Raw genomic sequence first — 52,261 nt, forward strand, 5'->3', positions numbered from 1 at the left:
CCCCATGTCCTCTGCCCACTGGAAGTACTCCATGTAGCCGAGGCCGTAAGTCTGGTTGTAGCCCCAGAAGTTCCGGTTGGCCGGGCGCTGCTCCACCGGCCCAATGGTGTCTTTCCACTGGTAGGTGCGGGCCCGAGTGTAGTTGGGGGCCGAGTAGGTGTCGTAACTGCCGGTGTTGACGATGCAGCCGCCGGGGAAGCGCAGGAATCCGGGGTTCAGGTCATCGATCTTCTCGGCGAGGTCCTTGCGGAGCCCGTTTTCCCTGCCGTTCCAGGTGTCCTTGGGGAACAGCGAAACCATGTCGAGGCGTACGGTGCCGGTTCCCTGGACGAGGGTGGTGAGCCGGCCGGCGCCCGTGGAGGACTTGGGCGAGAGAGTGACCTCGTACTTGGCCCAACTGTCGCCCTTGACCTTGACGGTGGCGATGTCCAGCCGGGTGCCCTCCGGGGTCTCCAGGGTCACGGCGAGGGTCGATCCGGAGGGGTTGGACGTGCGCGCCCACACCGAATAGTTGTACTTCTTGTGCGCCTCGAGCTTCTGCCCCGCGTTCCAGCCGCTGTTGCGCACGCCCACTCCGGCGCCGGTTCCCGCGCCGGCGGCGGTGGCGTCGATCTGCAGGTAGTTCCGGTTGTTTCCGTTCAGCCGGTTGCTGTCATTGACGACGGCGACTGTTCCGTCGCTGCCCCGCTTCAGGGTTTCCCAGGCGGTCATCGGGGTGTAAGTGCGGTTGTCCCCGGAGTTGAATTCGAAGGACCGGTTCTGGACAAGTTCCGCGTAGATGCCACCGTCGGCACCCTGGTTGATGTCCTCGTAAAAGGCTCCGTACATGGTCGAATCGATCGAAGGCCCGGAGCCGGCAGCGTTGATGCTGATGGTCCGGTTCTCGCCCGCTTCAGCCTTGGCGCCCAGGACCGGCGTCATTGACAGCAGCGCGGCCGTCAGGGACCCGGCAAGCACCATGGTGCAGGTCCGCCTGGCGGGACTTGATGGTTTTGATGGCATGGAAGGGAAGGCCTTTCTCCATTGAACGGTTCGCCGGCGCGGGTTTGACCGGGCTGCGGTGTGGAGCAGCCTCTTTTGTGAACGCTAACAAATTGCCGACCGGAGTCGAGTATTCGACATCTTTCGACTCTTGTAAAGGGCATTCCCAAAATCGACAGGCATTCCACGAGCGCTTCGAAATTGTGACCGAAGCTACTTGACGAGCCAGATTGTTAGCGTTCACAATAATCCACAGAGCGCATCAGCTCACTTGCAGCAACGGCGGTGTTTGAAGTCTCCCGCCTGCATGTAACTAACGCTTCCGGGAGGATGTTGTGTTTAAGAAATCCCTGCTTGCGGTGGCCGCCGCATCAATGCTTACCCTCACTGCGTGCGGCGGAACCGCCGGCGCCGGCAGTGCTGCCGGCAACTCCGGCGATGACAAGATCACCATGGGCTTTGCCCAGGTCGGCGCCGAAAGCGGCTGGCGCACCGCCAACACCAAGTCGGTCCAGGATTCGGCAAAGAAGGCCGGAGTGGACCTGAAGTTCTCCGACGCCCAGCAGAAGCAGGAGAACCAGATCAAGGCCATCCGCTCCTACATCCAGCAGAAGGTGGACGTCATCGCTTTCTCCCCCGTGGTGGAGTCGGGCTGGGACACGGTGCTGAAGGAAGCCAAGAACGCGAAGATCCCTGTCATCCTGACCGACCGCGCGGTCGACTCCTCGGACAAGACGCTGTATAAGACGTTCCTTGGCTCGGACTTCGTGGAGGAAGGCAAGAAGGCCGGCGAATGGCTTGTTGAGCAGTCCAAGGCGAGCGAACCTGTCAACATCGTCGAGATCCAGGGCACCACCGGATCCGCGCCGGCGAACGACCGGAAGGAAGGGTTCGCGGAGGCCATCAAGGCTGACCCGGACCTAAAGATCGTCGCCTCGCAGAGCGGTGACTTCACCCGCAGCGGCGGCAAGCAGGTGATGGAGGCCTTCCTCAAGAACAACGCCGACATCGACGTCGTGTTCGCCCACAACGACGACGAGGGCCTGGGCGCCATCGAGGCGATCGAAGCCGCGGGCAAGGTCCCCGGCAAGGACATCAAGATCATCACGATCGACGCCGTGAAGGACGGCATGACCGCCCTGAGCAACGGCAAGATCAACTACATCGTCGAGTGCAGCCCCATGCTCGGCGACCAGCTCATGGATCTGGCCAAGAAGGTCATCGCCGGCGAGAGCGTGCCCGAGCGCGTGGTCACCGAGGAGACCACCTTCACGCAGGAGCAGGCCAAGCAGGTTCTTGCCAGCCGCCCCTACTGATCCATAGCTGAACCGCGATCTCCTGTTCGTCCGTGCGGCGGCGGATCACCGCCGCCGCACGGACACCAAAGCCGCATGGCAGCCAGTTGCATGGCAGACCTCGCACAGAAAAGACATGAGGATGAACGAAATCGTTCCGGTCGTCGAGATGACCGACATAGCTATTGGATTCCCAGGAGTTAAGGCGCTCGACGGCGTCGACTTCCGCCTCTTCCAGGGTGAAGTCCACGCCCTGATGGGCGAGAACGGCGCTGGCAAGTCCACGCTGATCAAGGCCCTGACCGGCGTGTACGCCATCGACTCCGGGACCATTACGGTACTCGGCGAACCAAAGCGGTTCTCGACGCCGGGCGAATCCCAGGCGGCCGGCATCAGCACCGTCTACCAGGAAGTCAACCTCTGCCCCAACCTCACCGTTGAGGAAAACGTCCTGCTGGGCCGCGAACCGCGCCGGCGCGGCTCCATCGACTGGAAAGGCGTGCGGACGCGGACCCGTGAAGTCCTCGCCGAACTGCAGCTGGACCACATCGATCCCGGATCGCTGCTGTCCACCCATTCCATCGCCGTCCAGCAGCTGATCGCCATCGCCCGCTCGGTGGAGATCAACGCCAAGGTCCTCATCCTGGACGAGCCGACGTCGAGCCTGGACGCCGACGAGGTCAGGCAGCTTTTCCGCGTCATCCGGGACCTGCGCAACCGCCGTGTCGCCATCCTGTTTGTCTCCCACTTCCTGGAGCAGGTCTACGAGATCTCGGACCGGATGACCGTCCTGCGCAACGGCAAACTCGTGGGCGAATACCTGACCCGCGACCTGTCCCGGATGAGCCTTATCTCCAAGATGATCGGCAAGGACATGGAAGCTTTGGCCGAACTGGACCAGGCCCCCGCCCGGACGCGTGCCAGCAATGGCGCCGGCGTAACGCCCTTCATCGAGGCCAAGGGCCTCGGCCGGAAGGGCTCGGTTTCCAACGTAGACCTGTCCATCTATCCGGGTGAGGTGGTGGGCCTGGCCGGCCTGCTCGGTGCCGGCCGGACAGAGATCGCGCGCCTCTTCTTCGGCGCCGACAAGGCCGACGAGGGTTCCATCAAAATCAAGGGCGCGGGCCAGAGGATCCGCTCCCCGCGCACCGCCATCGACAAGCACATCGGCTTCTGCTCGGAGGACCGCAAGGAGGAAGGCCTCATCGGCGAGCTCACCGTCCGCGACAACCTGGTCCTGGTCATGCAGGCCAGCAAGGGCTGGGCCCGCCGCATCCCCCGCCGCGTCCAGGACGAACTCGTGGCCGAATACATCGAGGCCCTCGACATCCGGCCGGCCAACCCCGACGCCCTCATCAAGAACCTCAGCGGCGGAAACCAGCAGAAGGTGCTCCTGGCCCGCTGGCTGGTGACCCACCCCGAACTCCTGATCCTCGACGAGCCGACCCGCGGCATCGACATCGGGGCCAAGACCCAGATCCAGAAGCTCGTCAACAAACTCGCGGCCGACGGCATGTCCATCCTCTTCATCTCCTCCGAGCTCGAGGAAGTGCTGCGCGTGAGCGACCGCGTTGCGGTCATCAAGGACAGGGCACTGGTCGCCGAAATCAACAACGACGACGTCTCCGTGGAAGACGTCATGACGGTCATCGCCGGAGGTGCCCAGTGAAATCCCTTTTGAAACACCGCCTGGCGTGGCCGGTGATTGCCCTCGCAGCGCTGCTGCTGCTGAACCAGGTCTTCAAACCTGACTTCATGAGCCTTCGGATGCAGGACGGGCACCTCTATGGCAGCCTGATCGACATCATGCGCAACGGCGCACCAACCATCCTCATCGCCCTCGGCATGACACTCGTCATCGCCACCCGCGGCATCGACCTTTCGGTCGGCGCGGTGGTGGCGATCGCCGGCGCAGCATCGTGCGCCTACATCGCCGCTTCCCCCGAGCCCGGATCCCCGGTGACGGCCGCAACGGCGGTCCTTATCGCCGTCGTCGCCGCTCTTGCCCTGGGAGTCTGGAACGGCTTCCTGGTGTCCACCATCGGCGTGCAGCCAATCATCGCCACCCTGGTGCTCATGACGGCCGGCCGCGGCGTGGCCCAGCTCATCACCGGCGGGCAGATCGTCTCCGTGTCGAACGACTCCTACAAGTCGATCGGCGCCGGATACCTGTTCACCCTTCCGGTCTCCATCCTGATCACCGCGGCAGTGTTCGCCCTGGCGGCCGTCCTCACCCGGCGCACGGCGCTGGGAACCCTGATCGAGGCGGTCGGCATCAATCCCGTCGCCAGCCGCCTGGCCGGGCTCCGCGCGCGGAACATCATCTGGATCGTCTACGTCTTCAGCGCAGTCTGTGCCGCCATCGCCGGCCTGATGATCAGCTCCAACGTCACGGCAGCCGACGCCAACAACGCCGGCCTGTACATCGAAATGGACGCGATCCTGGCCGTGGTCATCGGCGGCACGTCGCTGGCAGGCGGGCGGTACACCCTGGTGGGGACCGTCGTCGGCGCCTTCATTATCCAGACCCTGACCACCACCGTCTACACCCTGGGCATTCCGCCGGAAGTGACGCTGGTGTTCAAGGCACTCGTGGTCATCACCGTGTGCCTGCTGCAGGCGCCGAAGGCGCGGAACCTGCTCAGCCGCCTCAAGGCGGCACCCAAGCCCGCCGCTCAGGAAGCCGCAAAGGAAAAGGTCGCCATCTGATGTCCCCTCTGTCCACGCTTACGCCCCTGACCGTCAAAAAGTCCTCACCGGCGCGCAACCGCCTCCGCGGGGGTGCACGCTATGCGCCGACGCTTGCCACCGTGGGCCTGTTCATCGCCATGTTCGCCGTGGGTGCGGGAATGTACCCAAGCTTCCTCTCCGGCCAGGTCTTCCTGAACCTGTTCATCGACAACACCTTCCTGATCGTGCTCGCCGTCGGGATGACCTTCGTGATCCTCACCGGCGGCATCGACCTTTCGGTGGGGGCCGTCGTCGCGCTGTCCATGATGGTGAGCGCCACGCTCCTGCAGCAGGGCTGGAACCCGGGGGCCGTCATCGTCCTGGTGCTGCTCATCGGCGGCGGACTGGGGCTCCTGATGGGGCTGGTCATCCAGTACTTCGATATCCAGCCCTTCATCGTGACCCTGGCCGGCATGTTCCTGGCCCGCGGCCTCTGCTACGTCATCAGCCTGGATTCCATTCCGGTCACCGAAGGGTTCTTCACCGGCATGGCGCAGGCGCAGATCCCGCTGCCCGGGGACCTTTTCGTCTCCCCGGGCGTATTGCTGGCCCTCGGAATCGTGACCGTGGCCTTCTTTGTCCTGCACCACACGCGCTTCGGCCGCACGGTCTACGCGATCGGCGGCAACGAACACTCCGCGATGCTGATGGGCCTGCCGGTTAAGGCCACCAAGATCCTGGTCTATGCCCTGAGCGGCCTGTGCTCGGCGATTGCCGGCATCCTGTTCTCCTTCTATAGCCTCTCCGGCTACAGCCTCGCGGCCCAGGGCATGGAGCTCGACGCCATCGCGGCCGTGGTCATCGGCGGCACCCTGCTCACCGGCGGCACCGGCTACGTCCTGGGATCCGTCGTCGGCGTCCTGGTCCTGGGGATCGTCCAGACCTTCATCGCCTACGACGGCACCCTCAGCTCCTGGTGGACGAAGATCGTCATCGGCGGCCTGCTCCTCGTCTTCATCCTGCTCCAGCGGCTCTTCGCCCGGAAAGCCGGCTGACTGCCTGACCCTTCCCGCCCCACCCGCACGTCGATCCCGCACGTCCCTCCCGCACGTCGAAAGGTCTTAAGCATGAATGATTCCGTCAACCGCCAGTTCTCCCGCAGGCTCTTGCTCGGCTCCGGAACCGCGGCAGCAGCCGCCTTCGCTGTCGCGGGTGCCGGAGGCGGGGCCCTGGTGGCTGCGTCCCCTGCCGCCGCAGCTCCTGCCGGCTCGGCTCCGCTGATCAACCCGCTGGTGCCGCAGCGGGCGGACCCGTGGCTCATGAAGCACACGGACGGCAAGTACTACTTCACCGGCTCCGTGCCCGAGTACAACCGGATCGTCGTGCGCTCCTCCCCCACCATCGCCGGCCTTGGCAGTGCTTCCGAAGCGGTGGTGTGGACGCGGCCCGCGGCCGGAACGATGGGCGGCCACATCTGGGCCCCCGAGCTGCACCACTTCGACGGTAAGTGGCACATCTACTTCGCCGCCGGCGACAGCAACGACGTGTTCCGGGTGCGGATTTACGTGATTTCCACAGACGCGGCGGACCCGACCAACGCCGTCTGGGGAGCACCGGTCCGCGTCTACACGCACGCCGACACGTTCTCGCTGGATGCCACCACCTTCGAGCACGCCGGCACGCGCTATCTGCTCTGGGCGCAGAGCGACACCGGCGTGAACTCCAGCCTGTACATCGCCGCCATGTCGTCGCCGTCGACGCTCGCCAGCACCCCGGTCCGCATTGCCGTGCCGACGCTGGACTGGGAGACCCGCGGCTACAAGGTCAACGAAGGCGCCGCGGTGATCAAGCGGAACGGCCGCATCTTCGTCACCTTCTCCGCCAGCGCCACGGACGCCAACTACTGCATGGGCCTGCTGACGGCCGACGCCGGCGCCGACCTGCTCAACGCAGCATCCTGGACGAAGACACCCACTCCGGTGTTCACCACCAATGAGGGCTCGAAGCAGTACGGCCCGGGCCACAACTCCTTCACCGTCGATGAGGCCGGCAACGACGTGCTCGTGTACCACGCGCGCTCCTACCGGAACATCGTGGGCGACCCGCTCTACGACCCCAATCGGCACGCCCGGGTCCAGCGGCTGTACTGGAACGCGGACGGTACGCCGAACTTCGGCGTACCGGTGGGCGACGGCGAACTGCCGGTCCGCTTGGAACCCGCCTCTGGTTCGGGTACTTTCCTGGCGCACGACGGCGTCGCCGTCACCGCCGCTTCCTCCCCCGCGCTGGGAGCGTCCCAGTTCCGGCTCGCGCCGGGGTACGCCAAGAAGAACTCGGTGGTCATCGAACCAATCCTGACCAAGGGCCGTTATCTCCGCGTGCAGGGGTCAGTGGTTTCGATCGCTACTACGGAGGGGTCGTCGTCGGCCTTCCTGCAGCGGGGCGGCCTCTCCGATGCTGCCGGCGCCTCGTTCGAGTCGGTCGACGTGCCGGGTTCCTATCTGGTGCTTCGGAACGGGGCCCTCGTTTTGGCGAAGGTGGGGAAGAATGAGCGGGCTGCGGCCACGTTCTTCCTGCGCTCCTAAGGCTGCGCTCCTAGAGACTCCGGCACGCTCCGGCTTCGGGGCGCGTTGGTGAGTGTAACTCGCTGGTGATGTGGTGATTGCCTGGTGCAGGTTGCGATGAAGGCAGGGCCGGCGGTTGATCCGCCGGCCCTGCACTTTTGTGTCTGCATGCAGGAACCGCCCGGTCCGGACGCATATTCTGGGGACCAGCAGTACCCCGATCCTGAAGGAAGCTCATGCCCGACACCTCACGCCCCGTACGCAAGCTTGGATTCCTGACCATCGGCCTGTTCGATCCGGCGGATCCCGCCGCGGGCCACCAATCCACTTTGCAGATCATCGAACTCGGTGAGCAGCTTGGATTCGACAGCGCCTGGTTGCGCCACCGCCACCTGCAGTTCGGAATCTCCTCCCCCATTGCGATGATGGCGGCCGCCAGCCAGCGCACCTCCCGGATCGAGCTTGGAACCGCTGTAACGCCGCTGGGCTGGGAAAACCCCTTGCGCCTGGCCGAGGACCTTGCCACCGTGGATTTGCTCGCCGGGGGACGAATCAATCCGGGACTGAGCGTGGGCGAACCGATGCACTACGACACCGTGAAGCACGAGCTGTATCCGGATTCCTCCGAGCTCGAGGACTTCGGCTATGCCCGCCTGGATCGGCTTGCACGTCTGATTTCAGGGGAACCGGTGCGGGACTTTTCCGGCAAGCAAGGCGTGGTCGAGGAATTCTCCAACCGCGTCGAGCCGCACTCCCCCGGGCTGCGGGATCGCCTTTGGTATGGGGCGGCCAGCAGGAAGTCGGCAGTCTGGGCCGGTTCAAACGGTTTCAATCTACTCTCCAGCAGTGTCGTCTTTCCTGAAGCCAATCAGGAACCCGACTTTGCCCGCATTCAGCAATTGCAGATCCGGGCCTTCCGTGACGCCGCCGCAACGTCAGCCCAAGCGAATGCACCGGCCCGGGTCTCGCAGGGCCTGGTAGTGATCCCGACCGATTCGGCGTCGCCGGGCCAGCGGGAAAAGTACCAGCGGTACGTCGATGAACGGACTCCCCGCACCCGGGCACCGCAGGGGCCAAAGGGAATGCTGTTCGCCCCGGACCTGATCGGCACCAGCGATGAAATCGCCGAGCAGCTGTACGCACATGCTGGATTCCAGGAAGTCGACGAGGTGGCCTTCGCACTGCCCTTCAGCTTCGACCATGAGGACTACGTCCAGATCCTTACAGACATCGCCGGCAAACTGGGACCGGCCTTGGGATGGACACCGCACGGCTGTTCATAGGCGTGTACAGGCTCTAGGCTTTTGGCCCACCCACCTGCTCTAGGAGGCCCTTGTGCGCAGCGCTCATCAAACGGACCGAGAGGTTCAGATCCGTCATCTCCAGGAAACCCTCCTCGGGCGCGTGGCCAGGGGTAGGGAGTGGGCTACCCCCGGCGTCGAAGCGGCCCTTCGTCAGGCTTTGGCTGGAATTGAGACCGGACTGGAAGCAGCTTCACCACGCTTGCAGGCGAGCCTGCGGACCCTAGCCGATGAGCTGGCCGGGAAAGTGGAAGCAGCTGCGCCGCGGCTTCATCAGCGGATACCGAGGCTGATCCCCGAGGGTGAGCTCCGGCCGCAAACGACTCCGACAGGAAAGCAGTCCAGGACGATCTGGTGGCTTACAGCAGCGATTGTGGCCATTGCCGGAGGCGTCGTCCTGTGGCGGGCAGTGCGCCCGGTTCCCGAGCCGAAAGTCGCACCTGAGGGTGAAACGGCCGGGGACCAGCCGCCGGACGTCCAACCTGTCGTATAAGCCAACTTAGCTTTGCCCCCGGCACATGAGAATCCCGCCGTCGAACCCATTGCCGCGGAGTCAGGAAGGGTCCAGCATGGTTGCACCCGCCATTAACATCATCCGGAGGAGCACCTATGGACGCTACGGCATACGGAATTGTGCATTTCTTTGCACAGGGGACTAAGGAGCAGTACGAGGCCTCTATTGCCGCTGTCCATCCAGGGGAAGGGCGCTTGCCGGCGGGGCAGATCTTTCATGCCGCCGGTCCTTCGACGGGCGGCTGGACAATCCTGGCTGTCCACGATTCGAAGGCGAGTTGGGAACAGTTCCGGGACAATACGCTTCTTCCTCGTCTTCAGCAGGGTATTGAGGGCGGTTTTACATCCATGCCTGAGGAGACTGTCATCGACGTATACAAAATCATGCCCTAGAGACAGGCGGCCGGCAGGACCGGCGGTCACCCTCCCGGCTGACCTTCCGGTCTCGCCGAAGAGTAGACTGTCCCCTCATGGGAGCAGGCGAAGATCCGCACGGCATTTCGCTTCCGGGCCCGCCCTCGGGGGCCACGGGTGGTACCGAGGATCGTATCCTCAGTACCGCCTACGATTTGTTCTCCCGGCGGGGCCTCCGGGACGTCGGCGTCAACGAATTGATCGAGTCATCAGGGGTTGCCAAGTCGACGTTCTACCGTCACTTCCCATCCAAGGACGATCTGGTCTTGGCCGTTCTGGCTCGCCGGGACCAGATCTGGTTCGCGGAGGTCGTGGCTGAAGCTCAGAGCCGCAGTGCGACCCCGGAGGAAGAGCTGCTTATCATCTTTGATGTGTTCGCCGACTGGCTCGGGGACGGCGGATACGAGTCCAACGTGTTTATCAAGATCCTTATGGAAATGGGGCCGGACCATCCCTTAGGCAGGGCTTGCGTGGGCTACATGGCAAGGATCCGGGGACACGCGCAGACCTTGGCCGAGGAAGCCGGGCTGGAGCGCTCCGTGGATTTCGCGCGGGCGTGGCACCTCCTGCTGAAGGGCACCGTCGTGACCGCCATGGAAGGCGACCCGCAGGCGGCCGAACTGGCCCAGTCGATGGCCAGGTCCCTCATCGAGCGGCACCGCCACCGTGCCGCCGTTTCGCTTCCGACGTTGCCGCCTCAATCCTAAAGCCCGCTGCGAACGGCCGCCGCCGGAGAGCACTGCTGTGGCACCCGGCCAACCTTACTCGCGGGTAGGGCTTATGTTCGCGGGACGCAGGGACTAACCTTTCGATGGTGTCCCGGGGCAACGATCTTCGGGAGGAAGCTTGCAAAGGTCTGAATTTATGGCAACGGCAGTGAGATTTTCCGTGACGGCTATGCCTAAGAGCGGTGCCCAGGGCAGCTTCCGCAACTCCGTGTTGAGCCTACGAACGGATGACCTGCAGGATTGCATCCTGTACGCGTTCCATACCAGCGACTCGTACGCCTTATTCAGCGGCGAAGCCCTTCCTGCCCCGCACACCACCAGCAACGCCGCGCTCCGGGCGTACCTGCTGGGCCGGCTCGCGGGAGACGACACCGGCTTGGACTTCGAGGTAAAAATCGCTCCCGTTTCGGAATCCGCCCGCTCTTTTTCGTGATCGAAACTACCGACGTTGCGTCGGGAAGATGCGGTTCGGGGGGCGGAGCGTGACGCGGTGAAAGTCAGCGAGCCGGCAGGGCACGCCGACATGCCGACGCACAAAAGGGTGCACCGATGCGGCGCACCCTTTCGCTTGCGTTCGGGTCAGTCCTTCTTGAAGGCGTCCTTGACCTTCTCGCCGGCCTGCTTCAAATCACCCTTGGCCTGATCGGCCTGGCCTTCGGTGCGCAGGCTTTCATCGCCGGATGCGGCACCTGCCGCTTCCTTGCCCTTGCCGCCGGCCTTCTCAGCAGCGTTCTCGATCTTGTCGCCTAGTCCCATGGTGTTTCCTCCTCTGGTTGGCGGCCGTTCGATTCGGCCATACGAACAACATAAGCATGCTTAGCATTGCATTTCAAACTTTGAGGCGTACTAGTGGCACGAAGATGGAGCCCGCCGTTGCCTGCACATTCGCTGAAGGGATCGGATTGGGAGCCGGCGCATCCCGGTCACGCGTGCGCGCCTGTGGTGGTGCTACTGGCTCGACGATGTAGATGGGCCATAAGCTGGCTGAATGGCGCGAACGGCGAGAGAACGCATCGATGGTGACCCAATCTCATCCGAGGTCTATGAGGCGCTGGCTACCGAGATTTCGGCGCTCGACGGGTGTGAACTTCAGGAGAAAGCCTCTTCGTTCCACGTCGCACACGGACGTGCGTTCCTTGGCATCCATCCCCGCCGCGGCGGCCTCCTGATCAACATCGTTCTCGACAGACAACTGGAGTCAGCACGCGTGCACCGTGCGGAGCGTGTCTCCGCAAACCGGTGGCACAACGAGATCATGCTGCATGGCCGAAGAGAGATCGATACCGAACTTCGGACATGGATTAACGAGGCGTATGCCCATACCGCCTGAGCGCCGGGCCCTGGATCTCCCTGCTCGAGCACCTGGCCAGCGACGCCGCCGGTTGAACGCCAGCGGTCCCCAGCTCCGTCGTCGGTCCCTTACTCTCGTCGCCTTTACAAACGAGTTCGGCTGCTTCCACGGGCCGGTGCGGGTCAGATAACCGGGAGTATTTCAAGCACTGAACTGCTGGCGGATTGTTTGTGTGTCAGTCCGTCCGCTCCGGCAGCTTCAGGACTCTAGAAGTCCGGTAGTTCCATACTGCTTCCAGGTTGGTTCCCGCCCTGGGATGTTGCGGCTGAGCAGGTCCAACAGTTCGCCCTGGTTCAGGCCTGTCACCTCGCTGACCTCGGCCAGGGTTGCTTCCCCGTTGCGCAGCAGTGCTGCGGCGCATTCCCAGAGCGTCGCGTATGTGGTGTCCAAAGCGGCTTCGGCCGTGGCAATGACAAACCCCTCACGGCCGGGGAATCGATCCAAAAAATCTACCGCATCGGGACGCTAAAAGACTTGCAGGCGGCAACTCGCAGTGCTATTAAATCTATGTCAGCGGATATAGATCCGATCGAAGGCGATCAAGGAGGTATGTGATGTTGATGCTCGATCCGTTCCGTCACCTGGACCGCCTCGCCGAGCAGGTTTTGGGCACGGTGGCCCACCCGGCGGCGATGCCAATGGACGCTTGGCGGGAAGGCGATAATTACGTCATCGCGCTTGACCTGCCTGGCATGGACAGCGGCGCGATCGATCTGGGCGTGGAGAAGAACGTGCTGACCGTGCGCGCCGAACGGATGGCCCCTTACGGTGAGGACACCGAGCTCGTGGCCGCCGAGCGGCCCCGCGGCGTCTTCAGCCGCCAGATCATTCTCGGTGACGCCATGGAGGCAGACAAGGTCACGGCAAGCTACGACGCTGGGGTGCTGACGTTGCAGATCCCGCTCGCGGCCCAGGCCGCCCCGCGCAAGATTGAAATCGAAACCAAGGGAGGTCAGCAACAAATCAATGCAGCCTAATAGACCGGGACGGGATGCCCGTTACACGCAAACGCTGCCTCTTCGGGCGTCAGGCATTCACAGAACGCCACCGCGCCTTGTAGCGCACATGCAGCCGCCGCGCACGGCCGTCCCTCGCGGCGGTCCCCGGCCATAGACGGCCGGGGACCGTCCCACATCCAGCCGAGAGCCGCTAACCCGTGGCGGCTGGTTCCTTGGTGTACCGTGCGTCCGGAGCGGTGGATTTTGACCGGGAACGCGCGGATGGCCGCGTCCATGAACAGTCCTGTGCGTTGGTGTCTTATAGGGGGTGGTGCAGTGAACGATGAGGGCCGGCCCGTTGCCTACACAGCATTGGTAAAGGGGACGCCGGTGGTGTCCGGGTCCGGGTCAAGGTTTGGAACACTGGAGCGGGTGCTGGACGACCATGGGGATATCCTGCACGGAATCACTGTCTCGACAGCTGCCGGCCTGCGCTTTATCGCCAGGGACAACATCGACCGGATGACAACCACTCAGATCCGCTGTTCCTTCACCGACGAGCAAATCAAGGAACTGCCCCCGGCCCCGTCCGCACTGCAGCTGCGGACCAGGCCGTGGTTCACCCGCTCGCGGGGCAAGGCACGCTAACCCTTGCAGTCATCCTGCAGGGGCTACGGAACAGGGGATTAGCGGGCGCCGGCTGTCTGCGCTCCCCCTTTCACGTCCATGCCACGGCTACCGCCGGGCCACGGCGTTGACGGCCGTCCTCGTCTTTGCATTGACCGGGTGCACGGAGAACCAGCAACCCCCGGCCGGATCTTCCGGCACCGACTCCCCCACCGTACCGGACAGCCAGAACACCCCAACGCAGAGCACCCAAAGCGCCCGACCGCCCGAGGCCGCAGCCGATATACCCGCGGTGGGGCGCGGTTGTAAACTCCCGCGGTGAGATCGTCGGCATCAGCGAAGCCTACATTCCACCCCAGTCCGGCGCTGTGGCCCTGGGCTTCGCCATTCCGGCAGCCACAGCTGTTCAAGTGGCAGAACAGTTACTCAAAGACGGCAAAGCGGACCACTCCTTCATCGGCCTGTCCCCCGCCGATATCACTTCGCAAATCGCCGAACAGCTTCACCTGCCCGACACCGAGGGCGTCCTGGTCCTTTCAGTGGTGAGGAACGGTCCCGCTGACCGTGCAGGGCTCAGACCCGAGGACGTGCTGCTGTCCCTCGAAGGTCCAAAACTCAACGCACCCGAGGACCTGTTGGCTGCGCTCCGAAGCAAGGCCCCAGGGCAGGCCGTGAGCGTGCAGTATCGCAGGGGCGCAGACGTCGGGGACACCAAAGTGACGCTGTCAGAGCGGCCAACCGCAGAAGGCTAAGCGGAGGCCGCCGACCCGGAAACGGGTGGCAGCAATGCCTTGGCCCAGCTATGGCCGGGCAGGCTCGCGGGGCGTCAGGACGAACAGACTCCCGAGCACCATAACGACGCCGAGCCACCCGAGCGCCGGCAACCGCTCCCCCACGACCACGACCGCCAGCACGGCGGCGACGACCGTCTCCATGAGGGAAAGGCCCGTTGCCGTGCTGGCACGGACGCGGGCCAATCCCCAGCCGAACAAGACGTACCCTGCGAACATCGGGACAAGCGCCATATACGCCCCGACGGCGAAATTGGTCCACGATTCAAGGAGCGGCCGGCCGGTCATGGCGAGCACGGGCATCAGCAGCAGTCCGCCCAGCCCGAACACAGCACCCATGACGGCCCGGGACGGCACTCCCCCGCTGATCAGGCGGTGAGCGGCCCACGAATACAGGGCGTAGGTCACGCCCGCCACCAGCCCCAAAGCGATTCCCGCGGGCACCGCCCAGGAGCCGGCAAGGGCGCCGGGACGTTCCGGACTGTCACCGGCAAAACTCAGGAGTCCGGCGCCTGCCACCCCGATCAGCGCACCGAGCATCCAGCGCCGGGTCAGCACCTTCTTCTCCGCCAACCGCTCGATGACCGCCGACGCCAGAGGAGCCGAGCCGATCGAGACCACCGTTCCGAGCGCCACGCCAGCAAGGCGCATGGAACTGTAAAAGGCGAGGGGGTACACCGCGACGGCGGCCGCCCCCGTTGCGACGAGCAGCCACCGGCCGCGGAGGCTGACCCAGTGGCTCGCTATCGGCCGCACCGCGCACAGCGCCTGGAGCAGCCCGCCCACACCCATGGCCACCGCACCGACGGCAAGCGGACTCACGGACGGCGCGAACGTGGCAGCCGTTCCTGTCGTCCCCCAAAGCGCCGATGCACCCACAACAAAAATGGCGCCCAGAAGGGGCCCGTTCATACGGCCAAGCACCGCCCTCACAGCTCCTCCAGCATCTGAGCAGCTATCATCCTGGCCTCCTGCAGGCAACCGTCTTCACCTTCAAGGCCCGCCCTGGCCATGGAACCCTCCAGCAGGAAGGCCAGGTGCCGGGCCACTCTGGCCGCCGTCTCGTCCCGCCCAAGCAGCAGCTCCGCGACGTGCTTGAGCAGGAGGCCCTCGACTTCCTCCTTGTGCTGCCGCACGGCCTGCCGTCCCGGAGCGCCCGCGGGAAGTTCCGCGGCGGCATTCAGCAGGCCGCAGCCCCTGAAGCCGTGTTCGTAGGCGAAGTTCGCGTGGTCAATGTAGGCGTCGAACACTGCCAGAACCCGTTCCCTGGGACTTGTCGCCACCGCAACCCGCCCCCGGTAGAGAGTTAGCCATTCCTCATGGCGGGCAGCGAGGTAGGCTGCCACCAAATCCGCCTTGGAAGTGAAGTTGTTGTAGAGGCTTTTCTTGGCCACACCGGCCGCCGCGGTGATGGAGTCGATACCCGTGGCGGAAACCCCGTCGGCATAGAAGAGGCGCGCCGCAGCCTTGAGGAGCGATGCGCGGGCCGGCGGCCGCTTCGTTGCTGACTGGCCTTCAGATGAAGCCACGCGATACCTCCAACAGTCAGATGAGTAGGTAGACCAGTCTACCTACTAGCCTTCCGCGCCAGCAAGAAGCAAGGGAACGGCGCGAGACCCGCCGCCGTCGTCACCAATTTGTGTCTTGCTTCACAGCGCCACCACGGATAATATTGTCCAAGATTGTTAGCGCTAACAGGAATGTTGGAGCAGCCGGGGTCTATGCTCCGGTAACGACAGCCCTCCGGTGCCGGTCCTGCGGAACGGCCTCGGTACGCCGGGCACGAGTGGCCGGCAACGGCGGAAAGTACATACGCTTTCCGCTCAAGCACCGATTCGCGGCCCAACCAGCCGCGGAAGGAGAATAACGTGAGAATCAAGAAACTGCTGGGCGCCGTCGCCGTCGTTCTGGCTGTTACGGTGGGGGCCACCGGCTGCGGCAGCCGCCCCGGGGCCACCACCGGAACCAGCAGCGCTGACGCTGCCGGAGCCCTGGTGGGAATCTCCATGCCGACGCAGACGTCGGAGCGGTGGATCGCTGACGGCAAGAACGTCTCGGACTCCCTGGCCAAGCTCGGCTACAAGACGGACCTACAGTACGCCAATGACGACATCCCCACCCAGGTTTCTCAGATTGAGAACATGTTGACCAAGGGTGCGAAGTCCCTGATCGTCGCGGCCATCGACGGCACCACGCTGACGGACGTCCTGGCCAAGGCCAAGGAACAGAACGTCAAGGTCATCGCCTACGACCGGCTGATCAACGGCACTCCGAACGTTGATTTCTACACCACCTTCGACAACTACGAGGTGGGCGTCCAGCAGGCAACGTCCCTGCTGACTGGCCTGGGCCTGGTGGATGCCTCCGGCAAGAAGGTCGAGGGCAAGGGCCCGTTCAACGTGGAGCTCTTCGCTGGCAGCCCGGACGACAACAACGCCAACTTCTTCTGGACCGGCGCCATGGACACGCTGAAGCCGTACCTGGATGCCGGCACGCTCAAGGTTCCCAGCGGCCAGACCAAGTTTGAGCAGGCCGCCATCCTGCGCTGGCAGGCCGCAACCGCCCAGAAGCGGATGGAAGACATCCTCACCGCCGCTTACGGCTCGGGCAAGAAGCTCGACGGCGTGCTGTCACCGTACGACGGCCTTTCCATCGGCATCATCTCGGCACTGACCAGCACCGGCGGCTACTCCAAGGGCGCCCTGCCGGTAGTGACCGGCCAGGACGCGGAAAAGGGCTCGGTGAAGTCCATCGTGGCCGGCGAGCAGTACTCCACGATCTTCAAGGACACCCGCAAGCTCGGCGAGCAGGCCGTGAAGATGGTGGACGCCGTCCTGAAGGGCCAGGAGCCGGAGACCAATGACACCAAGACCTACAACAACAAGGTCAAGGTTGTCCCGGCGTACCTGCTGAAGTCCGTCATTGTCACCAAGGACAACTACAAGCAGGAACTGATCGACTCCGGTTACTACACCGACGCCGACATCAAGTAGCAGCACCGCACCAAGCACGGCGGGGGCGTCTGCGGCCGCAGGCGCCCCCGCACCCCCAACCGATCGACCCACCGAAACAGATCAGCTCATCGAACAGAGCAGCGGGAAATAACCAATGAACGTACCCATTCTTCAGATGCGCGGGATCACGAAGACCTTCCCCGGCGTCAAGGCCCTCCAGGATGTCACCCTGGATGTGAACCGCGGCGAGGTCCACGCGATCTGCGGCGAAAACGGGGCAGGCAAGTCCACCCTGATGAAGGTGCTCTCCGGCGTCTACGCCCACAACACCTTCGAAGGGGACATCCTCTTCGAGAACGAACCGTGCGACTTCGCGTCCATCAGCGACAGCGAGAAGCGCGGCATCGTGATCATCCACCAGGAGCTGGCACTGAGCCCGTACCTGTCCATCGCGGAAAACATCTTCCTGGGCAACGAACTGGCCTCCCGCGGCTGGGTGGATTGGCGCAAGACCAATCTGGAAGCAGCCAAGCTGCTGGCCCGGGTTGGCCTGAGCGAAAACCCGGTCACCCCCATCCAGCACATCAGCGTGGGCAAGCAGCAGCTCGTCGAAATCGCCAAGGCACTGTCCAAGGAAGTGAAGCTGCTGATCCTGGACGAGCCCACCGCAGCCCTGAACGACGAGGACTCCGACCACCTGCTGGACCTGATCCTGCACCTGAAGGGCCAGGGCGTCACCAGCATCATCATCAGCCACAAACTCAACGAGATCCGCAAGGTAGCGGACGCCGTCACCATCATTCGCGACGGCAAGTCCATTGAGACCCTGCGCGTGGACCAGGGCGGGATCACCCAGGAGCGCATCATCCGCGGCATGGTGGGCCGGGACCTGGACAGCCTCTACCCCGAACGTGAACCGCAGATCGGCGAGGAAGTCCTGCGCATCCAAGACTGGACGGTCCAGCACCCGCAGGACCACACCCGCACCGTGGTCCACAACGCCAGCCTCAACGTCCGCAAGGGCGAAGTGGTGGGACTCGCCGGCCTCATGGGCGCCGGCCGCACTGAACTGGCCATGAGCGTCTTTGGCAGGACGTACGGACGTGCTGTCTCCGGAAAGGTGTTCAAGCACGGCAAGGAAATCAACACCTCCACCGTCCCCGAGGCCATCCGCCACGGCATCGCCTACGCCACCGAGGACCGCAAGCACTACGGCCTGAACCTCATTGAGGACATCAAGCGCAACATCTCCATGGCGGCCCTGCCAAAGCTATCCAAACGTGGCTGGGTGGACGGCAACCAGGAAACCACGGTGGCCAACAGCTACCGGAAGAGCATGAACATCAAGGCCCCGTCCGTCGCGGCCATCACCGGCAAGCTCTCGGGCGGCAACCAGCAAAAAGTGGTCCTGAGCAAATGGATGTTCTCCGACCCCGACGTGCTGATCCTGGACGAGCCCACCCGCGGCATCGACGTCGGCGCCAAGTTCGAGATCTACACGATCATCGCCGAGCTCGCCGCGCAGGGCAAAGCCGTCATTGTGATCTCCTCCGAACTCCCCGAGCTCCTGGGCATCTGCGACCGGATCTACACCCTGTCCGCCGGCCACGTCACCGGCGAAGTCCCCATCGCCGCGGCCTCCCAGGAAACCCTTATGCACTACATGACAAAAGAGAAGGAATAACGGACATGTCCGCCCTACGAGAATCCCTCGGCTTCCTGGCAAGCCGCCTCCGCCAGGTCGGCATCTTCGTCGCCCTGATCCTGATCGTCCTGCTGTTCCAGGTCCTCACCGACGGGATCCTGCTCCAGCCGCAGAATGTCAGCAACCTCGTTGTCCAGAACAGCTACATCCTCATCCTGGCCATCGGCATGGTCATGGTCATCATCGCCGGGCACATCGACCTCTCCGTCGGTTCCATCGCCGGTTTCATCGGCGCCGTCGCCGGCGTCATGATCGTCCACTGGGGCTGGGCCTGGTGGGCAGCGATCCCGGCTTGCCTCCTCGTCGGCGCCCTCGTCGGTGCCTGGCAGGGGTACTGGATCGCCTACGTCGGCATCCCCGCGTTCATCGTCACCCTGGCCGGTATGCTGATCTTCCGCGGCCTGACCCTGATCACCCTGAAGAACCAGCAGATCACCCCCTTCCCGGACGAACTCCGCGCCCTCGGCGGCGGCTTCCTCCCGGACATCTCCGGCGGCACCTCCGTGCTCGAATGGCTCACCGTGATCCTCGGCGTCGGCGGCACCGCAGCCCTGCTGTTCCAGTCCATCAAGGAACGCCGCGTCCGCCGCAAGTTCAACCTGGAAAACGAACCTATGGCCTGGTTCGCCACGAAGACCGCGTTCATCGCCGTGCTGATGCTCGTTATCACGTTCCTGTTGGCCAGCTACCGCGGCACCCCGATCGTGCTGCTCGTCCTTGCCGCCCTGGTCATTGCCTACTCCGCGCTGATGAACAACAGCATCTTCGGCCGCCACACCTACGCCATCGGCGGGAACCTGCACGCCGCCGAGCTCTCCGGCATCAAGACCAAGGCTGTGACCTTCCGGCTCTTCGTGAACATGGGCGTCCTCGCCGCCCTGGCCGGCCTGATCTTCACGGCACGCCTGAACTCGGCGCAGCCCGCCGGCGGCACCGGCTTCGAACTGGACTCCATCGCGGCCGCCTTCATCGGCGGCGCGGCGGTCCAGGGCGGGATCGGAACCGTGGCCGGGGCAATGATCGGCGGCCTCATCATGGGCGTCCTGAACAACGGCATGTCCATCCTCGGCCTCGGCACCGACTACCAGCAGCTCATCAAGGGCCTGGTGCTCCTGCTCGCCGTCGGCTTCGACATCTTCAACAAGAACCGCGCCGGCGGCGGATCGTCCATCGCCAAGCGCTTCAAGCTCCGGACCACCCCGCCCGCAACCGAAACCAAGACACCGGCAGCAACCACGGCACCGGCCAAACCGGCCACGCCGGTGGCAGCCGGCAGCCGCGAATCCGAGAACGCCTAACGACCGGCCATCGGCCAGCAGAAAGGACGAGCCATGACCGCCTTCCTTGATTCCATCGACATCCGCGTCACGAGCCGGCACGCCCTGGACGAGCACCTCGAAGCAGCCGTCAAGGACCTCCAGGACCTGGCGATGCTCACGGGCACGCACGGCATCCTGGTCACGCGCCACCGGCCCGGAAACTACACGGCCGCGCTTTCCGACCAGGTCCCGTTCGGCATGACGCGCGAAGTCGTCCACTGACGGGTAAACAAAGCAGCCGAGTCCCTCCCCGCATCACCGCTGGGAGGGACTCGGCATTTAAGCGGCAGTGCGAGTGCGACGGCGGTTCAGCCTGCCATAACGCCCAGCGGACGGGCGACGGGGAGCCGGCCGTGTTCGATGAGCCAGTTCACGGATTCGAGCACGGCCTGTTCAGGCTCGTACCGGGGTGCATAGCCGAGGAGGGACTTGGCCTTCTCGATGGTGAAGCATTGGCTGCGATGGAGGTGGCCCCAGCTCGACTCGGCATACTCTGCAGTGGTGGACCGGCGGAATTCGTCCCAGGTGACTGTCTCCAGCGTCGCGGTCTGCCCGAACCAGGCGGCGGCGATCTCGGCATAGCCGCGGACGCTGAGCGCGGTGGGCGCGACGATGTTGAAGTCCTCGCCGGCGGCCGCGTCCCGGTGCCCGATGGCCTTCTCGAACGCCTGGGCGACGTCGTCGGCGTGCACGTGGTGCATCATCTCGGCACCGCTTCCCGGAACCCGCAACGGCTCGCCGGCTGAAAGGGTGTGCCAGACGGCCGGGTCGAGGCTCCCGAGCGGACCCGTGGGGTGCCAGCCTGGACCGACGATATGGCCGGGGTGCAGCGACGTGGTGACCAGCCCGCCGTCGGCCGTCTCTTCCTTCAACATTCGCGCGATCCGGTCCTTCTGGATGCCGTACTCGTCGAACGGTGCTGCGGCTGAATCGGAACCCTCGGCGATGGGCAGCTTGAAGCTCCTGCCGTAACGCCAGATGGAGCCGCAGTGCAGCAAATGCCCGATCTCGCCGCGGAGGCGGCCGACCAGCGAGGTCGCAGACTCGAGCGTAAAGCAGACCAGATCGATGACGACGTCGGCCTGGAGTCCCGCTACCCGGTCACCAAAAGTGCCGTCCCGGTCTTCCTGTTGCCGGTCGGCAACGACCTGGCGGACCTGCTGCCACTCGGGCGCGTCGGCATATGTTTTGGAGGTACCGCGGCTGATGTTGATGACCTCGTGGCCGGAGCGGACCAGCCGGGGGACGAGGAAAGTGCCAATGTGGCCGCTGCCGCCGATGACGATGACTTTTAGACTCATACCGTCCACCGTAGTGGCCGGACAGGCGCCTGCGGGAGGCCCGGCCGGGGCCACCCACGCAGGGCCTCCCGCAGCGTCAGTCAGCCGGCGGCGGCGCCGTGGAGCCCCGCACCACGAGCCTGGGGTTGAGGACCGAAGCCGCTGCCGAGGGGCCGTGGGCCATGTCGGACAGCAGCATCCGGATGCAGCGCGCGCCGAGTTCCTTGAAGCCCTGGTTCACCGTGGTCAGCGGCGGAACGAAATAGGCGGCCTCCGGCTGGTCGTCGAACCCCACCACGCTGATGTCCTCCGGCACGCGCAGGCCTGCCTCGCTGAACGCGCGCAGTGCCCCCAAGGCCATCTGGTCGTTCGCGGCGAACAGGGCGGTGACGTTGCCTGCCGCCGCCAGTTCCAGTCCGGCGCGGTACCCGCTTTCGGCGCTCCAGTCCCCCTGGATCAGCACGCCCTCCGGCAGTCCGGCCTGCTCCAGCGTGCGCCGCCAGCCCTCGGTCCGGGCCGCGGCGTCAATCCAGTCTTGCGGCCCCGAAACGTGGGCGACCGCGGTGTGGCCTAGGTTCACCAGGTGCTGCACGGCGAGGGCTGCACCAACGCGCTGGTTCACGGCCGCGACCGTCAGGTGCTCATCCGCGCCGAACCCCACGGCTACCAGCGGGACGGACAGTGCGATGGTGTGCAGCGATTTCAGCATCGTCTCGTGCGGAACGATCACCACGATTCCGTCCACGGACTGCAGCAGAAAGTGTTCGAGGGCGTCGTGGATGCCGGCGGTGGTCACCTCGCTGAGGCTGGCCATGCTGACGGCATAGCCCTCGTTCCGGGCTGCCTGCTGGACCCCCAGCAGCGTGTTGGCCGGGCCGTAGTGGGCCGTGCCGGCGCCCAGGACGCCGATGGCCTGCGAACGCCGGGTGACCAGGCTGCGGGCCGCCGTGTTGCGGCGGTATCCCAGTTCGGCGATGGCGCGTTCCACGCGCCGGCGGGTCTGGGCACTGACATTCGGATGGGTGTTGAGCACCCGCGACACGGTCTGGTGGGACACGCCCGCGAGGCGCGCCACGTCCTCCATGACGGGAGGACGCGGCGTTGCCTGGGCGCTCACGTGGCGAAGATGCTCCAGGACGCCTCGTGCGTGGCGCCCGGCTCCAGCCGGATCAGGTCCACGCCGCTGTTGAAGGCATCAGGAGGGCAGGTCATGGGTTCGACGGCGAGGCCCAGCCGGTTGGGGGCCGGCGGCTGCTTGTCCGCCGTGTGGATCTGGAGCCACTGGCAGGTGCGGTCCCAGGCCATTCCGACCCCGGTCCCGCCCGGGTCCCGGACCAGCACGCGGGCCTGCCCTCCGCCGGACGTACCTTCGTCGAACGCTATGTCGGTGAAGGCGTGGTCGATCTCGGTGGCGCCGATGGCGCGCGGCGTGCGGAAGTCGAACTCATGCCCCTCCACGGAGCGCGTTTCCTTCGGCAGCAGCCGGTCCGGCGTGACTTCCAGGAACCGCCCGGCGGGGATTTCGAGGGTCCACTCATCGAGGGGCGCCGGACCCGCCACCAAATACGGGTGGGGGCAAACACCGTAGGGCGCCGCGCTACCGCCGAGGTTCCACGCCGTGACGCGGCTGTGCAGGCCGTCTTCGGCAAGCCGGTACTCGACGACAATGCGCACCTCGTGCGGGTATCCCGCTCTCGGCTGCGGCGTGCAGGACAGCGTCACCGACGACTCGTCTCGCGACTCCAGGTCCCAGTCCAGGGGGAACGCAAGCCCGTGCAGGGCGCAGCCGCGGTCGGTTTCGTTGACCGGAACCTCGTACTCGGAGCCGTCGAACGTGTACCGTCCGTCGGCGATCCTGTTAGGCCAGGGCGCCGCGACGATGCCCCGGTAGTCGGGTATGGGCCCGCCCTCCGGGAACGGAACGATGAGGTCCCGCCCCCGGTGCCGCAGCTCCCGCAGCGCACCTGCCTGTGCCGTGACAACGGCGGTGTACTCCCCTGCCCGGATTTTGAATTCGCTCACAGACCTATTTTCGGTCACAGCCTGCCGGCCAGCCGGTAGTACGCGGCGTTCCAGGCCAGCTCCTTCTTGAACTGCTTGAGGGTGGTGCCTTCGTCGATGGTGAGCAGCTCGGTCTGCGCGATCTCGGCAAAGTCCTCGAACACCTCCACGCCCACCTGGGTGGAGAGGACGGTGTGGTGCGCGGCCCCGGCCGTCAGCCACGCCGCGGCGGAGGTGGCGAAGTCGGGCTTCGGTTCCCAAAGGGCACGGGCGACCGGGAGGTTGGGCAGCGGCTCGTCGAGGTCGACGACGTCGACGGCGTTCGCCACGAGGCGGAACCGGTCGCGCATGTCGGACAGGGCGACGACGACGCCCGGGCCGGCGTCGGTGTCGAAGACCATGCGGACCGGGTCTTCCTTGCCGCCGATGCCCAGCGGGTGGATTTCGACGCGCGGCTTGACGGTGGTCAGGGAGGGGCACACCTCGAGCATGTGCGCGCCGAGGATCTTCTCCTGGCCGGGCACCAGGTGGTACGTGTAGTCCTCCATGAGCGAGGCGCCGCCGGGCAGCCCGGCGCCCATGACCTTGGCCGCGCGGATCAGGATGGCGGTCTTCCAGTCGCCCTCGGCGCCGAAGCCGTAGCCGTCGGCCATGAGTCGCTGGACGGCCATGCCCGGCAGCTGCCGCAGTTCGCCGAGGTCCTCGAAGGACGTGGTGAAGGCGGCGGAGCCGTTGGCTTCGAGGAAGCTGCGCAGTCCGAGCTCGATGCGGGCGCTGTAGCGGAGGGACTCATGGCGCGCTCCGTCGGAGCGGAGCTCCGGCGCCACGTCGTAAAGCCGCTCGTACTCAGCAACCAAAGTGTCGACGTCGGACTCCCCGGCGCCGTGCACGGCGTCGGCGAGTTCGTTGACGGACCAGGTGTTGACCGAGACGCCGAAGCGCAGCTCCGCCTCGGTCTTGTCGCCTTCGGTGACGGCGACGTTGCGCATGTTGTCCCCGAAGCGGGTTAGCTTCAGGTTCCGGACGGCGGCCCAGCCGGCAGAGGCGCGCTGCCAGACACCCACCTGGCGGGCGACCTCCGGGTTGGAGACGTGGCCCACGACGGTCTTGCGCGGCACGCCCAGCCGGGACTGGATGTAGCCGAACTCGCGGTCGCCGTGCGCGGCCTGGTTCAGGTTCATGAAGTCGAAGTCGATGTCCGCCCACGGCAGTTCCACGTTGGCCTGGGTGTGCAGGTGCAGGAGGGGCTTGCGGAGCAGGTCGAGGCCCTGGATCCACATCTTGGCCGGGGAGAACGTGTGCATCCACGCCGTCACGCCGATCACGGAATCGTCCGAGTTGGCTTCCAGCGCGGTCCGGCGGATCGCGTCCGAATCCGTCAGCACGGGCTTCCAGACGATCTTGACCGGGACGTCCGAGGATTCGTTCAGGGCGGCAGCGATCTCTTGCGACTGGGCCGCCACCTGCTTCAGGACGTCCTCGCCGTAGAGGTGCTGGCTGCCGGTGAGGAACCAGACCTCGTAGTGCTCGAGGGACGTGTTGTTGGCGCTGGGCATTGGTGTCTCCTTTTGAAAAGTCTTGAGTGTGCGGGGGCCGCGGTGCGCGTGGCCTCAGTGTGGGCCGGACTAGCGGCCGTAAACGTTCTGGTAGCGGTCGTAGAGCGACTCGATCTGGGCCGGATCGATGGCCAGCGGTTCACCGAGCTGCCGGGAGACGTGGACCGTACGGGCCACCTCCTCGCACATGACGGCGGCCTTGACTGCCGACCGGGCGTCCTTCCCGATGGTGAACGGGCCGTGGTTCTGCATGAGCACCGCCGGGGAGTTGGATCCGCGCAATGTTTCCACGATGCCGCGGCCGATCGAATCGTCGCCGATGAGCGCGAACGGGCCCACGGGGATGGGGCCGCCGAATTCATCGCCCATCATGGTCAGCACGCACGGGATCTCCTCGCCGCGCGCTGCCCAGGCCGTGGCGTAGGTCGAGTGGGTGTGCACCACGCCGCCGACGTCGGGCATGTTCCGGTAGACGTAGGCGTGCGCGGCCGTATCGGACGACGGCGTGAGGTCCGGGTTGTCCCACTGGGCCGGAACGCCGTCGGCATCGGCGCTCAGGCTGCTGACCGGTGTGCCGTAGAGGTCGGTGACCACCATGAGTTCCGGGGTCAGGTCGTCATAGGAGACGCCCGAGGGCTTAATGACCATGAGGTCGTAGCCGGGGATCCGGCCGGACACGTTCCCGGCCGTCCAGACCACCAGGTCGTACCGGGTCAGCTCGGCGTGCAGTTCGCAGACCTCGCTGCGGATACGGGCAATGGTTTCCAGCAGTGCGCTCATGCCGAAACCTCCTCAGCGGTCAGGGACTTGGCGGTCAGTGTGTCAGCGTGCAGGGACTGTGTTGCGTTGCGCTGGATGGCCTTGAGCCGGTGCATGACCTCGTTGGTTCCCCTGCCGAAGTAGTCGTGCAGAGTCCGGTACTCGCGGAACAGTTCGTCGTACGCCGCGACGTTCTCCGGGATGGGTGTGTAGACGGCGCCAGGTTCGGCACCCATCGCCTCGGAGGCGGCCCTGACATCGGCGTACTTCCCGGCGGCAACGGCCGCGTGGATGGCCGAGCCCAGGGCCGGCCCCTGCGTGGAGCCGATGGTGGAGAGCTGGAGGCCGGTCACGTCGGAGTAGATCTGCATGAGGAGCCGGTTTTTCAGCAGGCCGCCGGCCACGATGAATTCCTTCACCGGAACGCCGGAATCCCGGAAGGCGTCCACGATGGTGCGGGTGCCGAAGGCGGTGGCTTCGAGCAGCGCCCGGTAGATGTCCTCGGGACGCGTGGCCAGGGTCTGGCCGACAACTACGCCGGAGAGCTCGTGGTCCACCAGCACGGAGCGGTTGCCCGAGTGCCAGTCGAGGGCGATCAGGCCGTGCGCACCGATCGCCTGCCCGGAGGCCAGGTCCGTCAGGTATTCGTGGATGCCCTGCCCCGCCTCGGCCGCGGCCTGGTGGTATTCCGGCGGGACGCCGTACTTGGTGAACCAGCCAAAGATGTCGCCCACGCCGGACTGGCCGGCCTCGTAGCCCCAGAGCCCGTCGACGATGCCGCCGTCCACCACACCGCACATGCCCGGCACCTCATGGAGCTCGGCGCCGTTCATGACGTGGCAGGTGGAGGTGCCCATGATGGCCACGAGCTGGCCCGGCTCCACGGCCTTCGCTGCCGGGGCGGTGACGTGCGCGTCCACGTTGCCGACGGCCACGGCGATGCCCTCCGGAAGTCCGGTCCAGGCGGCGGCCTCGGCGGTCAGATAGCCCGCGGCGTCGCCCAGGCGGCCGATGGTGTGGTCCAGCTTGGCGCTGACGAAGTCCTTGAACTGCGGGTTCAGGGCGGCGAGAAAGTCATCGGACGGGTAGCGCCCGTCCTGGTAGATGCCCTTGTAGCCGGCGGTGCAGGCGTTGCGGACGTAGTTGCCGCAGAGCTGCCACACGATCCAGTCGGCGGCTTCAACCCAGTGGTCCATTTCGGCGTAGGCCTCGGGGTCCTCCTCCAGCAGCTGCAGACCCTTGGCGAACTCCCACTCGGAGGAGATCAGCCCGCCGTACCGCGGGAGCCAGGATTCGCCCAGCTCGGCGGCGAGCGCGTTGATCCGGTCGGCCTGGCCCTGAGCGGCGTGATGTCGCCAGAGCTTGACGTAGGCGTGGGGCCGGTTGGCGTACGCCGGCAGTTCGTTGAGCGGGGTGCCGTCGGCTTTGACGGGAACCATGGTGCAGGCGGTGAAGTCCGTGGCAATTCCGACGACGGCGGCCGGGTCGATCCCGGCGTCAGCGATCGCTTCGGGAACAGCGTGCCGCAACACGTCCCGGTAGTCGTTGGGCACCTGCAGCGCCCATTCCCCGGGAAGGCGGGCGCCTGTTCCCTCTGCTGCTCCCGCCACATCCGCCGGGAGCGCGCCCGTCACTACCGCGTGCGGGTAGTCGAACACGCCGCTGCCGAGTTCCTTGCCGTCCCGGACCCGCACAACCACGGCCCGGCCGGACAGGGTGCCATAGTCCACCCCGATGACATAGTTTTCGCTGCCGTCTGCTGTGACGTCCATGAATCCTCCAGATAAAGGCCCGATGCTTTCCGGACTGAAACTATTGTGAGCGCTAACAACTTAGTCCGTCAAGTACCCTCCTTGATTTCGGGAGGGCTCCGGATCAGGCGGGGGCGGAGGTACTCCCGCGGACCACGAGTTCAGGCTCCACCACGGTGGTGCTGACCGTGTCCCCCTTCTCGATGGCGCTCAGCATCAGATCCATGCAGCGCCGGCCGAGCTCCTCGAAGTCCTGCCGCACGGTGGTGAGGGGCGGCGTGAAATAGCCCGACTCCGGCTGGTCGTCGAAGCCCACCACCGAGACGTCCTCGGGCACGCGGACGCCCGCCTCGCTGAAGGCGCGAAGCAAGCCCAGGGACATCTGGTCATTGCCCACGAACAGCGCCGTCGCGGTCCGCTCCGCAGCCAGCTTCCGCCCGATCTCGTAGCCGCTGCCGGCGCTCCAGTCGCCCTCGACCACAAGGTTGTCATCCAGTCCTGCCGCGCGCAGGGCCGCGCTCCAGCCCTCCGCGCGCGCCACGGCGTCGATCCAGTCCTGCGGGCCGGCGATGTGGCCGATCCGGCGGTGGCCCTGCTCAATCAAATGCCCGACGGCGAGCTCGGCGCCCCGCTTCTGGTCCACCATGGCGCCGCTCACCGACTCGCTGCCCAGCGATCCCACGGCCACCACGGGCACCCCGGGTTTCAGTTCCTCAAGGGCAAGGAGCGTCTCGGAATGCGGCACGATCACCACGATGCCGTCCACCGACTGGTCCAGGAAGTGCCGGATGGCATCGAAGATCGCCTCGCGGCTCACCGCTCGCAGGGCCGCGATGCTGACGAAGTAGCCGGCATCGCGCGCGGCGTGCTCAACGCCCAGCAAGGTGTTGGCCGGACCGTACTGGGACAGCTCGCTGCCGAGCACTCCAATAGTCTGCGACTTCCGGGTCACCAGGCTCCGCGCCGCGGTGTTGCGCCGGTAACCCAGCTCGGCAATGGCCGCCTCGACGCGCTCACGCGTGGCCTTGCTGACGTTGGGGTGGTTGTTGATCACCCGGGACACGGTCTGGTGCGAGACTCCCGCGCGCTCCGCCACATCCTCAAGCCGGGGCATCCGGGCACTGGTTTTTGCCATGGGGTAATTGTGCGCGACCTGAGCCGGAAGCACGAATAGACGCGGCGGGACGTAAAATGGTGGGAGCAAAGGAGCGCTGGCGATGGACGGAAAAGTTCATCATTCTGGGGCCGGATCTTCCGCACGGCACATGCTGACGGGCCTCCTGCTCCTGCTCGCTTTCCTCCTTGGATACCTGCCCGGCGCCGCTCCCGCGCGCGCCGTTTCACTTAACGGCCATGACATCTCCTGGCCCCAGTGCACGACGGCGGTAGGCGGCTTTGGCCTGCCCCTCCCGCCGGCGTCGTCCCGGTTCGTGGTGATCGGCCTGACGAAGGGACTGCCGTTCACGGAGAACCCGTGCCTGGCCAGCCAGGTCGCCTGGGCGTCCAGCAACCGGAAGCCCGCCCAGGCCTACACCATGTCCGCCTTCCCCACGGCCGCCCAGCTCACCACCTACCGGGCACAGGGACCGTGGTCGGCGGCCACCCGGGCAGGGCAGCTTTCCAACGTCGGCTACGCGGAAGCGCGGTTCGCGGTTGCAAGCCTGGCGCGCGTCCGGTTCGCGCCGCGCGTGGTGTGGATCGACGTCGAACCCCGCCCGGCCCAGCCTTGGCCCACCGCGAGCCCGGCGCAGCAGCGCGATAACCGGTACATCATCGAGGGCCTCATGCGCGGGCTGCGGGATTCCGGCTATTCCTATGGCCTGTACTCGTTCGCTTCGGGCTGGGCCAGCATCACCGGCTCCTGGCGGCTCTCCGGCGTTCCGGTGTGGGCCACCGCCGGCCGGCTCGATTTCCCCGCCGAAGCCTTGAATCTTTGCCGCTCACCCAGCTTCTCCGGCGGCCACGTGTACCTCTCGCAATGGTACGACGACGTCCGGGACTACGACCTGACCTGCGACCCCTATGCCTTCACTCCCCTGCCGGTTCCTGCCTCCACCCTGTCCCGCTCGACGGCCGACTTCAACGGCGACTGGAACACGGACATCCTGGCCCGGGTCACGGCGACGGCCGAACTGCGGCTGTACCGCGGGAACGGCCACGGCACTCCGCTCCCCGGCGTGCGGATCGGTAACGGCTGGCGGGGCTATAGCCTCCTTGAGACGCCAGGCGACTTCAACGGCGACGGCCCGCTGGACGTCCTCGCCCGGGAGGACGCCACCGGCATCCTCTGGCTGTACCGCGGCAACGGCACCGGCGGGTTCCTTCCCCGGACCAGGATCGGCGCCGGCTGGAACGCCATCAGCGCCATCATCGGTCCGGGTGATTTCAACGGTGACAAGCGCGTGGACGTCCTTGCCCGGGAGTCTGCCACCGGCTTCCTCTGGCTGTACCGCGGCAACGGCACCGGCGGGTTCCTGCCGCGGATCCGCGTGGGCTCGGGCTGGAACGCCTTCAACGCCCTGGTGGGCCCGGGCGATATGAACGGCGACGGCCACGTCGACGTCCTGGCCCGCGAGCGAGCCACCGGCGTCCTGTGGCTCTACCGCGGCAGCGGCACGGGCGGCTGGCTCCCCCGCATCCGGGTGGGGGCCGGCTGGAACGTCATGACCGCCGTCGTAAGTCCCGGAGACTTCAACGGCGACCGCAACCCGGACGTCCTGGCGCGCGACGCCGCCGGCGTCCTGTGGCTCTACCCCGGGCTCGGCACTGGTCAGTTCGCCTCCCGGGTGCGCATCAGCGCCGGGTGGAACGGGCTCGCCCCGCTGTTCTAGCGCGGGCTTCTGGTTCATCGTTTCACCAGCGCCCCCGCTTTTCCGGCCCGTTCCCTTCGTTTACTCGGCCGTAGCCTTGGAACGGCCACCCCCTTATACCCGTCTCATTGAGGGGGTATGCACCGCATTCGTCCAATGTTTTCCCAAGCCCCGGCCCGCACAGTAGTTGCGCGGGGCAACGACAAGCGCAGCCGTCTTCCGCAAGGCCAGGATTTTCCGGTGATGAAACCGCCGGAAAGGCTCCTGAGACAGCTCGAACATACCGGGGCCGGCAGGCCATTCTTTTTTGCCCCGTTAAGGAGGCGCGTACCCATGTCCGAAGAATCCGCAACCACCAACGAAGTGCCGACAAACACAGTGTCCCGCCGCAATATCCTGCGGCTGAGTGCGGCCGGAGGTGCCGGCGCGGCCCTCGTCGCCGCGCAGGGCTGGGCAGGCCCCCTGCTCGCACAGAAAGGACTCCTTTCGCCCGACGGCGCCTTCGCCGCTTCATCCACCGCCCTCGGGGATCTGCTGTTCTACATTGAGGCCTTCCCTACCAGCCCACTGATCCTTGAGCCGTTCAAGGATCAGCTGCCCGTTCCCAAGGCTTTGGCCCCCACGCCGGCCGTGGGCGACGGCTCCATCAAGGGTTACACCGAGTGGAACGACCCGCCCGGCCCCGGCCAGGGCCAGCAGAGTTCCTTCAAGAATGAGCGGCACCAGATCTGGCCAAACACGATCGGTTCTCCCGATCCCCTGGTGTACAAGATCGACCTGCTCCTGCGACAGCACGCGTTCACCACATCGCAGGTCCTGCCCATCGATGCGAACGGCCGGCCAACAATATCCTTCGACGAGAAGCAGAAGACGTACCCGGCCGGGACCAAGCGCACGCTGCCGCTGAGCACCATCTATGGATTTAACGGGACCTTTCCCGGCCCGATGATCAACGCTGAATACGGCAAGCCCGCGCTGGTCCGGTTCGAGAACCACCTGGACGAGAACCCGCTGAACCTGGACCGGCAGGACTTCGGTTCGCCGGACTGGTCCTTCCTGACCCACCTGCACAACGGCCATACAGCGCCGGAGAGCGACGGCAACCCGCACTACACCATGGTGAGCGGCCCGAAGTACGAGGGCTACATGCCGCAGACCTTTTGCGACAACCTCTACCTGAACTGGCCGGCGGGCAACGACGACCGCGAAAAGCAGAGCTTCTTTTGGTTCCACGACCACCGGATGGACCACACCGGCTCCAACGTCTACAAGGGAATGGTGGGCCTCTACCCCATCTATGACCCGAAAGGCGGCATGGACATGGGCGATGAGCGCCGGGGCCTGCGACTCCCCGGCGTCCGCAAGGACAACCCGGACGGGTCCTTTGACGTCGACTACGACATTCCGCTGGCCTTCTACGACTGCCGACTGGATGACGGCGTCACCATGCACAAGGACATCCACGACGTGCAGAAGGAGTTCCCGGCCGCCAAGAACCCGGCCAAGCACCCCGAATGGTGGGGCAAGACGTTCTACAAGCACTTCCCCAACCACGGCTTCGTGGGCGACATCTTCACCGTGAACGGAACGGCCAACCCCGTCATGGAGGTGAAACGGCGCAAGTACCGCTTCCGCTTTCTCGACGCGTCCATAGCCCGCATCTACGAGTTCAAGCTCATGAGCTCCACCAAGGGCCCCAAGTCAGCCGCATCCCTGGGCTACAAGGGCGACGAACTTGAGGGCCAGTACCGGATCCCGGACGCCCAGCAGTGCATGCAGTTCACGCAGATCGCGTCCGACGGCGGACTGCTGCCGTTCCCGATCAAACGCGACTCCTTTGAGCTGTGGCCGGCCAAGCGACGCGAAGTGGTGGTGGACTTCAGCCGGTACCAGGACGGTACGCCCACCACCAAGGGCGACGTCATCTACCTCACCAATGTCATGAAGATGCCCAACGGCCGGATGTGGAGCAACTCGTCCCGGTTCTCGCCGGACCCGAACTACAAGGTGCCGATGATCAAAATCGTGATCGGCGACGATGCTCCCGACGACAGCCAGATCCCCGTGAAGATGCGCGACCTGCCGCCGCTGCCCAGCAACTGGCAGACCATGCTGGACAACCGGCTGATCTTCGAAGTGGAGCGCGGCGCCGGCGGCGGCGAAACGGAATGGCTCATCAACGGCAAGCCTTTTACCCCGAACACCGTGGCGACGAGCCTGAAGAACCGCGCCGGACGTTCGCCGTTGGCCCAGCAAAAGAAGGGCAGCTACAACCTCTGGGAGATCCGCAACGGCGGCGGTGGCTGGGTCCATCCGTTCCACCTGCACATGGAGGAACACCGGACAGTCATGCGGAACAACAGGGACGTGACCCGCGGCGGCGACAAGGGCCATCCCGATGACGTGTCACGCGAGGATCTGGTGGCCCTGGATCCCGGCGAGTCGGTGATCATCTACCGCGGGTTCAGGGACTTTGTGGGACCGTACGTGGCGCACTGCCACAACCTGGCGCATGAGGACCATGCCATGATGTTCGGCTGGGAGATTACGCCATGACAGCGGCACCCGCGGGCACCGCCCACTGGAGCAGCAGCGGGACCGGCGCTTCGGCGCCGGCCCGCCCCGCGGTCCCGTGGCTTACGGTCATCCCGCTGGCGGCGATGATGGCCTACGCCGACGGGTTCTGGATCGTGTCGCTGCGGGGCGCCGTGGGCGCTATCGAGCGCACCCAGGAGCCCTTTGCGAGCTGGCTTCGGGAGTCAACCGTGCTGCTGCCGGCGTTTGTCCTGGCGGTCATCGCCGCCGTGACGCTGGCGCTGCGCTGGTTCGGGCCGGTACTGGCCGGCAAGAAAGCCTTCCTGACGACCGCCCTGCTGGTTGCCGCCGCCGGCACAGTGGCCGGGACCGTCATACTGGCCGCCAGTGAAGCGTGGGACTACGCCCTGCAGCACGACCTCATGGGCTCCCTCCACCACGCGTCCTCCGTCCAGTCCGTGGAACAGCTGGACCAGGCATCCTTGGGGCTGCAGCTGGCCGCCTTTGGCTATGGCGTCGGCCTGCTCCTGCTCACCAACCTCGTGGTGACCGGGTGGACGGTGGCGATCCGGGGCGGGCGGCTGGACGTCAGCCGGCGGCAGAAGGGGCGGCGGAAGGATGTTCTGCGCCCCGGTTGGACAAGCGGCTGGGTCCGCGGCCGGACGGGCGCCACGGACCTCAGGCAGACGATCGCAGCGGTTGCCCTGTTCGGTTGCGCCGCCATCCATCTGGCGGTCATACCGGACCACGTCAATCACTGGGTGGTGGCCAGCGTCTTCTTCCTTGCCCTGGCGCTGGCGGAGGTGGCCGGCGGCGTCCTGCTGCTGGGCCGGCCGGGCCTGAACGTCCTCGTTGCCGTCGGGGTTACCTCCGTGGTGCCGCTGGTTTTGTGGGTGTGGTCGCGCACGTCGGGGCTCCCCTTCGGCCCCAACTCCAATGTGGCCGAGCCTGCCGGCCTCGCGGATGTGGCCGCCTGCCTCCTCGAGCTGGGCACTCTGGTGACCGCCGTCGTCCTGCTCCGCGCCAGGCGCGGGGGAACCGGCGGGACGGAGAGGCATACGGCGGCGTCGGCCCACCTCCGTGCACTGGCTGTGGTGGGGGTGATGGCCCTTGGATCTTTGGGCGTGGCCGGAGCAGTTCCCGGCTGGCTGGGCGACCTGGATACCTCAGGGAACAGCAACCACAGCGCCACGCATTAGGGGCCCGCCGCCGTCGTCGTGGTGCCAGTCAACGGTGGTGACAAGCAATTTACTTACCTGAAACCCACCACGGATGGCGGAGTTCTATGTTGTGGGGACAACGGCATTCGTCCGGTCTCAGCAATATGCCACACACCGATTTCCTGAGTGGAGTACCCATGAACGCTGGAGATGTTGCCTGGATCCTCGCAAGTTCTGCACTGGTGTGCATGATGATTCCCGCCCTGGCCCTCTTCTACGGAGGCATGGTGGGGTCGCGCCGGATCCTGAACATGATGATGATGTGCTTCGGCGGGGCCAGCCTGGTGGCCGTGCTGTGGGCGCTGTTCGGATACTCGATGGCCTTTGGCAATTCCGTGAACGGCCTGGGCCTGATCGGGGACGTCACGCAGTACGCAGGCCTCGAGCCGGTGCTGACGGACAACCCTGACGCCGCCCTGCCGGCAGCGCTTTTCACGGCCTTCCAGTTGTTTTTCGCCTGCGTCACCACCGCGCTGGTTGCCGGCGCGGCCGCAGGGCGGATGAAGTTTGGTGCCTGGATGGTGTTCGCCGGTGTGTGGGCCACGCTGGTCTACTTCCCCATCGCGCACTGGGTCTTCGCATTCAACTCCGCGGACGGCTCGGTGACGGGCGGCTGGATCGCCAACGGCATCAAGGCCATCGACTTCGCCGGCGGAACGGCCGTGCACATGAACGCCGGTGCCGCCGCCCTCGCCCTGGCACTGGTCCTGGGCCGCAGCTCCGGCTGGCCCAAGATGGAGCATTCGAAGCCCCACAGCCGCCCCCTGGTGCTGGTGGGCGCGGGCCTGCTCTGGGTGGGCTGGTTCGGGTTCAATGCCGGATCCGCGCTGACCGCCGGGCACTCGGCGTCGGTCGTCTTCCTCAACACGGCCGTGGCAGCGGCGGCGGGCCTGCTCGCCTGGGCGCTGGTGGAGCGCATGCGGCACGGCGCCACCACCAGCATGGGTGCCGCCTCGGGCCTGGTTTCCGCCCTCGTGGCCATCACCCCCGCCTGCGGTGCTGTCAGCCCGCTCGGCGCGGTGGCCATCGGCGCGATCGCCGGCGCCGTCTGCTCGCTGGCGATCGAATGGAAGTTCCGCCTCGGCTTCGATGACTCACTGGACGTGGTGGGCGTGCACCTTGTGGGCGGCATCATCGGCACGCTGCTGATTGGCATCTTCGCCACTGACAGCGCGCCCAATGGAGTCAGCGGACTGCTGTACGGCGGCGGGCTGCAGCAGCTGGGCATCCAGACGCTCGCCACCGTTGCCGTGCTGGCCTACTCGTTCGGCCTGACCTGGGTGATCGCCAAGGTGGTGGACGTGGCCATGGGCCTGCGCATCCACGAACAAGACGAACTCCGCGGCATCGACCTCGCCGCGCACTCCGAGTTCGCCTACCTGACAGACGAAGACCCCGTGAACCTGGGCTCCTCGCCCAGGACCTGAGCCGGGTCGCCTCCAGGGAGAAAAGGTCCGCACAGGTCCTTCGTGAACGCCAGCGGCCCAATGGTCTCGGGGTCGGCGGCGAGGTCGAACTGCGCCGTGTACCCGGTGTTCAGGTACAGGTGCCTGGCCTCCGGCTGGCGCGGGCCCGTGGTGAGGTAGACGCTGCGGTACCCGCGCCCGGCCGCCAGCCGCTCCAGTTCCGTCAGGACCCGCCGGGCCAGGCCGCGACGGCGGTGGGCCGAGTGTGTCCAGATCCGCTTGAACTCGGCGGTTTCCGCGTCGTAGCGGCGGAAGGCTCCGCCGGCCACGGACTGGCCGTTCTCCTGGAGGATCAGCAGCGCGCCGCCCGGCGCCTCGAATTCCTCGGCCGGGTATCTGTTCAGTTCCTCCGCGGCGGCGCCCCGGCCGAACAGGTCGCCGTAGCGGGAGTCGTACTCCGCGGCGAGCTCGTCCAGAAGGGGCCGGACCCGGGGATCGTGCATGGGCAGTTCGAGGACGGTGAGCGGAGAGCGTGACACTGCAGTGAGGATCCTTCGCGCCAGGGCGTCGTTCTCCCGGAACGGCGCCGCGTTGGTACCGGGCCGGGCAAACGCGCCCGCACCCCAGCCGGAGGTCCCGGGGCCGATTCCGAACAGACGGCTCCGGGTATCGCCGTCGCGGCCCACGATCTCGTGGCCAGGGGTGACCAGGAGCCGGCCAGTGGAATGCGCGCCGTCGGCGGTGAGCAGGTGCTGCTCAGCACCCAGGCCCTGGCCGTGCAGCGAACGGAGCAGCGGGTTGGCGGAGCGGGCCACGGCGGGACCGGGAAGCCTGGCCTCGATGAAGGCCTTCGCCCGGACGCTCACCGGTGACTGCGCGGACGTCGCCACGAACTCGCCGGAGGCGTCGTCCGCGGCGACGGCAAGGCCCGGTCCCAGGAACTGCAGCAGTCCGGCACGGTGGACGGCCAGCATTTCGCGCAGCCGCTGCGGCGGCGGGCCGGAATCCACAAAGCTGAAGAACCCGTGCCACCAGCCGTGCACGTCCTCCTGCGAGCGCGCGCTCAGCCGCTCGGGCGGGACGATCCTGCCCAACTCCATGTACACCTTCAGCAGGGCCATGAACAGCGCCAGCGTTTCCGGGTGGTCGGGTCCCGTCCTAAGTTCGAGGTCATGCTCGATGTGGGCGGCCACCGCCGCCTGGACATCATCGTGGCCGGCAAAGAGCCGCCCGCCGAACGGCTTGTCCAGCCGTTCGAGGTCCAGGTGCAGGTCTGCGTCCGGCACGGCCGCGGCGACGAGTTCGTGGCGCGCGCTGCTGTACCAGTCCAGCGCGGCAAACCGCTCCGCAAACCCGTCCCAGCCCAGCGCCACCCGCTCCGGGCTGCCCGTGAACAGCTCGCGGTAGTAGCCGTAGCCGGCGTCCTTCGCTATCAGGGGCCAGAGGTGGGTGCGGAAGTCCAGTTCGGCGTGCGCCGCCAGGAGCGCGCCCACGGCATCGGCGGTGAAGAACCTCGGCGCCGCCGCCGGTTCACCGCGCAGGGCCACGGAGATCTTGGAGTGGAACGGCACACCGCGCCGCGACCCGGCCCACAGCCTTGGCTCGGCTCCGGACGGAAGGTAGCGCAGCCCGCCGTCGGGCGTCTCCTCGAAACGGCCGCCGCGGCCCTCGGTGAGCAGCACCAGCAGATCCACGAAGGCCAGGCCCATGCCGGAGACAATGATGTCCTGGCCGGGGGCGATCGCGGAATAGTCGACGTCGGTGGTGTAGCTGGGTGCCGCATGGAACCCGCCGTTCCTGGCAGCGAATGCGGACCAGCCGGCGGAGCGGGCATCCGGCTCGGCGTCGGTGTGCCCCACCGCGGTAACCACGGCGTCGGCGTGCAGCGTGCCGCCGCCGGCCAGCCGCACGCTGTACCCGCCGTCGTCGGGCTGCTGTTCGCCGCGCTCACCCTTCCGCGGTTCGCCCAGCGGTTCGATGCCGACGGCGGTGTCGCGGTGGACGGTGACCCGGACGTCGCTGCCGAGGGCGCGGACGGCGCGGCGGAAGAACCACTCAAGGTACTTGCTCTGCAGCTGGCGGGTGGCAAAGGAACCGTCCTTCAGGGAGCGCAGCTGTTCCTGCAGGTGCGGCGGCAGGGCCGGTGCGTCGGTGATGGAACCGTCCAGGATCCCGGCTGCCCAGGCAGCGAGCCCCGGCCCGTCGATGGCCGGCCCGTCGCAGACCACCGAGGAGTCGGTGAACATGGTGACGTCCGCCGCCGCGGAATTCATCATGAGGCCGGGCTCCTGGTCATAGCGCCAGATCCTGCCGGAACCGGGTTCATGCGGCTCCACGACGTGGATCTGCAGTGGCCCGACGGCCAGCCCGGGCCGGTTGGCGGCCAGCCGCTCGAGGATGCCGGCCGTGCGCGGGCCACCGCCAATGAAAACCACGGATGGGTGCTGCGCTGGCATCGGAAACTCCTGGTGAGAAAGGGCCACGTGAAAACGGATTGGGCCCTCAATCTAGGGTCTGGACAAACCGCCGGTCGAGGGCCCTGTCACGGCCGTTCACCCCGCGTAACGCCGCGTAAATTCACGCAAGAATTCGACTCATGACGCCCCGCTAAGCCACGTGAACGATTGCAACGGACCGCTTTGCCGGACCTGCCGGGCGCGCCTAGATTTGCAGCCAACTACCCCCGAAGCACCAGCCGGAAGAAGCGAGATGGCGCATGAGTTCAGCAGCAACCAGGACGGCCCAGTCCGCCACTGAGACACCGTCTCCCACTGAGGCGCAGGCCCCGGAGACCCAGGCCCCGGCTGTGCCCGCCGGCCCCGCGGACCTTCGTGCCGCCGTCGACTACGCCGACTACCGCCTGGTTCCTGCACGCCGTCCGTGGCGCTGGGTGGGCACGGTGCTGGTGGCGCTCGGAGTAGCGGCGGTGGCGTGGTCCCTGGCCACGAACCCGCGCTGGGAGTGGGGCGTGGTGGCCCAGTGGTTCACCGCCAAGTCCGTGGTGAACGGCCTGGTGGAAACCCTCAAGCTCACGGCCATCTCCGGAGTGCTCGGCTTCGTCCTGGGCTTCATCCTCGCCCTCATGCGGCTTTCCGCTTCACCGCTGCTGGTCTCCGTGTCCTGGACGTTCTCGTGGATCTTCCGCTCCACGCCACTGCTGGTCCAGATGCTCCTCTGGTACAACCTGGGCTACCTCTACGAGAAGATCAGCCTGGGCATTCCGTTCACGGACATCCGCTTCTTCGAGGCGCAGACCACCACCCTGATCAGCCAGTTCGCTGCCGCCGTGCTCGGCCTGACACTGAACCAGGCCGCCTACTCGGCCGAGATCATCCGCGGCGGCATCCTGTCCGTGGACCAGGGCCAGCTCGAGGCAGCAGCCGCGTTGGGTATTCCCGCCTGGCGCAGGTCCACCCGGATAGTGCTGCCCCAGGCCATGCGTGCCATCCTGCCCACGGCCTTCAACGAGATCATCGGCCTGGTGAAGGGCACCTCCATCGTATACGTCCTGGCCTACTCGGAGCTCTTCTACACGGTCCAGGTGATTTACAACCGCACGCAGCAGGTCCTGCCGCTGCTGCTCGTGGCCACGCTCTGGTACGTGGTGATCACCTCCGTGCTCAGCGTGTTCCAGTACTACATCGAACGCCACTACTCCAAGGGAGCGCTGCGCACCCTGCCCCTCACACCGCTGCAGAAGGCCCGGAAGTTCTTCGCCACCCACGCCCCGGCCAGCACCACCGGACCCGCCAGCACCACCGGAAGGAAATGATTCCGATGAGCACAACTCTTGAAGCCCCCGCCTCCACCCGCGGACTGGTGGAAATCACCAAGGTCCGGAAGTCCTTTGGCGCCACCGAGGTCCTGAAGGGCATCTCCCTGACGGTGGAGCCCGGCGGCGTGGCCGTCATCGTCGGCCCGTCCGGATCCGGAAAGTCCACACTGCTGCGGACCATCAACCATCTGGAAAAGGTGGATGCCGGGTTCATCGCCATCGACGGCCAGCTGGTGGGCTACCGGGTCAAGGGCAACAAGCTGCATGAGCTGCCGGAGCGCGACATCCTGAAGCAGCGCACCGAAATCGGCATGGTGTTCCAGAACTTCAACCTGTTCCCACACTTGACCGCGCTGGAGAACGTGACCGAGGCACCCGTCGTCGCGCAGGGACGGTCCCAGGCGGAGGCCCGCGAACGGGCCCTGGAACTCCTGGACCGGGTGGGCCTGCTGGACCGCGCCGGTGCCTACCCCCGCCAGCTCTCCGGCGGCCAGCAGCAACGCGTCGCCATCGCCCGAGCGCTGGCCCTTGACCCCAAGATACTGCTCTTCGACGAGCCCACCTCCGCCCTCGACCCCGAACTGGTCAACGAAGTGCTGGACGTGATCCGCGAGCTGGCCAAGTCCGGCACCACCCTGATCATCGTCACCCATGAGATGGGTTTTGCCCGCGACGTGGCGGACACCGTGGTGTTCATGGACCAGGGCCAGATCGTCGAACAGGGCAAACCGCAGGACATTTTCACGAACCCGCGCGAAGTTCGCACCCGGAGTTTCTTCTCCAAGGTGATCGAACCGGCGTTCAACATCTAAGGATCCCCCATGGCACTCTTCTCCAGCCAGCGCCGCAGCGGCGCGCTGCCCGCCGTCGTGCTTCTCGGCACGCTGCTTAGCACCGTGGCCCTGTCCGCCTGCTCCGATCCCGGCGCCGCCGCCTCCGGCGGTTCAACGGGCGGTTCCGCATCAGGTGCGACGACGGCGGCCCGCAACGGCGTCGTCTACAACACCTCCCCCGACCAGCAGCGGATCCGCGCCGGAAAGGACGCCGCGCTGGCCGCGAAGGTGCCTGCGCTGATCGGCAAGGACGGCAAGCTCACCGTGGCCACCACCGCCGGTTCCATCCCGCTGTCCTTCCACGCCACGGACGACAAGACGCCCATCGGCTCCGAGCTGGACATCGCCCAGCTCGTGGCGGACAAACTGGGCCTGGAGCTGGACATCCAGGTGACGTCCTGGGAGAACTGGCCCCTGAAGACCCAGTCGGGCGACTTCGAGGCCGTGTTCTCCAACGTGGGCATCAACAAGGACCGGGTGAAGCTGTTCGACTTCGCCAGCTACCGCGCCGCGTACATGGGCTTCGAGGCAAAAAAGTCCTCGTCCTACACCATCCAGGGGGCCGACGACATCTCCGGCCTCAAGGTCTCCGTCGGCTCCGGCACCAACCAGGAGAAGATCCTGCTGGCCTGGAACAAGGAGCTCGAAGCCAAGGGCAAGGATCCGGCAGTGCTCCAGTACTACTCGTCCGACGCCGACACCATCCTTGCGCTGTCCTCCGGCCGGACCGATCTTAACATCGCGCCGTACCCCTCCACGGTGTACCGGGAGAACACCCGGGATGACCTGAAGATCGTCGGCAAGGTCAACGCCGGATGGCCGTCCGAGACCCTGGTGGCCGCCACCTCGCTCAAGGGCAACGGACTGGCGCCGGTGATCACCGAGGCACTGAACTCCGCCATCAAGGACGGCTCCTACGCCAAGGTGCTGGACCGCTGGGGACTGTCCGAAGAGGCCCTGCCGGAATCCAAGACGGTGACCGAGGCCAACTTTGCTTCGACCCAGACGGGTTCTTCACAGACTGGCTCGTCAAAGTGAAGTTCCAGATCCTGGACATCATTCCGCACCTGAAGAATCCGGTCACCGGAGAAATCGTCTCTACCGCCGACCGGCTGAACCAGGTGGTCCAGACCGCACAGCTCGCCGAGAAGCTGGGCTACGACAGCTTCTCCGTGGGCGAGCGGCATGCCGGGGAGTTCATCTCCTCTTCCCCCACCACGGTGCTCGCCGCCATCGCGGCAGTCACCTCCCGGATAAGGCTGCAGAGCGGCGTCACCGTCCTCGCCGTCCTGGACCCCGTGCGCGTGGCCGAAGACTATGCCACGATCGACCAGCTCAGCCGGGGGCGGCTGGAACTGGTGATCGGTAAGGGCAACGAAGTGCTGCAGTACCCGCTCTTCGGGCTGGACCTGGCGGGCCAGTGGGACCTGCTGGAGGAGAAATACGCACTGCTGCGCCGGCTCTGGCGCGAGGAGGACATCACCTGGTCCGGCCGCTTCCGGCCGGCGCTCACCGAACCCACTACAACGACGCCACGCCCCTTCGCCGGGTCTCCCCGGATTTGGCACGGGTCGGCTACAACACTGACGTCGGCGGCACTTGCGGCGCGCTGGGGCGACCCACTGTTCACCGCGAACGCCATCCAGCCGCGGGAGAACTACAAGGTGCTCATCGATCATTACGTGGCGGAGTACGAGCGGCACGGCCACGACCCGCGGCACCGCTACCTGGGCTCGGGCAGCGGGGCCGGCGGGGTGTTTATCGCTGATACCACGCAGCAGGCCAAGCGCCAGTACGGCCCGGTCTACGAGGCCCTCACGGCTGCACGCAACGTCCCCGGCAACAACTCGCCGTTCCGGGACATCGACCACGCGGTGGCAGAGGGTCCGGCACTCGTCGGCAGCCCGGAACAGGTGATCGACAAGATCCTCAGCTACCACGCGCTGTACGGGCATGACCTGCTGTCGATCTCGCTGCCCACCACCCTGCCCTTCGAACAGCAGCTGGAGATCCTTGAGCGGTTCGCGCTCGAGGTGATCCCGGCCGTGCGCGCTGCAGCCCCCACCACACTCTGGGAATCCGCGGATCCATTCGGCGGCCGTCCCGGCTTTGCGGGAGCCGCCGAACCGGACGCCGCCTCCGCCGTCAGCACCGACCACGACACCTACAGGAGCGACCATGCCCACGTCTACGCACACTGAAACGGATGCCCGCTGGTCGGGCACCACCGCCTTCGCGGCCGAGTGGGAGCAGTGGCACGCCGCGCATGAGCGCCGCCGCGCCGATCCGCACGGCTTCCTCGCCGTCACCCACCTCCACTGGCTGGGTGCGGAACCCTCCCGGCTCGAGGGCGTTCCGGGCCTCTGGAGCGTGCAGGATGACGCCGTCACGGTGGTTTTGGAGGCCGGTGAAAGCCTGCTGCGGGACGGCCGGGAGCTGAACGACAACTCCGTTAAGGACGGAGGTACGGCCGTCGTCTTCGATCCGATCGCCGAGCGGGAGGGCATCAACCTCACGGCGGGTCCCGCCGTCGTCGAACTCGCCAAGCGCGGCGGTGAATACATCGTTCGGCCCCGGCACCCGGAGAACCCTCTGCTCAACGAGTACCGCGGCACGCCGGCCTACGCCCCGGACCCGCGCTACGCCGTCGACGGCGAATACGTGGCCTTCGAGTCGCCCCGGCCGACGACCGTCGGGGCCGCCGTCGAGGGCATCGTGCACGTGTACGAGGCACCCGGCGAGATCCGGTTCACGCTGGAAGGCGAGGACCTCATGCTCACGGCCTTCAACGGCCACGCACCGGGCACGTTGTCTGTGCTGTTCACGGACGCAACGTCTGGCAAGACCACCTACGCAGCGAACCGCACGCTCACGGTGGGCCCACCGGACGCCGACGGCCGCGTAAACCTGGACTTCAACCGCGCGGTGAACCTGCCGTGCGCCTACACCGACCTCGCCACCTGCCCGCTGCCGCCGGCCGAAAACCGCCTGACTGTGGCCATCGAAGCGGGCGAACAGAACCCCCACGAAAGGCAGGCTGAACAGTGAGCACTGCAGCCCAGGGTTTCCTCGCCCTCGAACTGGACGGCGACGGAGCGCACCCCGCCGCCTGGCGCAAGGCGCGGCACACTCCAGCCGAACTGCTCGACGGAACGCGCGTCCGTGCCACGGTGCTGGCCACGGAATCGGCCGGGTTCCACGTGGCCACGTTCGCGGACGGACCGCTGACGCCCGCGTCTTCCGATCCCGGCGGCCGGGACATCCCTGGCGGGCTGAACGCCCTGCAGCGTGCCGCCTTTGCCGGGCCTGTTACAGGCTCCATCGTGCTGGTCCCCGAGGTGGACACCGTGTATACGGAGCCGTTCCACATCTCCACGCAGCTGGCCAGCCTGGACTACGTGTCCGGCGGCCGCGCCGGGTGGCTGGTGGCGGCGTCGGACCGGGCGGCGGATGCTGCCGCCGTCGGACGTTCTGTTGTCGCCTCTGACGCCGTGGGCCGGGAAGCCGCCGATTCCATCGAGGTCAGCCGCCGGCTCTGGGACTCCTGGGAGGACGACGCCGTGGTCCGCGACGTCGCCACCGGCCGGTACATCGATGTCGACAAGCTGCATTACGTCGATTTCGAGAGCACGGTCGAGTCCGGCGGTGCCGGCTACTCGGTCAAGGGCCCGTCCATCATTCCCCGGCCGCTGCAGGGCCAGCTGCCGGTCCTCGCGCCGGCCGGCCTGCTGGGCGCGGACCAGCTGTCCGCAGGGGCGGTCGACGCCGTGCTCGTCTCCGCGCCCACGCCCGAGCTCCTGGCCGGTGAGATCGCCGAGGCCCGCGCCGCCGCTCCCGCGGCGGCCATCATCGCCGAGCTCGACGTCGTTCTCGACGCCCGCGGGCAAAGCGCCGCCGGGCGCCTCGCCGAGCTGGATGGGCACACTCCCTGGCAGAGCAGCCGTGCCCGTTTCGTCGGCACCGCTGCGGAGCTCACCGGGCTACTGGCCTCCATTTTGGAAACTGCCGACGGCGTTCGCCTCCACCCGGCGGTCCTGGACGTGGACCTGGAGGAGCTGGCCCAGCTGGTGCTTCCCGCCCTCCGGCGCCGGGGCGTGCTCGCCCCGCAGCAGACGGGTTCCACCTTCCGACACCTGCTGGGCCTGCAGCGTCCGGCCAGCCGGTATGCCGCCGTATCCGTGCCGTCCGCGGCCTCCGCGGCCTCCGCGGCCGAGAACTAGGGAGAGACCCATGACAGACACCCACATCGGCAACGGCTTCGTGCCCTCCGGCCAGCTTCAGCTCGGCATCTTCTTCCAGGGCGTGAACTCGGGCACGGTCTGGAAGTCGCCGGAATCCGGGTCGCAAACGGACTTCGAGTCCTTCCGCCGGATCGCCCAGACCGCTGAACGGGGCCTGTTCGCCGCGTTCTTCCTCGGTGAGGGGCTGCGTCTCCGCGAGCACCTCGGCCGCCCGCACGCGCTGGACGTCGTCGGCCGGCCGGACGCGCAGACCATGCTGGCCGCGTTGGCGTCCGTGACCAGCCGCATCGGGCTGGTGGCCACGCAGAACACCACGTACAACGACCCCGCCGACCTGGCACACCGGCTGTCCAGCCTGGACCTGCTCTCCGGCGGCCGAGCTGCCTGGAACGTGGTCACCACGGACAATGCCTGGACCGGGGCGAACTTCCGCCGCGGCGGCTACCTGGATCACGCCGACCGGTACGTCCACGCCGAAGCGTTCGTCAGTACGGCCAAGCGGATCTGGGATTCCTGGGAGGACGGCGCCATCGCTTCGAGCCCCGGCGCCTCCGCCTGGGCCGCGCCCGGTTCGGCCCGGCCCGTGCGCCACGAGGGCAAGCACTACACGGTGGACTACGTGCCCCGGCTGCCGCGCAGTGCCCAGTACCGGCCGGTGCTGTTCCAGGCCGGCGACTCGCCGGAGGGACGCGACTTCGCTGCCCGGCAGGCCGACGTCATCTTCTCCGCCCACCCTAAGCTCGACGACGCCCTCGACTTCCGCCGCGACATCGTCGAGCGCGCGGTCAGGGCCGGGCGCAGCGCGAACGACCTCAAGATCATGCCCGCCAGCGAGTTCATTCTCGCGGCCACCCCGCAGGAAGCCCTCGAGAAGAAGAACTGGGTGCGGAGCCTGCAGATCGGCCCCGAGCAGGCCATCGCCTACCTCGAACAGTTCTGGGGCCGCGAGCTCCAGGGCTTCGATCCGGACGGGCCGGTGCCGGACATCGACCCCGTGGTGGAGGAAACCTCCGAGACACGCGGCAGCGGTTTCCACGGCGCCAAGGCGAAGCAGCTGGCGGATCAGTGGCGCGCCGAAGCCAAAGACAAGGGCCTCAGCATCCGGCAGTTTGTCTCCGCCCGGACCAGCCGCGGGGATTCCAGCTTCACGGGTTCCTACGCCGAGGTGGCCGACCGGCTGGCCGAATACGCCCGCACCGGTGCAGTGGACGGCTTCAACATCTCGCCGTGGCTGATCCCCACCGGCCTGGACGACATCGTCAACCACCTCGTCCCGGCACTGCAGGAGCGCGCTGTCTACCCCACGGAGTACGCCGGATCCACTCTGCGCGAGAACCTCGGCCTCGCGACGCCGGTCCGGCAAGAAGCCGGCGCCGGGAACACCGCCGTCGGGAACACCGCCGTCGAACTGGAAGTCTGAGTACATGGCTGACGACGGCGGCCGGGACGACCGCGAGGGGAACGCTGAGGCTGCCGCCGCTGCCGATACCATCCGGCTCCAGCTGACCGTCCGGGAGCTGCTCCTCTAGAAAACCCCATCAGTGCGCGGCTCCGGCGGGTACCGCAAGAGCCAGGAAGTCCTCGATCCAGGTCTGCACCCGGGCGTCGTCCAGGTGCAGACCATGCCGGCCGCCGTCGACCTGGATCAGCCGCGAGTCCGGAATCCGCTCCGCCATCATGACGGCGTTGGCAACGGGCGAAAGGGCATCTTCATTGCCGTGGATGATCAACGCCGGGGCCTGGATGGACGGAAGGACGTCCCAGGCATCGTGCAGCCGGCTCGCCCGGAAGTGCCGGCTCTTGACCGTCGCAGACGCCTGCACCCGGAAAAACGCGGCAACGGCCGCGGGATTCTCCCGCGCCCAGGCGGGGCTGAAAAACAAGGGCGCCATCCGGGCAGGGTCCGTGCTGATGAGGGCGGCGGTGGCGGAAGGATCGCGCCCCACTCCCCCGGCCTCGCCGGCACTCGTCGCGGCCAGGACCAGCGACGCCACCCGGACAGGGAAGTCCACCGCCATCCTCTGTGCGACGCGGCCGCCCATCGAATGCCCATAGATGTGCGCCTTGGCGACGCCGGCGGCATCAAGAACCGCAACCGCGTCCGCTGCGAAAGCCCGCGTGGTGTAGTTTTCCGGGCGGCCTTCCGTACTCGCGCCGATGCCGCGGTGGTCGAAGCGGATGACCCGGAATGAAGGGGCCAGGCCGGGCACCACCGGATCCCAGCCGGATATTCCCGTAGCCTGGCCCGCCACCAGCAGCAGCGGTTCGCCCTGGCCTTCCTCTGTCCAGGCGAGCTCCGCTCCGTCGGAGGCGACCGCCTTTTTCAACGTCAAGGTCACCTGTTCAATTTACCTGCAGGGAATGCAAGACGTTTCAGACAAGAAAAAGCGCGAACGTACAGTTATGGCCCCAATCCCGAGGGAAAAGGGACCACAACTGTACGTTCGCGCTCTGGTTACGGGGTTGGGCTCAGGAAGCCTTCGCGTCTGCTCCGTCGCTCCAGGTCATCGCCGGCTGGGTTTCGACGTTGTTGAACGTGTAGAGGTGGATGCCCGCAGGCGCAGGATCGATTGCGGCCAGTTCGGACACCAGGGACCGGGATGAGTAGCTGCCGGCATTCAGGAGCCCGCGGGCGAGGGGCCCCTTGCGGTTCAGGAACTTCAACGATGGGCCTACCCCGATCTTGGTGGCCAGCGCGATCAGTTTGGCCCTCGGGACGGCCCCGGCAACGCCCGCCCAGATGGGAAGGTCGACGCCCTCGCGGCGCAGCAGTTCGGCATACCAGCCGATCCTGGGCGCCGAGAAGCACATCTGGGTCACCACGTTCGAGGCCAGATGCTGTTTCTCCAGCAATGCGTCGAGCATCTGCAGCTCGTTGCACTTCGGGTGGCCTTCCGGGTATCCGGCGACGCCGATGGCCATGGTCCCGCCGGTCAGGTCGGCGATGTCCTCAATGAGCCGGCCGCTGCTGCCGTAGGGACCTGCAGCCTCCGGAGCGTCCCCTCCGATCGCGAAAACCTCCGTGATCCCTGCAGCTTCGCAGTCACGGAGCATGCGCGCCAGCTGGGCGCGGCTCTCGATGCTTCGCGCGGCAAGATGGGGAATCACCTTGTAGCCGAGCCGGCCAAGCTGGACCGAGGCCCGCACGGTGGTCTCGACCCCGTGGTGCGGGAGGCAGGTCACGGTCAGCGTTGACTTGGCGGAAACGTACGTCTGGACTTTGGCAACAATGCCGTCGGTGGGAATGATCTCCAGGCGCACAGGCAATTGGTTCGTCATGAGCAACTCCAGGTCTGGTTGGATTGGCTTGTCAGCGGAGGATGACCGTGCGGTTCCCGGACAAAATGATTCTTCCTTCGGCGTGCCAGCGAACAGCGTTCGTCAGGGCCTTGCACTCCGCGTCCTTGCCCACAGACACCAGATCCGCGGGGGTGTAGGTGTGGTCGACCTCAATCACCTGCTGCGCGATGATCGGCCCCTCATCAAGCTCTGAATTTACGTAGTGGGCCGTGGCGCCGACCGTCTTAACTCCGCGCTCATGCGCCTGGTGGTACGGTTTGGCGCCCTTGAAGCTGGGCAGGAAGGAGTGGTGGATGTTGATGGCCCTGCCGGCGAGCCGTGCGGTGGCCGAGTCGCTGAGAACCTGCATGTAGCGGGCCAGTACCACCAGTTCAACGTCATAGTCATCCACCAGTCCAAGAAGCTTGGCCTCCGCCTCGGCCTTGGTCTCCGGCGTCACGGGGATGTGGTGGAACGGGACCCCGTGCCAGGCCGCGAGCCCTTCGAGGTCCGCGTGGTTGGACACCACCGCCGCGATCTCGACCGGCAGTTCGCCATTACGGGCGCGCACCAGCAGGTCGTTGAGGCAGTGATCGTACTTGGACACCATCACCAGGATCCGCTGCTTGCGGTCGTGGCGCTCCAGCCGCCAGTCCATGCTCCATTGACCTGCCAGCGGTGCGAAGCTGTCCCGGAGCTGTTCGACGGCGGCGGTGCCTCCGGTCGAGGCGAAGTGGACCCTCATGAAGAAGTGCCCGGCGGTGCGGTCGCCGAACTGCTTGAGGTCAACGATGTAGCACTCCTGCCTGAGCAGGAAATCCGCGACCGACTGGACGATTCCCAGCGAGTCCGGACAGTGGAAGGTGAGCACGAACTCCCCGCCGCCAGCGGGATCCTGGGGCCCGCTTTCCCGCCCCTCCGCCGTCGCCCGGCCCTCCGCCGTCGGCCTTTCCTCTGTCCTGATCATCACTTGACGCTTTCCTTCTCCTCGAGACGCCGGCTCGCATGCTCGCGGGCGGCGGTTTCCTCAGCCTGGAGTTCATCCTGGAAGGCTGCGTAGCGGGCCAGGTGCGCGGGCCGGCGGCGCAGAACCAGCCAGGCCGCACCGAGCAGGACGAACCAGACGGGGGTGACCAGCAGGGCGGTCAGGGTGTCGGGCTGGGTGGTCAGGGTCCACAACACGAAGGCGAAGAACGCGAAGACCACCCACACCATGGGGATGCCGCCGGGCATCTTGAACTTGGAGGCCGTGTGGAGGTGCGGGCGGCGGCGCCGGAAGGCGATGTAACTGGCGAGGATGATCGACCAGACGAAGACGAAGCAGACGGCGGAAACGGTGGTGACCATGTCGAACGCCTTGCCGACGTCCTGGCCGGCGTACATGAGCACTACGCCGGAGAGCAGCAGCACACAGGACAGGAACAGGGCGTTGTTGGGTACCTTCCGGCGGGACAGGTTGCCGAAGGCGGCAGGTGCGTCGCCTTCCTGGGCCAGGCCGTAGACCATGCGGGAGGTGGAGTAGATTCCGGAGTTGGCCGAGGACATCGCCGAGGTGAGCACCACGAGGTTGACCACCGTGGCGGCGGCTCCGAGCCCAGCCAGCGAGAACATCGCAATGAACGGGCTGTGGCCTGCGGCGAACTGGGTCCAGGGCGTGACGGACATCAGGATGATGAGGGCGCCCACGTAGAAGAGCAGCACACGGATCGGAATGGAGTTGATGGCCTTGGGAAGGTTCTTCTCCGGGTTCTTGGCCTCCGCGGCCGTGGTGCCCACTAGTTCAATGCCCACAAAAGCGAACACGGCGATCTGGAAGCCGGCCACAAAACCCATGAATTCATTGGGGAAGAAGCCTCCATGGCTCCACAGGTTGGCGAAGCTTGCCTGTCCGGCGTCGCTCTGGAAGCCACTGAAGATCATGAACATGCCCACAATGATCAGGGCGGCGATGGCGATGATTTTGATGAGGGCGAACCAGAATTCGGTTTCACCGAACGCCTTGACCGTGGCGAGGTTCAGCACCAGCAGGATGGCCACGGTGGCCAGGCCCGGGATCCACAGCGGCAGTCCGGGCCAGAGCTCGCGGGAGTACCCGGCGATGGCGATAACGTCCGCGATCCCGGTAATCACCCAGCAGAACCAGTAGGTCCATCCGGTGAAGAACCCCGCCCACGGCCCCAGCAGGTCGGCGGCGAAATCGCTGAAAGACTTGTAGTTCAGGTTGCTCAACAGCAGCTCACCCATGGCCCGCATGACGAAGAAGAGCATGAAGCCGATGATCATGTACACGAAGATCACGGACGGCCCGGCCGCGGAAATGGTCTTGCCGGAGCCCATGAACAGGCCCGTGCCAATGGCACCGCCGATGGCGATCAATTGGATGTGCCGGTTGCTCAGCTGCCGCTCCAGGCGGGGAGCCTCACCGGCTGGGGAGGCGGGGGGATGAATCGTCATGAGGAACTCCATCGTTCGGTGGCCATAGCCACACTGATTCGGTTCCTCCCCGCTCTGTCTTGGACCTGAGAGATTCCGCGGACATGGTCTTCCGCTTGCACCGTCGGTGAGGCAGGACGTGCCTGCCTGCTTTCCAGAGTTGCCTCGCCGCGGCGGTACGTGGGCCTGAGAGTTTCCTGGGGAGGGTTTGCTCCTACGGCGCCTGCTGAACGTACCGGCAGGGCTCTCCCGCCGCAGATCATAAGCATTTTCAGTTGTATCGAGAAAAAATTATGCGACCCGGCGGCGGCTGTCTTTCCGGCCCGTGCCGGTCAGCGCGGCCCCGCTGGCCACCGGATCAGTGTGGTCTTGGTCACGAAGAAATGTCAAACGGGCCTCCAATTTGGCCTGGGCTGAATTGTCCCGTAATCTGTGAGCCGAATCACCCCACATCTTCATAGCCTTTCGAACCGTGGCGGGAGAGTCCTCCCAGTCATTCACCGGGCAGGCGCCGTAGGAGCAAATCCTCCCCAGGAATCTCTCAGGCCCCCGTACCGCCGCGGCTAGGCAACTCTGGAAAGCAGTTCGGGTAACCGGGCTCACCGACGGTGCAAGCGGAGAACCATGTCCGCGGAATCTCTCAGGTCCAATACAGAGCGGGGAGGAACCCAAACCATGCCGTGCCACACGTGGCCGGCCAAACCTGGAGTTCCTCATGACGATTCAATCTCTTCCTTCAACGTTTGCCGACCGGCATATCGGCGCCCGGCGCCAGGCCGATATCGACACCATGCTCAAGAACATCGGCTATGACACTGTCGATGGCCTCGTGGATACCGCCGTTCCGGCGTCCATCCGCCAGGAGGACCCCCTCCGGCTCACCGCTGCCCTGGGCGAAGTTGAGGTTCTCTCCGAGCTTCGCCGCCTGGCCGCCAAGAACAAGACCGCCGTGCAGATGATCGGCCAGGGCTACTACGACACCGTGACGCCGCCGGTGATCCGGCGGAACGTCCTCGAAGCCCCTGCCTGGTACACCGCGTACACCCCGTACCAGCCGGAGATTTCCCAGGGCCGGCTCGAGGCGCTGCTGAACTTCCAGACCATGGTCCAGGACCTGACCGCGTTACCGGTCGCCAACGCCTCCCTGCTGGATGAGGCGACGGCGGTGGCTGAGGCCGTACTGCTGATGCGCCGGGCGAACAAGGACATGCAGGCCAAGGACGGCAAGACGGTCCTGGACGCCGACTGCCTCCCCCAGACCATCGCCGTCGTGCTTGGCCGCGCCGAGGCCCTCGGCTTCGAGGTTGAGGTGGCGGACCTGTCCAAGGGACTGCCCGACGGCGACATCAACGGCATCGTCCTCCAGCAGCCCGGCGTTTCGGGCCGGGTCTGGGACCAGACCGGCGTCATCGCCGCGGCCAAGGAGCGCGGCGCGCTGGTGACCGTGGCCGCCGACCTGCTGGCCCTGACCCTGATCACGCCTCCGGGCGAGCAGGGCGCCGACATCGCCGTCGGAACCGCCCAGCGCCTCGGGGTGCCGCTGTTCTTCGGCGGCCCGCACGCGGCCTACATGGCAGTGCGCACCGGCATGGAGCGCACGCTCCCCGGCCGCATCGTCGGCGTCTCCAAGGACAACGCCGGCGCTCCGGCCTACCGCCTCGCCCTGCAGACCCGCGAGCAGCACATCCGCCGGGAGAAGGCGACCTCCAACATCTGCACGGCCCAGGCGCTGCTGGCCATCGTCTCCTCCTTTTACGCGGTCTACCACGGCCCCGACGGCCTGAAGGCAATCGCCGAAACCGTCCACAGCAACGCCCGCGTCCTCGCCACCGCGCTCAGGACGGCAGGCCGCGAACTGGTCAGCGACTCCTTCTTCGACACCCTCACTGTGCGCGTGCCCGGCAAGGCCACCAAGGTCATCACCGCGGCGGAAGCCCGCGGGATCAACCTGCGCCTCATCGACGCGGACACCGTGGGCGTTTCCATTGATGAGACGACGACGGCGGAGGTGCTTTCCGCGGTGGCCGTCGCCTTCGGCGCCGGTCCCGTGGGTGACGCTGTGGGCTTTGAACTGCCCGAGGCAGTCCTGCGCTCGTCCGCCTACCTGCAGCACCCGGTGTTCAACACGCACCGGTCCGAAACCCAGCTGCTGCGTTACATCCGCAAGCTCTCGGACCGTGACCTGGCGCTGGACCGCACCATGATCCCGCTGGGCTCCTGCACCATGAAGC

45 protein-coding genes, 2 pseudogenes and 2 riboswitches (1 of these 49 running past the window's edge) are annotated in these 52,261 nt (G+C 66.3%); of the genes and pseudogenes, 29 read left to right on the forward strand and 18 right to left on the reverse strand.

Annotation, left to right across the window (positions count from 1 at the left end):
* Positions 1–1,002 carry the start of an alpha-L-arabinofuranosidase C-terminal domain-containing protein gene (locus DBZ45_RS01550; RefSeq protein ID WP_111902224.1) on the reverse strand. It extends 1,536 nt beyond the left edge of the window, so only the first 1,002 of its 2,538 coding nucleotides appear in the window; its start codon is at positions 1,000–1,002; its stop codon lies beyond the left edge, outside the window.
* A 314-nt stretch (positions 1,003–1,316) separates the two neighbouring features.
* Between DBZ45_RS01550 and DBZ45_RS01555 the strand changes: the two genes are divergently transcribed.
* The 9 genes from DBZ45_RS01555 to DBZ45_RS01600 all read left to right on the forward strand — a co-directional run bounded on the left by DBZ45_RS01555 (position 1,317) and on the right by DBZ45_RS01600 (position 10,899).
* On the forward strand, positions 1,317–2,297 hold the full coding sequence (locus tag DBZ45_RS01555) for an ABC transporter substrate-binding protein (protein WP_111902225.1): 981 nt from the start codon (positions 1,317–1,319) through the stop codon (positions 2,295–2,297).
* A 121-nt stretch (positions 2,298–2,418) separates the two neighbouring features.
* Positions 2,419–3,945, forward strand: coding sequence for a sugar ABC transporter ATP-binding protein (locus tag DBZ45_RS01560; RefSeq protein WP_111902270.1), 1,527 nt, complete (start codon positions 2,419–2,421; stop codon positions 3,943–3,945).
* On the forward strand, positions 3,942–4,985 hold the full coding sequence (locus DBZ45_RS01565) for an ABC transporter permease (protein ID WP_111902226.1): 1,044 nt from the start codon (positions 3,942–3,944) through the stop codon (positions 4,983–4,985). Before DBZ45_RS01560 ends, DBZ45_RS01565 begins: the two co-directional genes overlap by 4 nt.
* Complete coding sequence (gene yjfF, locus DBZ45_RS01570) at positions 4,985–6,001, forward strand: galactofuranose ABC transporter, permease protein YjfF (protein ID WP_190242959.1); 1,017 nt, start codon at positions 4,985–4,987, stop codon at positions 5,999–6,001. The genes DBZ45_RS01565 and yjfF overlap by 1 nt, the downstream gene beginning before the upstream one ends.
* A gap of 72 nt (positions 6,002–6,073) precedes the next feature.
* Positions 6,074–7,531 (forward strand): family 43 glycosylhydrolase, encoded by a 1,458-nt coding sequence (locus DBZ45_RS01575; RefSeq protein WP_111902227.1) that lies wholly within the window; start codon positions 6,074–6,076, stop codon positions 7,529–7,531.
* A gap of 215 nt (positions 7,532–7,746) precedes the next feature.
* Positions 7,747–8,793, forward strand: coding sequence for an LLM class flavin-dependent oxidoreductase (locus DBZ45_RS01580; RefSeq protein ID WP_111902228.1), 1,047 nt, complete (start codon positions 7,747–7,749; stop codon positions 8,791–8,793).
* A 627-nt stretch (positions 8,794–9,420) separates the two neighbouring features.
* On the forward strand, positions 9,421–9,717 hold the full coding sequence (locus DBZ45_RS01590; protein WP_111902230.1) for a hypothetical protein: 297 nt from the start codon (positions 9,421–9,423) through the stop codon (positions 9,715–9,717).
* A gap of 77 nt (positions 9,718–9,794) precedes the next feature.
* The gene (locus DBZ45_RS01595) at positions 9,795–10,445 is read left to right on the forward strand and encodes a TetR/AcrR family transcriptional regulator (protein WP_111902231.1); all 651 of its coding nucleotides are present in this window, start codon (positions 9,795–9,797) and stop codon (positions 10,443–10,445) included.
* Between the two features lie 190 nt (positions 10,446–10,635).
* Positions 10,636–10,899: a hypothetical protein gene (locus tag DBZ45_RS01600; RefSeq protein ID WP_146617423.1), complete on the forward strand. Its 264-nt coding sequence runs from the start codon at positions 10,636–10,638 to the stop codon at positions 10,897–10,899.
* Between the two features lie 146 nt (positions 10,900–11,045).
* On the opposite strand, the gene DBZ45_RS01605 is transcribed toward DBZ45_RS01600, so the two are convergent.
* Entirely contained in the window at positions 11,046–11,222 is a 177-nt protein-coding gene (locus DBZ45_RS01605) for a CsbD family protein (protein WP_111902233.1), read from the reverse strand.
* Positions 11,223–11,454: 232 nt separating this feature from the next.
* Between DBZ45_RS01605 and DBZ45_RS01610 the strand changes: the two genes are divergently transcribed.
* Complete coding sequence (locus tag DBZ45_RS01610) at positions 11,455–11,796, forward strand: DUF5655 domain-containing protein (RefSeq protein WP_111902234.1); 342 nt, start codon at positions 11,455–11,457, stop codon at positions 11,794–11,796.
* Between the two features lie 219 nt (positions 11,797–12,015).
* Here DBZ45_RS01610 and DBZ45_RS01615 read toward each other — a convergent pair whose 3' ends face one another.
* On the reverse strand, positions 12,016–12,261 hold the full coding sequence (locus DBZ45_RS01615) for a hypothetical protein (protein WP_146617424.1): 246 nt from the start codon (positions 12,259–12,261) through the stop codon (positions 12,016–12,018).
* A 110-nt stretch (positions 12,262–12,371) separates the two neighbouring features.
* Here DBZ45_RS01615 and DBZ45_RS01620 point away from each other — a divergent pair, with 110 nt between their 5' ends.
* From DBZ45_RS01620 to DBZ45_RS01630, 3 genes are all read left to right on the forward strand, one after another.
* A complete protein-coding gene (locus tag DBZ45_RS01620; RefSeq protein WP_440130488.1) occupies positions 12,372–12,794 on the forward strand; it encodes an Hsp20/alpha crystallin family protein in 423 nt (140 codons plus the stop codon).
* Between the two features lie 297 nt (positions 12,795–13,091).
* Complete coding sequence (locus tag DBZ45_RS01625) at positions 13,092–13,403, forward strand: hypothetical protein (RefSeq protein ID WP_146617425.1); 312 nt, start codon at positions 13,092–13,094, stop codon at positions 13,401–13,403.
* A gap of 389 nt (positions 13,404–13,792) precedes the next feature.
* A complete protein-coding gene (locus DBZ45_RS01630) occupies positions 13,793–14,134 on the forward strand; it encodes a S1C family serine protease (RefSeq protein WP_223256867.1) in 342 nt (113 codons plus the stop codon).
* A gap of 48 nt (positions 14,135–14,182) precedes the next feature.
* Here the strand turns inward: DBZ45_RS01630 and DBZ45_RS01635 are convergent, their stop codons facing one another.
* The gene (locus DBZ45_RS01635) at positions 14,183–15,085 is read right to left on the reverse strand and encodes a DMT family transporter (protein ID WP_111902239.1); all 903 of its coding nucleotides are present in this window, start codon (positions 15,083–15,085) and stop codon (positions 14,183–14,185) included.
* A 17-nt stretch (positions 15,086–15,102) separates the two neighbouring features.
* The gene (locus DBZ45_RS01640; RefSeq protein WP_111902240.1) at positions 15,103–15,702 is read right to left on the reverse strand and encodes a TetR/AcrR family transcriptional regulator; all 600 of its coding nucleotides are present in this window, start codon (positions 15,700–15,702) and stop codon (positions 15,103–15,105) included.
* A gap of 339 nt (positions 15,703–16,041) precedes the next feature.
* Here DBZ45_RS01640 and chvE point away from each other — a divergent pair, with 339 nt between their 5' ends.
* The 4 genes from chvE to DBZ45_RS01660 all read left to right on the forward strand — a co-directional run bounded on the left by chvE (position 16,042) and on the right by DBZ45_RS01660 (position 20,373).
* Positions 16,042–17,166: a multiple monosaccharide ABC transporter substrate-binding protein gene (chvE, locus tag DBZ45_RS01645; protein WP_111902241.1), complete on the forward strand. Its 1,125-nt coding sequence runs from the start codon at positions 16,042–16,044 to the stop codon at positions 17,164–17,166.
* Positions 17,167–17,281: 115 nt separating this feature from the next.
* Positions 17,282–18,811 carry a multiple monosaccharide ABC transporter ATP-binding protein gene (mmsA, locus tag DBZ45_RS01650; protein ID WP_111902242.1) on the forward strand — a complete coding sequence of 510 codons (1,530 nt, stop codon included), beginning with the start codon at positions 17,282–17,284 and terminating at the stop codon, positions 18,809–18,811.
* Positions 18,812–18,816: 5 nt separating this feature from the next.
* The gene (mmsB, locus tag DBZ45_RS01655) at positions 18,817–20,130 is read left to right on the forward strand and encodes a multiple monosaccharide ABC transporter permease (protein WP_111902243.1); all 1,314 of its coding nucleotides are present in this window, start codon (positions 18,817–18,819) and stop codon (positions 20,128–20,130) included.
* 33 nt (positions 20,131–20,163) lie between these two features.
* Complete coding sequence (locus DBZ45_RS01660) at positions 20,164–20,373, forward strand: hypothetical protein (protein WP_111902244.1); 210 nt, start codon at positions 20,164–20,166, stop codon at positions 20,371–20,373.
* 86 nt (positions 20,374–20,459) lie between these two features.
* On the opposite strand, the gene DBZ45_RS01665 is transcribed toward DBZ45_RS01660, so the two are convergent.
* From DBZ45_RS01665 to DBZ45_RS01695, 7 genes are all read right to left on the reverse strand, one after another.
* On the reverse strand, positions 20,460–21,452 hold the full coding sequence (locus DBZ45_RS01665) for an NAD-dependent epimerase/dehydratase family protein (RefSeq protein WP_111902245.1): 993 nt from the start codon (positions 21,450–21,452) through the stop codon (positions 20,460–20,462).
* A 76-nt stretch (positions 21,453–21,528) separates the two neighbouring features.
* Positions 21,529–22,548: a LacI family DNA-binding transcriptional regulator gene (locus tag DBZ45_RS01670; RefSeq protein WP_111902246.1), complete on the reverse strand. Its 1,020-nt coding sequence runs from the start codon at positions 22,546–22,548 to the stop codon at positions 21,529–21,531.
* Positions 22,545–23,453, reverse strand: coding sequence for an aldose 1-epimerase family protein (locus tag DBZ45_RS01675; protein WP_223256868.1), 909 nt, complete (start codon positions 23,451–23,453; stop codon positions 22,545–22,547). Before DBZ45_RS01675 ends, DBZ45_RS01670 begins: the two co-directional genes overlap by 4 nt.
* 14 nt (positions 23,454–23,467) lie before the next feature.
* The gene (araA, locus tag DBZ45_RS01680) at positions 23,468–24,988 is read right to left on the reverse strand and encodes an L-arabinose isomerase (RefSeq protein WP_111902248.1); all 1,521 of its coding nucleotides are present in this window, start codon (positions 24,986–24,988) and stop codon (positions 23,468–23,470) included.
* Between the two features lie 69 nt (positions 24,989–25,057).
* Positions 25,058–25,768: an L-ribulose-5-phosphate 4-epimerase gene (locus DBZ45_RS01685; protein ID WP_111902249.1), complete on the reverse strand. Its 711-nt coding sequence runs from the start codon at positions 25,766–25,768 to the stop codon at positions 25,058–25,060.
* Positions 25,765–27,519, reverse strand: coding sequence for a ribulokinase (araB, locus tag DBZ45_RS01690; RefSeq protein ID WP_111902250.1), 1,755 nt, complete (start codon positions 27,517–27,519; stop codon positions 25,765–25,767). Before araB ends, DBZ45_RS01685 begins: the two co-directional genes overlap by 4 nt.
* A gap of 103 nt (positions 27,520–27,622) precedes the next feature.
* Positions 27,623–28,633, reverse strand: a complete 1,011-nt coding sequence (locus DBZ45_RS01695; protein ID WP_111902251.1) for a LacI family DNA-binding transcriptional regulator — start codon at positions 28,631–28,633, stop codon at positions 27,623–27,625.
* Positions 28,634–28,715: 82 nt separating this feature from the next.
* On the opposite strand from DBZ45_RS01695, the gene DBZ45_RS01700 reads away from it, so the two are divergent.
* From DBZ45_RS01700 to DBZ45_RS01715, 4 genes are all read left to right on the forward strand, one after another.
* Positions 28,716–30,329, forward strand: coding sequence for an FG-GAP-like repeat-containing protein (locus tag DBZ45_RS01700; protein WP_111902252.1), 1,614 nt, complete (start codon positions 28,716–28,718; stop codon positions 30,327–30,329).
* A gap of 312 nt (positions 30,330–30,641) precedes the next feature.
* Positions 30,642–32,864: a multicopper oxidase family protein gene (locus tag DBZ45_RS01705; RefSeq protein ID WP_111902253.1), complete on the forward strand. Its 2,223-nt coding sequence runs from the start codon at positions 30,642–30,644 to the stop codon at positions 32,862–32,864.
* On the forward strand, positions 32,861–34,042 hold the full coding sequence (locus tag DBZ45_RS01710; protein WP_111902254.1) for a hypothetical protein: 1,182 nt from the start codon (positions 32,861–32,863) through the stop codon (positions 34,040–34,042). Before DBZ45_RS01705 ends, DBZ45_RS01710 begins: the two co-directional genes overlap by 4 nt.
* Before the next feature lie 158 nt (positions 34,043–34,200).
* On the forward strand, positions 34,201–35,490 hold the full coding sequence (locus tag DBZ45_RS01715) for an ammonium transporter (protein WP_111902255.1): 1,290 nt from the start codon (positions 34,201–34,203) through the stop codon (positions 35,488–35,490).
* On the opposite strand, the gene DBZ45_RS23085 is transcribed toward DBZ45_RS01715, so the two are convergent.
* A complete protein-coding gene (locus DBZ45_RS23085) occupies positions 35,439–35,972 on the reverse strand; it encodes a GNAT family N-acetyltransferase (protein ID WP_223256874.1) in 534 nt (177 codons plus the stop codon). The two genes, DBZ45_RS01715 and DBZ45_RS23085, sit on opposite strands and share 52 nt — an antisense overlap.
* Before the next feature lie 1,407 nt (positions 35,973–37,379).
* Positions 37,380–37,925, reverse strand: a pseudogene (locus DBZ45_RS23735) (FAD/NAD(P)-binding protein); the annotation flags it as partial.
* Positions 37,926–38,185: 260 nt separating this feature from the next.
* Between DBZ45_RS23735 and DBZ45_RS01725 the strand changes: the two are divergent.
* Genes DBZ45_RS01725 through DBZ45_RS01755 form a run of 7 tightly spaced genes read left to right on the forward strand, consistent with a single transcriptional unit; the run spans position 38,186 to position 45,738 of the window.
* Positions 38,186–39,241, forward strand: coding sequence for an amino acid ABC transporter permease (locus tag DBZ45_RS01725; protein WP_190242960.1), 1,056 nt, complete (start codon positions 38,186–38,188; stop codon positions 39,239–39,241).
* Between the two features lie 5 nt (positions 39,242–39,246).
* Positions 39,247–40,056 carry an amino acid ABC transporter ATP-binding protein gene (locus DBZ45_RS01730; RefSeq protein WP_111902257.1) on the forward strand — a complete coding sequence of 270 codons (810 nt, stop codon included), beginning with the start codon at positions 39,247–39,249 and terminating at the stop codon, positions 40,054–40,056.
* 9 nt (positions 40,057–40,065) lie between these two features.
* Positions 40,066–41,115 carry an ABC transporter substrate-binding protein gene (locus tag DBZ45_RS01735; RefSeq protein ID WP_111902258.1) on the forward strand — a complete coding sequence of 350 codons (1,050 nt, stop codon included), beginning with the start codon at positions 40,066–40,068 and terminating at the stop codon, positions 41,113–41,115.
* Entirely contained in the window at positions 41,112–42,278 is a 1,167-nt protein-coding gene (locus DBZ45_RS01740; protein WP_111902259.1) for an LLM class flavin-dependent oxidoreductase, read from the forward strand. The genes DBZ45_RS01735 and DBZ45_RS01740 overlap by 4 nt, the downstream gene beginning before the upstream one ends.
* Positions 42,256–43,125: a DUF1684 domain-containing protein gene (locus DBZ45_RS01745; RefSeq protein WP_111902260.1), complete on the forward strand. Its 870-nt coding sequence runs from the start codon at positions 42,256–42,258 to the stop codon at positions 43,123–43,125. The genes DBZ45_RS01740 and DBZ45_RS01745 overlap by 23 nt, the downstream gene beginning before the upstream one ends.
* Complete coding sequence (locus DBZ45_RS01750; protein ID WP_111902261.1) at positions 43,122–44,297, forward strand: LLM class flavin-dependent oxidoreductase; 1,176 nt, start codon at positions 43,122–43,124, stop codon at positions 44,295–44,297. Before DBZ45_RS01745 ends, DBZ45_RS01750 begins: the two co-directional genes overlap by 4 nt.
* A 10-nt stretch (positions 44,298–44,307) precedes the next feature.
* On the forward strand, positions 44,308–45,738 hold the full coding sequence (locus DBZ45_RS01755) for an NtaA/DmoA family FMN-dependent monooxygenase (protein WP_111902262.1): 1,431 nt from the start codon (positions 44,308–44,310) through the stop codon (positions 45,736–45,738).
* A gap of 118 nt (positions 45,739–45,856) precedes the next feature.
* Here DBZ45_RS01755 and DBZ45_RS01760 read toward each other — a convergent pair whose 3' ends face one another.
* The 4 genes from DBZ45_RS01760 to cycA form a co-directional block, all read right to left on the reverse strand.
* On the reverse strand, positions 45,857–46,657 hold the full coding sequence (locus tag DBZ45_RS01760; RefSeq protein WP_223256869.1) for an alpha/beta fold hydrolase: 801 nt from the start codon (positions 46,655–46,657) through the stop codon (positions 45,857–45,859).
* Between the two features lie 130 nt (positions 46,658–46,787).
* Positions 46,788–47,597 (reverse strand): methylenetetrahydrofolate reductase, encoded by an 810-nt coding sequence (locus DBZ45_RS01765; RefSeq protein ID WP_111902264.1) that lies wholly within the window; start codon positions 47,595–47,597, stop codon positions 46,788–46,790.
* Between the two features lie 31 nt (positions 47,598–47,628).
* Positions 47,629–48,564: a formyltetrahydrofolate deformylase gene (gene purU, locus DBZ45_RS01770; RefSeq protein ID WP_440130489.1), complete on the reverse strand. Its 936-nt coding sequence runs from the start codon at positions 48,562–48,564 to the stop codon at positions 47,629–47,631.
* Entirely contained in the window at positions 48,564–50,051 is a 1,488-nt protein-coding gene (cycA, locus tag DBZ45_RS01775; RefSeq protein WP_111902274.1) for a D-serine/D-alanine/glycine transporter, read from the reverse strand. Before cycA ends, purU begins: the two co-directional genes overlap by 1 nt.
* Positions 50,052–50,194: 143 nt before the next feature.
* Positions 50,195–50,292, reverse strand: a riboswitch (glycine riboswitch).
* Between the two features lie 204 nt (positions 50,293–50,496).
* A riboswitch (glycine riboswitch) is annotated at positions 50,497–50,597 on the forward strand.
* A gap of 148 nt (positions 50,598–50,745) precedes the next feature.
* On the opposite strand from cycA, the pseudogene DBZ45_RS01780 reads away from it, so the two are divergent.
* Positions 50,746–52,261, forward strand: a pseudogene (locus DBZ45_RS01780) (glycine dehydrogenase (aminomethyl-transferring)); the annotation flags it as partial.

It is taken from the genome of Arthrobacter globiformis (genome assembly GCF_003261175.1).
Taxonomy (GTDB): domain Bacteria; phylum Actinomycetota; class Actinomycetes; order Actinomycetales; family Micrococcaceae; genus Arthrobacter; species Arthrobacter globiformis_A.

Excerpts from the sequence above, each read along its gene's own strand:
- DBZ45_RS01560 (WP_111902270.1), top strand. The coding sequence starts at position 2,419 with ATGAACGAAATCGTTCCGGTCGTCGAGATGACCGACATAGCTATTGGA.
- yjfF (WP_190242959.1), top strand. The coding sequence starts at position 4,985 with ATGTCCCCTCTGTCCACGCTTACGCCCCTGACCGTCAAAAAGTCCTCA.
- DBZ45_RS01575 (WP_111902227.1), top strand. The coding sequence starts at position 6,074 with ATGAATGATTCCGTCAACCGCCAGTTCTCCCGCAGGCTCTTGCTCGGC.
- DBZ45_RS01580 (WP_111902228.1), top strand. The coding sequence starts at position 7,747 with ATGCCCGACACCTCACGCCCCGTACGCAAGCTTGGATTCCTGACCATC.
- DBZ45_RS01590 (WP_111902230.1), top strand. The coding sequence starts at position 9,421 with ATGGACGCTACGGCATACGGAATTGTGCATTTCTTTGCACAGGGGACT.
- DBZ45_RS01595 (WP_111902231.1), top strand. The coding sequence starts at position 9,795 with ATGGGAGCAGGCGAAGATCCGCACGGCATTTCGCTTCCGGGCCCGCCC.
- DBZ45_RS01600 (WP_146617423.1), top strand. The coding sequence starts at position 10,636 with ATGCCTAAGAGCGGTGCCCAGGGCAGCTTCCGCAACTCCGTGTTGAGC.
- DBZ45_RS01605 (WP_111902233.1), bottom strand. The coding sequence starts at position 11,222 with ATGGGACTAGGCGACAAGATCGAGAACGCTGCTGAGAAGGCCGGCGGC.
- DBZ45_RS01610 (WP_111902234.1), top strand. The coding sequence starts at position 11,455 with ATGGCGCGAACGGCGAGAGAACGCATCGATGGTGACCCAATCTCATCC.
- DBZ45_RS01620 (WP_440130488.1), top strand. The coding sequence starts at position 12,372 with ATGTTGATGCTCGATCCGTTCCGTCACCTGGACCGCCTCGCCGAGCAG.
- DBZ45_RS01635 (WP_111902239.1), bottom strand. The coding sequence starts at position 15,085 with ATGAACGGGCCCCTTCTGGGCGCCATTTTTGTTGTGGGTGCATCGGCG.
- mmsA (WP_111902242.1), top strand. The coding sequence starts at position 17,282 with ATGAACGTACCCATTCTTCAGATGCGCGGGATCACGAAGACCTTCCCC.
- mmsB (WP_111902243.1), top strand. The coding sequence starts at position 18,817 with ATGTCCGCCCTACGAGAATCCCTCGGCTTCCTGGCAAGCCGCCTCCGC.
- DBZ45_RS01660 (WP_111902244.1), top strand. The coding sequence starts at position 20,164 with ATGACCGCCTTCCTTGATTCCATCGACATCCGCGTCACGAGCCGGCAC.
- DBZ45_RS01665 (WP_111902245.1), bottom strand. The coding sequence starts at position 21,452 with ATGAGTCTAAAAGTCATCGTCATCGGCGGCAGCGGCCACATTGGCACT.
- araA (WP_111902248.1), bottom strand. The coding sequence starts at position 24,988 with ATGCCCAGCGCCAACAACACGTCCCTCGAGCACTACGAGGTCTGGTTC.
- DBZ45_RS01685 (WP_111902249.1), bottom strand. The coding sequence starts at position 25,768 with ATGAGCGCACTGCTGGAAACCATTGCCCGTATCCGCAGCGAGGTCTGC.
- araB (WP_111902250.1), bottom strand. The coding sequence starts at position 27,519 with ATGGACGTCACAGCAGACGGCAGCGAAAACTATGTCATCGGGGTGGAC.
- DBZ45_RS01695 (WP_111902251.1), bottom strand. The coding sequence starts at position 28,633 with ATGGCAAAAACCAGTGCCCGGATGCCCCGGCTTGAGGATGTGGCGGAG.
- DBZ45_RS01700 (WP_111902252.1), top strand. The coding sequence starts at position 28,716 with ATGGACGGAAAAGTTCATCATTCTGGGGCCGGATCTTCCGCACGGCAC.
- DBZ45_RS01705 (WP_111902253.1), top strand. The coding sequence starts at position 30,642 with ATGTCCGAAGAATCCGCAACCACCAACGAAGTGCCGACAAACACAGTG.
- DBZ45_RS01710 (WP_111902254.1), top strand. The coding sequence starts at position 32,861 with ATGACAGCGGCACCCGCGGGCACCGCCCACTGGAGCAGCAGCGGGACC.
- DBZ45_RS01715 (WP_111902255.1), top strand. The coding sequence starts at position 34,201 with ATGAACGCTGGAGATGTTGCCTGGATCCTCGCAAGTTCTGCACTGGTG.
- DBZ45_RS23085 (WP_223256874.1), bottom strand. The coding sequence starts at position 35,972 with ATGCACGATCCCCGGGTCCGGCCCCTTCTGGACGAGCTCGCCGCGGAG.
- DBZ45_RS01725 (WP_190242960.1), top strand. The coding sequence starts at position 38,186 with ATGAGTTCAGCAGCAACCAGGACGGCCCAGTCCGCCACTGAGACACCG.
- DBZ45_RS01730 (WP_111902257.1), top strand. The coding sequence starts at position 39,247 with ATGAGCACAACTCTTGAAGCCCCCGCCTCCACCCGCGGACTGGTGGAA.
- DBZ45_RS01735 (WP_111902258.1), top strand. The coding sequence starts at position 40,066 with ATGGCACTCTTCTCCAGCCAGCGCCGCAGCGGCGCGCTGCCCGCCGTC.
- DBZ45_RS01745 (WP_111902260.1), top strand. The coding sequence starts at position 42,256 with ATGCCCACGTCTACGCACACTGAAACGGATGCCCGCTGGTCGGGCACC.
- DBZ45_RS01755 (WP_111902262.1), top strand. The coding sequence starts at position 44,308 with ATGACAGACACCCACATCGGCAACGGCTTCGTGCCCTCCGGCCAGCTT.
- DBZ45_RS01765 (WP_111902264.1), bottom strand. The coding sequence starts at position 47,597 with ATGACGAACCAATTGCCTGTGCGCCTGGAGATCATTCCCACCGACGGC.
- purU (WP_440130489.1), bottom strand. The coding sequence starts at position 48,564 with ATGATCAGGACAGAGGAAAGGCCGACGGCGGAGGGCCGGGCGACGGCG.
- cycA (WP_111902274.1), bottom strand. The coding sequence starts at position 50,051 with ATGACGATTCATCCCCCCGCCTCCCCAGCCGGTGAGGCTCCCCGCCTG.